This window comes from Erwinia endophytica (assembly GCF_009295515.1).
Classification (GTDB): Bacteria; Pseudomonadota; Gammaproteobacteria; order Enterobacterales; family Enterobacteriaceae; genus Erwinia; species Erwinia endophytica.
The window spans coordinates 1-40,919 of the sequence record NZ_RQVV01000041.1; the positions used below are offsets into that span (position 1 = coordinate 1).

32 protein-coding genes and 1 pseudogene are annotated in these 40,919 nt (G+C 51.9%); 22 read left to right on the forward strand and 11 right to left on the reverse strand.

Translation table 11 applies throughout. The features are described 5' to 3' along the window. Positions 1 to 14 precede the first annotated feature (14 nt). Both EH228_RS12935 and EH228_RS12940 read right to left on the reverse strand, forming a co-directional pair. A complete protein-coding gene (locus EH228_RS12935) occupies positions 15 to 287 on the reverse strand; it encodes a RidA family protein (protein ID WP_152322070.1) in 273 nt (90 codons plus the stop codon). 3 nt (positions 288 to 290) lie between these two features. Then, the gene (locus tag EH228_RS12940; protein ID WP_152322071.1) at positions 291 to 1,601 is read right to left on the reverse strand and encodes an MFS transporter; all 1,311 of its coding nucleotides are present in this window, start codon (positions 1,599 to 1,601) and stop codon (positions 291 to 293) included. 280 nt (positions 1,602 to 1,881) lie between these two features. Here EH228_RS12940 and EH228_RS12945 point away from each other — a divergent pair, with 280 nt between their 5' ends. The 7 genes from EH228_RS12945 (at position 1,882) to dppA (ending at position 10,159) form a co-directional block, all read left to right on the forward strand. After that, positions 1,882 to 3,051 (forward strand): MFS transporter, encoded by a 1,170-nt coding sequence (locus tag EH228_RS12945; RefSeq protein WP_152322072.1) that lies wholly within the window; start codon positions 1,882 to 1,884, stop codon positions 3,049 to 3,051. A gap of 53 nt (positions 3,052 to 3,104) precedes the next feature. Further along, the gene (locus EH228_RS12950; RefSeq protein ID WP_152322073.1) at positions 3,105 to 4,025 is read left to right on the forward strand and encodes an IclR family transcriptional regulator; all 921 of its coding nucleotides are present in this window, start codon (positions 3,105 to 3,107) and stop codon (positions 4,023 to 4,025) included. A 184-nt stretch (positions 4,026 to 4,209) separates the two neighbouring features. Further along, positions 4,210 to 4,725 (forward strand): RcnB family protein, encoded by a 516-nt coding sequence (locus tag EH228_RS12955; RefSeq protein WP_152322074.1) that lies wholly within the window; start codon positions 4,210 to 4,212, stop codon positions 4,723 to 4,725. Positions 4,726 to 4,873: 148 nt separating this feature from the next. Then, positions 4,874 to 5,332 carry a MarR family winged helix-turn-helix transcriptional regulator gene (locus tag EH228_RS12960; protein WP_152322075.1) on the forward strand — a complete coding sequence of 153 codons (459 nt, stop codon included), beginning with the start codon at positions 4,874 to 4,876 and terminating at the stop codon, positions 5,330 to 5,332. Positions 5,333 to 5,449: 117 nt separating this feature from the next. Beyond that, entirely contained in the window at positions 5,450 to 5,878 is a 429-nt protein-coding gene (locus EH228_RS12965) for an organic hydroperoxide resistance protein (RefSeq protein ID WP_152322076.1), read from the forward strand. Positions 5,879 to 6,162: 284 nt separating this feature from the next. Continuing rightward, positions 6,163 to 7,875 carry a kdo(2)-lipid A phosphoethanolamine 7''-transferase gene (eptB, locus tag EH228_RS12970; RefSeq protein WP_152322077.1) on the forward strand — a complete coding sequence of 571 codons (1,713 nt, stop codon included), beginning with the start codon at positions 6,163 to 6,165 and terminating at the stop codon, positions 7,873 to 7,875. 673 nt (positions 7,876 to 8,548) lie between these two features. After that, positions 8,549 to 10,159 (forward strand): dipeptide ABC transporter periplasmic-binding protein DppA, encoded by a 1,611-nt coding sequence (dppA, locus tag EH228_RS12975; protein WP_152322078.1) that lies wholly within the window; start codon positions 8,549 to 8,551, stop codon positions 10,157 to 10,159. A 1-nt stretch (position 10,160) separates the two neighbouring features. Here dppA and EH228_RS20230 read toward each other — a convergent pair whose 3' ends face one another. Further along, the gene (locus tag EH228_RS20230) at positions 10,161 to 10,316 is read right to left on the reverse strand and encodes a hypothetical protein (RefSeq protein ID WP_193323342.1); all 156 of its coding nucleotides are present in this window, start codon (positions 10,314 to 10,316) and stop codon (positions 10,161 to 10,163) included. 123 nt (positions 10,317 to 10,439) lie between these two features. On the opposite strand from EH228_RS20230, the gene dppB reads away from it, so the two are divergent. The 7 genes from dppB (at position 10,440) to EH228_RS13010 (ending at position 19,424) form a co-directional block, all read left to right on the forward strand. Next, entirely contained in the window at positions 10,440 to 11,459 is a 1,020-nt protein-coding gene (gene dppB, locus EH228_RS12980) for a dipeptide ABC transporter permease DppB (RefSeq protein WP_152322079.1), read from the forward strand. A 10-nt stretch (positions 11,460 to 11,469) separates the two neighbouring features. Then, positions 11,470 to 12,372, forward strand: coding sequence for a dipeptide ABC transporter permease DppC (gene dppC / locus EH228_RS12985; RefSeq protein WP_152322080.1), 903 nt, complete (start codon positions 11,470 to 11,472; stop codon positions 12,370 to 12,372). 10 nt (positions 12,373 to 12,382) lie between these two features. Continuing rightward, entirely contained in the window at positions 12,383 to 13,369 is a 987-nt protein-coding gene (gene dppD, locus EH228_RS12990; RefSeq protein ID WP_152322081.1) for a dipeptide ABC transporter ATP-binding protein, read from the forward strand. Beyond that, complete coding sequence (gene dppF, locus EH228_RS12995) at positions 13,359 to 14,366, forward strand: dipeptide ABC transporter ATP-binding subunit DppF (RefSeq protein ID WP_152322082.1); 1,008 nt, start codon at positions 13,359 to 13,361, stop codon at positions 14,364 to 14,366. Before dppD ends, dppF begins: the two co-directional genes overlap by 11 nt. Before the next feature lie 259 nt (positions 14,367 to 14,625). Further along, the gene (locus EH228_RS13000) at positions 14,626 to 16,197 is read left to right on the forward strand and encodes an EAL domain-containing protein (protein ID WP_204902662.1); all 1,572 of its coding nucleotides are present in this window, start codon (positions 14,626 to 14,628) and stop codon (positions 16,195 to 16,197) included. Positions 16,198 to 16,400: 203 nt separating this feature from the next. Continuing rightward, entirely contained in the window at positions 16,401 to 17,687 is a 1,287-nt protein-coding gene (locus EH228_RS13005; protein ID WP_152322084.1) for a dicarboxylate/amino acid:cation symporter, read from the forward strand. Between the two features lie 240 nt (positions 17,688 to 17,927). After that, the gene (locus EH228_RS13010; RefSeq protein ID WP_152322085.1) at positions 17,928 to 19,424 is read left to right on the forward strand and encodes a M16 family metallopeptidase; all 1,497 of its coding nucleotides are present in this window, start codon (positions 17,928 to 17,930) and stop codon (positions 19,422 to 19,424) included. 144 nt (positions 19,425 to 19,568) lie between these two features. Here the strand turns inward: EH228_RS13010 and kdgK are convergent, their stop codons facing one another. After that, a complete protein-coding gene (kdgK, locus tag EH228_RS13015) occupies positions 19,569 to 20,507 on the reverse strand; it encodes a 2-dehydro-3-deoxygluconokinase (RefSeq protein ID WP_152322086.1) in 939 nt (312 codons plus the stop codon). Between the two features lie 260 nt (positions 20,508 to 20,767). Here kdgK and EH228_RS13020 point away from each other — a divergent pair, with 260 nt between their 5' ends. Continuing rightward, positions 20,768 to 22,828, forward strand: a complete 2,061-nt coding sequence (locus tag EH228_RS13020) for an AsmA family protein (RefSeq protein ID WP_152322087.1) — start codon at positions 20,768 to 20,770, stop codon at positions 22,826 to 22,828. Between the two features lie 39 nt (positions 22,829 to 22,867). On the opposite strand, the gene EH228_RS13025 is transcribed toward EH228_RS13020, so the two are convergent. Beyond that, entirely contained in the window at positions 22,868 to 24,196 is a 1,329-nt protein-coding gene (locus tag EH228_RS13025) for an MFS transporter (RefSeq protein ID WP_152322088.1), read from the reverse strand. Between the two features lie 473 nt (positions 24,197 to 24,669). Between EH228_RS13025 and EH228_RS13030 the strand changes: the two genes are divergently transcribed. Genes EH228_RS13030 through EH228_RS13040 form a run of 3 tightly spaced genes read left to right on the forward strand, consistent with a single transcriptional unit; the run spans position 24,670 to position 29,933 of the window. Then, positions 24,670 to 25,770, forward strand: a complete 1,101-nt coding sequence (locus EH228_RS13030) for an efflux RND transporter periplasmic adaptor subunit (RefSeq protein WP_240116289.1) — start codon at positions 24,670 to 24,672, stop codon at positions 25,768 to 25,770. A gap of 12 nt (positions 25,771 to 25,782) precedes the next feature. Beyond that, complete coding sequence (locus EH228_RS13035) at positions 25,783 to 28,890, forward strand: efflux RND transporter permease subunit (RefSeq protein WP_152322089.1); 3,108 nt, start codon at positions 25,783 to 25,785, stop codon at positions 28,888 to 28,890. Beyond that, on the forward strand, positions 28,890 to 29,933 hold the full coding sequence (locus tag EH228_RS13040; RefSeq protein ID WP_152322090.1) for an AI-2E family transporter: 1,044 nt from the start codon (positions 28,890 to 28,892) through the stop codon (positions 29,931 to 29,933). The genes EH228_RS13035 and EH228_RS13040 overlap by 1 nt, the downstream gene beginning before the upstream one ends. Here the strand turns inward: EH228_RS13040 and EH228_RS13045 are convergent. Then, positions 29,930 to 31,378, reverse strand: coding sequence for an alpha/beta hydrolase (locus tag EH228_RS13045; RefSeq protein WP_152322091.1), 1,449 nt, complete (start codon positions 31,376 to 31,378; stop codon positions 29,930 to 29,932). The two genes, EH228_RS13040 and EH228_RS13045, sit on opposite strands and share 4 nt — an antisense overlap. Before the next feature lie 565 nt (positions 31,379 to 31,943). Between EH228_RS13045 and mgtA the strand changes: the two genes are divergently transcribed. Beyond that, positions 31,944 to 34,631 carry a magnesium-translocating P-type ATPase gene (gene mgtA / locus EH228_RS13050; protein ID WP_240116290.1) on the forward strand — a complete coding sequence of 896 codons (2,688 nt, stop codon included), beginning with the start codon at positions 31,944 to 31,946 and terminating at the stop codon, positions 34,629 to 34,631. Positions 34,632 to 34,752: 121 nt separating this feature from the next. Here the strand turns inward: mgtA and EH228_RS13055 are convergent, their stop codons facing one another. Continuing rightward, on the reverse strand, positions 34,753 to 34,995 hold the full coding sequence (locus tag EH228_RS13055; protein ID WP_152322093.1) for a DUF1158 family protein: 243 nt from the start codon (positions 34,993 to 34,995) through the stop codon (positions 34,753 to 34,755). A 462-nt stretch (positions 34,996 to 35,457) separates the two neighbouring features. Between EH228_RS13055 and mntP the strand changes: the two genes are divergently transcribed. From mntP to EH228_RS13070, 3 genes are all read left to right on the forward strand, one after another. Further along, the gene (mntP, locus tag EH228_RS13060) at positions 35,458 to 36,027 is read left to right on the forward strand and encodes a manganese efflux pump MntP (RefSeq protein WP_152322094.1); all 570 of its coding nucleotides are present in this window, start codon (positions 35,458 to 35,460) and stop codon (positions 36,025 to 36,027) included. A gap of 698 nt (positions 36,028 to 36,725) precedes the next feature. Beyond that, positions 36,726 to 37,682 (forward strand): curved DNA-binding protein, encoded by a 957-nt coding sequence (gene cbpA, locus EH228_RS13065; RefSeq protein WP_152322095.1) that lies wholly within the window; start codon positions 36,726 to 36,728, stop codon positions 37,680 to 37,682. After that, positions 37,679 to 37,975 carry a chaperone modulator CbpM gene (locus EH228_RS13070; RefSeq protein WP_420841463.1) on the forward strand — a complete coding sequence of 99 codons (297 nt, stop codon included), beginning with the start codon at positions 37,679 to 37,681 and terminating at the stop codon, positions 37,973 to 37,975. Before cbpA ends, EH228_RS13070 begins: the two co-directional genes overlap by 4 nt. Positions 37,976 to 38,115: 140 nt before the next feature. Here the strand turns inward: EH228_RS13070 and EH228_RS13075 are convergent, their stop codons facing one another. From EH228_RS13075 to EH228_RS20860, 4 genes and pseudogenes are all read right to left on the reverse strand, one after another. Then, entirely contained in the window at positions 38,116 to 38,463 is a 348-nt protein-coding gene (locus EH228_RS13075; protein WP_152322097.1) for a hypothetical protein, read from the reverse strand. A gap of 351 nt (positions 38,464 to 38,814) precedes the next feature. Beyond that, positions 38,815 to 39,030 carry a YgdI/YgdR family lipoprotein gene (locus EH228_RS13080; RefSeq protein ID WP_152322098.1) on the reverse strand — a complete coding sequence of 72 codons (216 nt, stop codon included), beginning with the start codon at positions 39,028 to 39,030 and terminating at the stop codon, positions 38,815 to 38,817. Between the two features lie 80 nt (positions 39,031 to 39,110). Next, complete coding sequence (locus tag EH228_RS13085) at positions 39,111 to 39,539, reverse strand: SgcJ/EcaC family oxidoreductase (RefSeq protein ID WP_240116291.1); 429 nt, start codon at positions 39,537 to 39,539, stop codon at positions 39,111 to 39,113. 622 nt (positions 39,540 to 40,161) lie between these two features. After that, positions 40,162 to 40,259: pseudogene (locus tag EH228_RS20860) on the reverse strand (IS6 family transposase); the annotation flags it as partial. Positions 40,260 to 40,919: the final 660 nt, after the last annotated feature.

The following is a 40,919-nucleotide window of genomic DNA, read 5'->3' on the forward strand; positions in this document are numbered from 1 at the left end:
CGGGCATCGTTAACTTAAGATACAAAAGCGGTCTGGAGATGGTGGGTCAAGATCACAGTCAAACGTACGATATGCCGCATATCCAGTCCTGTTGAGGCGGCAGCAGCTTCGATGTTAATAAATACCTGATGAATACGTTGGCGTTCATCGGCCACCAGCTGATTGGTTTGCGGTGAGATGCCGCGCATGCCAGCCAGGAATACCAGACTGCCGGTATCCGCCAGAATATTCCAGGGGCCGGTAGGGGTGAACAGACTCGAAGGGGAGTGATACTCAGGGAGAGACATAACTCATACTGCCTTTTTGGTTGAGGATAACATCCGGGATTGTTTCAACAATACCACTGCGGTTACGGTTGAAATCAATGCGCAAAAGAGTGCGTAATACGACGGTGAAATGAGATTGCCCGTACGGCTAATTAGCCAGGTGCTGATCAGTGGAGCACAGCCGCCAAACAGGGCCGCCGCGAAGTTATAACCGATAGAAATAGCCGTGGTACGTATATGGGCGGGGAAAAATGCTGAGATGAGCGCTGGCAATGGGCCAAAACTGGCGGAAACCAAAATTGCGCTGCTGAAAACCAATAATCCCAGCGTGAAGCTGGATGGATGTTGGGAAAGCAGTACAAACAAGGGATAGATCAGGATCAAATAGAGCACAGCGGCTGCGCCGATCACCTGAATACGTCCCTCTTTGTCAGAAACCCAGCCCCACAGTGGAATGAGCAACATCTGCAAAATAGAGGCAACCATAATCAACAGTGATACACGGCCCATCGGCATACCTAAAGTACCCGATGCATAGTTATTCATAAACTGATTGGCAATATAACCTGCCGCGGTACCCACCGTACCAATACCGATTACTGATAAAATTCCCCGATAGTGATATTTGAAAACCTCGGTCAATGGCCGGGCAGGGAGTTTGTCCTGGCGCTCGAACGCGATAAATTCAGGCGACTCGGCAATGTTACGGCGAATATACAGTGCCAGTGGCGCAACGGCCGAACCAATCAAGAACGGTACCCGCCATCCCCAACTAATAATCTGCTGATGGCTAAGAAAAGTGTTAAGCAAAAAGGAACACACCGTGCCGACCAGAATACCCAGGCCGAAACCAACCTGCTGAAAGCTACCGATAAAACCCCGTTTATTCTCCGGCGCGTGTTCCACCATCATCGATACGGCGCCTCCCCATTCTCCGCCACCGGCAAAGCCTTGTATCAGACGAAATAAAATCAATAAAACCGGCGCCAGCCAGCCAATGGAGGCGTAGCTGGGCAAAATTGCGATACCCAGAGAGGCCAGCCCCATCAGTATCATGGTTATCGACAACAGTTTTTTACGACCTAACGTATCGCCAATTGGCGCCAGCAGTAAGGCACCTGCCGGCCTCATTAAAAAGCCGATAGCGAAGGTGGCGAAACTGCTCAGCGTTGAGATCAACGGATTATTATTGGGAAAAAACTGGGCGCCAATTATGGCGGCGAAAAAACCGAAAACAGTCAGATCAAACAGTTCAATACAGTTGCCGATGCTTGAAGCAACAATGGCTTTAAGGTCTGAACACGTCAACTTTCCCGATTGTCGATCCGTACTCATAGTGGCTGGCTCCGAGGTAAAATATTATTTCATAATATGAAATTTAAAATACAATATGGTAATGAAAATGGACCATTGACAGGCTCAAAACATGATTTGTCTGATTTATTCAGCCATGATAGAGTTTTTAATGCCAATAAATAAAGGCCTTTGATCATATGATTTATTTATTATTTCATAATATGAAATAAATACCATTTGAAGGTAAGATCGTGCCACTGTTTAAATTTCAGGCAGGCGTTTTTCACTGTTGCAACAGCGGGAAGGGACGGGAGTGGTTATGCAACGTTTTACTCTGTGGGTGATGGCGTTAACTGCCGGGCTGGTCGTCGCGAATAATTACTACAATCAGCCTTTGTTGGCAGCACTGGCCGTCAGTTTTCACGTCACACAGCAAAGTGCCAGCGCAGTGGCTGCCCTGACCCAATTGGGTTATGCGTTGGGCATGTTTTTGCTGTTGCCATTAGGGGACAAAATAGAACGCCGTTGCCTGGTGACCATTATGCTGGCGCTAGCCTGCGTCATGCTATTGCTGTTTGCCCAGGCTGCGGATTTTCGCCTGTTGCTAGTTTTTGCTTTTTTTATTGGTTTCACCAGTATCGTGCCGCAAATCTTGCCGCCGTTCGCGGCTAAGCTGGCGGGCCCGGAAAAGGCGGGTGAAGCGGTAGGTCTGGTCATGGGGGGATTACTGCTGGGGATCTTGCTGTCACGTTTTGTCTCGGGTCAGATTGGTACCTGGCTCGGTTGGCAGGCGGTTTATTATATGGCGGCGATTATCATGGTCATTCTGCTGTTTGCGTTGCGGATATTGCTCCCCGCCGCACAGCCAACTTTTACAGGGAATTATCTTTCGTTGCTGTCAAGCCTGACGGCACTGGTCAGGCGCCATGCGGTATTGCGTATTACTTCCCTGGCTGCTGCCCTGCAATTCGGTGCCTTCAGTATCTTTTGGACCACGCTGGCATTTTACCTGAGCAGTTTGCATCGGGGATATACCGCCAGCGACGCCGGTTTATTCGCGCTGGTGGGGGCAGCAGGGGTCATGGCTGCACCAGCCGCAGGGAGACTGTCTTCGCGAATCAAACCGACCACGCTGTTGTTAATCGGCGGGGGGCTGATGCTGCTGTCTTTTTTGTCGTTTGCATTGAGCTTCGGTAATGTACTGGCGTTGATCCCTGGAATAATCATCATGGATCTGGGGATGCAGGTTAGTCACGTTATTAGTATGAATCGCAATTATCAGTTAGACCTGCAAGCGGTCAGTCGATTGAATACGTTATATATGGTAACGCGTTTTCTTGGCGGCGCGTTGGGGACGCTGGTGGGGGGGATAGTCTGGCAACAGGGACATTGGTATGGTGTCTGTATTGCCGGCGCGAGCTTTTGCGCGATAGCATTAATTATTCAATGCCGTTTGTTGCGTATTGATAATCAATCGGTCCATCCGTGAAGGCGAACTTTTCACCGTTACGGTTTCTTTATCCAGGGTAATAAGGATGTATTGTGATCAAGTCTGGAGCGCCTGACGATCGGCCTGTTGAGCCTTCTCTGCGTCGACTGGCGCCGGAGGATATCAGCCCGTTACCTCATGCACTGTATAACATCATGCCGAACGAGGCGATCAGCCCTCCGGTCTCCGCCACTAAACAGGTGGCCATGACTCATGACAAAACGCTTATTCAATCGGTCAGTCGGGCACTGGATATTCTTGAGATCCTCGCCGGGCAGTCAGGGGTATTACGTCTGCAAGATATTACCGCCCGCAGTGGGCTAAACCGTTCAACGTGCCATCATTTGCTGAATACGTTGGTTCATCGGGGTTATGTGAACCGCCATGATGATAGCCGAACTTATCAATTGAGCGGCAGATTACTGGAACTGGTGCATAGCAATAACCGTGGTTCCTTTGATTTAGTCAGTGAGTCGCTGCCGGAATTACGGCGTTTGAGTCATGAAATCAATGAAACCGTATTGCTGGCGATATTTTCCGGTTCCAATCTGACCATCATAACGCGTCAGGAGCCGGATAACGGACGGAGAATGGAACCAGGAGAGATAGGCGCCGCCGCCCATGCGACTGCAGTGGGAAAAGCGATGCTGGCCTGGTTGCCGGAGCCGCAAATCGCCCGTGTGGTGGCCGATCAGGGACTGACTCCTTTTACCCGCAAAACGATCGATTCGCTGGCAACACTGGTCGAAAATCTACGGCAGATCCGTCGTCATGGCTTTGCCCTGGAAGATGAGGAGTTTATGCCCGGCCAGTCCGGGATCGCCTGTGCGATACGGGGAGAATCCGGCGAGGTGCTGGGAGCGGTTGGTTGTATCATGCCGACGGTCAGCGCCAGTAATACCCGGCTACAACAATTGCAAAGAATGCTGACGGAAAGCGCTGCTTTGCTTTCCCGCCGATCGGCCACAAGGTAGCGACGCATCCTCTCTTTACAATTTTCCAGTAAGTTCCGCTTGCAGACGTTTTATCTTCTACGGCGAAATATTGCAAGCGGGCTTTGCCCCGCGTAGCGGGGAAAAAAGTAAAAATCTGGCGGATTAATTTTGTAGAATTCAGTGAGTCTGCTTACGGGCAGGTACCGTGTAATTTGGAGATACTATGAGTAAGTCGACATACGTTTTAATTTCAGCCATGTTGTTGGGCGCGTCAGGGCCACTGTTCTCCTCTGCTGATGCGGCAGACAAGCAGGACCCGGCGGTACAGGCCCCAATTACTGAGGCTCAGGCAACGGATGCGCAGACGCTGGAAGACACCACGCCAGGCGATTCTCAGGGCGCGGCGGCTGATGTTCCTCAAGGGGCTTCATCCGGTTCGCAGGCCCAGTCCATGCAGAACCCGGGTAGTGACAATACGCAGGATCAACCTGATCCGGCTAATCCTTATGAGATTAAGTCTTTCTTCGCTGATTTTCAGCGTTTCACCATCGGCAGTGTGGTGCCGGATCGTTACCGCACCAAAAAATACGAAATTGTCGACTGGAAGGCCCGTAATCTGCCGCAACCAGATGAAGGTACCAGTTGGACTTATATGGGCGGCAACTACGTGCTGTTCAACAAAGCCGACGGCAAAATCATCAGAGCTGAATCAGGCGATATCTTTTATAAACAGTCCTGATTAAGGCCGTGTTTTCTACGAGCTGCGTTAGTCATCAACCTGAGCCTGGCGGAGAGCACCGGGCTTTTTTTCATGCTGATTTCAGTATTTGGCGCAATGATCGTGAAATAAACTTGCTATTATATAGTGCGCTATTTATATTGGGCGCATGATGACCGATAAAGATGACAAAAAAGTGCAAAACGCATCGCTATTACTTGAACAACAGCTGTGTTTTGCGCTTTATTCCGCCAATTTGGCGCTGCACAAGCAGTATCGCCAGTTGTTAAGCTTGTTGGGTATTACTTATCCGCAATATTTGGTCATGCTGGTGCTGTGGCAGCGTGATAGTGTGACGGTCTCTGAGATTGGTGAGCGTCTTTTTCTCGATTCAGCCACGTTGACGCCATTGTTGAAAAGGCTGGAAGCTGCGGGGTTGTTGAACCGCCAGCGTTCGCAAAGAGATGAGCGACAGGTGATCGTCACCCTGACTGAGCAGGGTCGCGAGTTGCGCAATAAAGCCATGGATATTCCAGATGCTGTGACTTGTGCCTCGGGCTGTGATGCTGAGGCGCTGAAATCACTCAAGCACGCGTTAGAAACCTTGCGTGACAACCTGAACCGTTGAGCAAAGGACTGAGCAGGCTGGAATCGTCGGTTGCAGACTCAATAATATGTACCCATATATATAGCTTGCTATTTAATTGCGTGCTTAACATGAAAATCAAACAGAAGGAGCCTCACCATGTCGTTAGAAAAAGTTGTTTATCGTGCGAAAGCGAAAGCCACCGGGGGACGTGATGGTCGTGCTACTTCCTCTGATGGTGTGCTGGACGTGAAACTGGGCCTGCCAAAAGAGATGGGGGGCGCGGGTGGTGAAGCCACCAATCCTGAGCAGTTGTTTGCTGCCGGTTACTCGGCTTGCTTCCTCGGCGCAATGAAGTTTGTTGCGGGGCGCGACAAAATTTCTCTGTCAAAAGACGTCTTTATTGAAGGTGAAGTAGGGATTGGCCCTTTACCGACTGGTTTTGGGATTGAGGTTACGCTGAATATTCATCTGGCAGGAATGGCGGCGGCGGAAGCTAAAAAATTGGTTGATGCAGCGCATATCGTCTGCCCTTATTCCAATGCGACTCGCGGCAACATTGATGTCACGCTGAATATCATTAACTGATAGTAAGTACTCACAAGGGTGGTGTCTGCCACCCTGTTATGATGGCTCCTTCACGCTGGCTATTTCACCTTTCCGGCGTTATCTGCATGCTTACGCGCATAAACCATCCGGCACGATGTCTTCATCCCTGTTTATAACGTCGTCTGACGCTCAGAATCATCCGGGGTATTTTATTTCCGCTCAGTAATTAGTTTACGCCCCGAACTCTGGTGTGACAGGAGAGTCCAACTGGCGTTGGGTTCGTTTTAAGAACCATTTTAAGTGACACCGGGAATCAACGTTGTATGAATGATATAAAAACACTGACTCAGCAAAAGCTGTCGTTTTTGCTGGCTTTTTACATTGGGATTTTTCTAAATATCCCGGTCTTTTATCGTCGTTTTGACCCCTTTGGGTCCCATTTCAAAATATCTCAGTGGTTTTCCGCCGTGGCGGAAGTGGTCGCTATCGTCCTGCTAACCTTTTTCCTGATGCGTCTGTTATCACTGGGCGGCAAGATATTCTGGCGTATCGCGGCTACCGCACTGGTGTTGATATCTGTTGCCGCCAGCTACTACATGAGCTTTTTCAACGTCGTGATTGGCTATGGCATCGTTGCTTCGGTGATGACGACCGATATTGATCTGTCGAAAGAGGTGATTGGTTATTACTTTGTGTTGTGGATGGTGCTGGTCAGTGCTGTACCGCTGCTGCTGATTTGGCGTAATACCTTGTGCTTTACCTTGCTGGAACAGATTCAAACGCCAGGTCAGCGTTTGCAGCCGCTGATCACTTTACTGTTGGCGGTGGCGCTGGTGTGGTTGCCCATTCGTTATTTCGATAAGCAGCAAAACAGGAATGAAAAGCTGACCAATATCGATTTACCGAGCTACGGCGGCGTGGTCGCGCACTCTTATCTGCCTTCTAACTGGCTTACCGCGCTGGGTCTGCTTGCTTATACCCGCTACGACGAAAAGATGGACAGTGAAGAGCTGTTCGATCCGGCGAAGGCATTCACCTACAAGGCGCCTGCGGGACTGGATGACACCTATGTGGTCTTCGTCATTGGTGAAACCACGCGCTGGGATCATATGGGGCTGCTGGGGTATCACCGCGATACTACGCCGAAGCTGTCGCAAGAGAAGAATCTGGTGGCCTTTCGCGGTGAGTCCTGCGACACCGCGACCAGGTTGTCACTGCGCTGTATGTTTGTGCGTGAAGGCGGAACGGATGACGGCCCTGGCCGTACCCTGAAAGAGCAAAACGTTTTCGCGGTACTGAAGAAACTGGGTTTCAGTTCCGAGCTGTTCGCTATGCAAAGTGAAATCTGGTTCTATAACAATACTGATGCGGATAACTACGCATTCCGCGAACAGATTGGCTCGGAGAAGCAAAATCAGGGTAAATCGGTCGACGATATGCTCCTGGTGTCCGAGCTGAAGAAGTCGATAAGTCGCCATCCGCAGGGAAAACATTTGGTGGTACTGCACACCAAAGGCTCGCATTACCTTTATTCTCAGCGCTATCCTCGTCAATTCGCGCATTATCAGCCGGAATGTATGGGCGTGGACAAGCGCTGTAGCCAGGCAACGTTAATCAACGCTTTTGATAACTCGGTGCTGTATACCGATAGTGTGTTGGACAGTGTATTTGATCAGTTGCGTGATAAAAAGGCGATCGTTTTTTATGCGGCGGATCATGGTGAATCGATCAGTAACAACATGCATCTGCACGGAACACCACGCGATATGGCGCCCGCGGAGCAGTTCCGTGTGCCAATGATTATCTGGGCTTCAGATAAATATCTGGCGAACTCGTGGAACCAGCGCGCTTTTGAACGCCTTAAAGCGCAGCAGCGAACAGGCAAAACGCATCGGCACTATGAACTGTTTGACTCCATCCTCGGTTGTCTGGGTTATACGTCGCCGGATGGTGGGATCAACGAGTCCAATAACTGGTGCGCTGATCCAGCGAAGGCGGTACACCCCCCCATGATGCAACCCTCAATAACGGGTTGATGTTACCGGCAAACAATCCCCGGAATGCGGTCGTGTTTTTGCATAAAATTCCCGATGGCAGATGGGGATGACCCCGCGATGAGATGAAGTCTGCGAAATGGTCAATGGCGGCACCGTACTGAGGGCATAAGCGATAAAAAGCCTTTCCCTGGTGACGATTAAACGCTTAATTCGCGGCGCATTTCTCTGATGGATATTTCTGATTTTCTGGTTTGTTTTTATACAACCTTCATAGAATATTTAGCTGCTTCATCGGTGATAAACAAAGTGTATCGTTCACTAATGAGTCACTTGATGGTTTATTCAAATAGTTTTTTCACAGAGCAAATTTCTATCTATAGAGAAATAATCATCACAAAATGCCACTTTATTTTTTTATTTAATTATATTTACCTTTATTTTTAGCCTTTTTATCTTTGATTGTGCTGGTCTTTTGCTTTTCACATTCTGTGTAAATACCTGCCAATTGTATTGACCTTCCTGGCAACTGTTGACAAATTGATGCCTCAGCGGGTGAAACAGCTCGGATTTGTCTGATGTTCCTGCCGGTCAGCATTTTTACAGATCTTTTTTACTTTTCGCTGTCGCCGCAAGGCAAAACGTCAGGACCGTACAAATAAAAATAAGGTCCGACGGAGATTGTCCAACACCACATCACAATGGGAGCAGAAACATGCGTATTTCCTTGGCTAAAACAAGGATGCTGAAGGTCGGTCTGAGCCTGATCGCTTTGACCGTAGCCGCTGGCGTCCAGGCGAAAACTCTGGTTTATTGTTCTGAAGGGTCGCCTGAAGGCTTTAACCCGCAGTTGTTTACCTCCAGTACTACCTATGACGCCAGTTCCGTGCCGATCTACAACCGTCTGGTTGAGTTTAAAATCGGTACGACTGAAATCCAACCTGGCCTGGCGGAAAAATGGGATATCAGCGACGACGGCAAAACTTACACTTTCCACTTGCGTAAAGGGGTGAAGTGGCAGACTACCAAAGATTTTAAACCGACCCGTGATTTTAATGCTGACGACGTGATTTTTTCCTTCGAGCGTCAACTGGATAAAAACCACCCGTACCATAATATTTCTGGCGGCAGCTATGAGTACTTCGACGGTATGGATATGCCGAAGTTGATCAGCAAAATCGAAAAAGTGGACGACTATACCGTGCGCTTTGTGCTGACCCGTCCGGAGTCGCCATTCCTGGCTGACCTGGGCATGGACTTCGCTTCCATCCTGTCAGCGGAATACGCCGACAACATGCTGAAAGCCGGTACGCCGGAGAAGGTGGATCTGAACCCGGTCGGCACCGGCCCGTTCCAGTTGCTGCAATATCAGAAAGACTCCCGCATCCTGTACAAGGCCTTTGACCAGTACTGGGGCACCAGGCCAAAAATCGACCGTCTGGTGTTCTCCATTACTCCAGACGCGTCTGTGCGTTACGCCAAGCTGCAGAAAGGCGAATGCCAGGTGATGCCATTTCCGAATCCGGCAGATATCGCCCGTATGAAGGCAGATAAAAATATCAACCTGATGCAGATGCCGGGCCTGAATGTCGGTTACCTGGCGTTCAACACCGAGAAAAAACCGCTGGATAACGTCAAGGTGCGCCAGGCGCTGACCATGGCGGTCAACAAGCAGGCAATTATTGATGCGGTGTATCAGGGAACGGGCCAGATAGCGAAAAATCTGATCCCGCCGACGATGTGGGGCTATAACGACGCGGTGCAGGATTATCCTTACGATCCGGCGAAAGCGAAAGCGTTGTTGAAAGAAGCAGGTTTGCCTGACGGGTTCTCTATCGACCTGTGGGCAATGCCGGTGCAGCGGCCGTATAACCCGAATGCGCGTCGTATGGCGGAGATGATACAAAGCGACTGGGCGAAAATTGGTGTGAAAGCCAACATCGTCACCTACGAGTGGGGCGAATATCTCAAACGTGCTAAAGCCGGTGAACACCAGACAGTGATGATGGGATGGACCGGTGATAACGGGGATCCGGATAACTTCTTCGCCACGTTATTCAGCTGTGCGGCGGCAAAAGATGGTTCTAACTACTCTCGCTGGTGTTACAAGCCGTTTGAAGACGTGATTCAGCCAGCTCGTACTGAAGCCGATCACAACAAGCGTATTGAATATTACAAACAGGCTCAGGTGGTGATGCATGAACAGGCGCCAGCGCTGATCATCGCGCATTCCACTGTGTATGAGCCGGTCAGCAAAAAAGTCATTGGCTACGTTGTGGATCCATTAGGTAAACATCACTTCGAGAACGTTGATCTTCAGCAATAATTCAGGTCTGGCGCACGGTTGAACCACGGTGTTGCGCGGTGTCCGCACTCTTCGTCTGACGATAAGTCATGTTGCGAAGAAGGGGGCCGCGCAACGGCGGCTTTTGTCTGCATCCGTTGGTGATGATGGGATGAAAATAACCCTTAATTGAGTTCATTCAATCAACCCTGGGCCTGGACGCTGATTAATGTGTCGCGATTGGGACTGGTCAGTCGCAAGATGTGAGCAATGATAATCTCACCGGTCATTAACCGGTGGGAAATTACAGAGAATCCGGATTATGCTGCAGTTCATACTCCGACGTCTGGGACTTGTCATCCCGACGTTTATTGGCATCACCTTATTAACTTTCGCGTTTGTCCACTTAATCCCGGGCGATCCCGTGTTGATTATGGCCGGAGAACGCGGCATGTCACCTGAACGCCACGCTCAGCTTCTGGCCCAGATGGGGCTGGATAAACCGCTGTGGCAACAGTACGTTTCCTACGTTTATGGCGTACTCCATGGCGACCTGGGCATTTCGCTTAAAAGCCGCATTCCCGTCTGGCAGGAATTTGTTCCGCGCTTTAAAGCGACGCTGGAGCTGGGGATTTGCGCAATGATCTTTGCGGTGGTAGTCGGCATTCCGGTCGGTGTGCTGGCGGCGGTGAAGCGTGGTTCGGTCTTCGATCACGCAGCCGTGGGCATTTCGCTGACCGGCTACTCCATGCCCATTTTTTGGTGGGGGATGATGCTGATCATGCTGGTGTCGGTACAACTCAATCTGACCCCGGTATCGGGGCGTATTGGCGACACGGTATTCCTTGACGACAGCAAGCCGCTGACGGGTTTTATGCTGATTGATACCCTGATATGGGGAGAACCGGGCGATTTTAAAGATGCGGTGATGCATATGATCCTGCCGGCGATTGTGCTGGGCACCATCCCGCTGGCGGTGATCGTGCGGATGACGCGTTCGGCGATGCTGGAAGTGCTGGGAGAAGACTACATTCGTACCGCCCGGGCTAAGGGCCTGACCCGTATGCGGGTGATCGTAGTGCATGCGTTGCGTAATGCCATGCTGCCCGTGGTGACGGTGATTGGTTTGCAGGTGGGGACGCTGTTAGCAGGGGCCATTCTGACCGAGACGATTTTCTCCTGGCCGGGGCTCGGCCGCTGGTTGATCGATGCGCTGCAACGGCGTGACTACCCGGTGGTACAGGGGGGCGTGCTGCTGGTGGCCACGTTGATTATTCTGGTCAACCTGTTGGTCGATGTGCTTTACGGCGTGGTTAACCCACGCATTCGTCATAAGAAATAAGGGGGCCAGGATGTCTTTAGTCAATCCAGGCAGCGTATCTGCTGCACCCAAGCCCATGACCCCTTTACAGGAGTTTTGGCATTATTTTAAACGTAACAAAGGTGCTGTCATTGGCCTGGTCTACGTGGTGTTGATGTTTTTTATCGCTATTTTCGCCAATGTTATCGCCCCGCATGCACCCGCAGATCAATTTCGTGACGCGCTGCTGCATCCACCCGTCTGGCAGGATGGCGGCAGTTGGAAGTTTATCCTGGGGACTGATGACGTGGGGCGCGATATCTTGTCCCGTCTGATGTATGGCGCCCGCCTGTCGCTGCTGGTTGGCTGTCTGGTGGTGGTGCTGTCACTGATCCTTGGGGTGATTTTCGGTCTGATTGCTGGCTATGTCGGTGGTGTGGCGGATGCCACTATTATGCGTCTGGTGGATATCATGCTGGCACTGCCCAGCCTGCTATTGGCGCTGGTGCTGGTGGCGATTTTCGGTCCGTCAATTGTTAACGCGTCTATCGCGCTGACCTTTGTGGCATTGCCGCACTATATCCGACTGACCCGCGCTGCGGTGATGGTGGAGGTGAACCGCGACTACGTCACCGCCTCTAACGTGGCGGGGGCGGGCGCTATCCGCCAGATGTTTGTCAATATTCTGCCTAATTGCCTTGCCCCGTTGATCGTGCAGGCGTCGCTGGGCTTTTCCAACGCGATCCTCGATATGGCCGCGTTGGGCTTCCTGGGGATGGGGGCGCAACCGCCGACACCGGAGTGGGGAACGATGCTCTCCGATGTGTTGCAGTATGCGCAAAGTGCCTGGTGGGTAGTCACTTTCCCTGGGGTGGCTATTCTGCTGACGGTGTTGGCATTTAATCTGATGGGTGACGGTTTGCGTGACGCCCTCGACCCGAAACTCAAGCAGTAAGAGGCAGCCCATGGCGTTATTAAATGTAGACAAACTGTCAGTGCATTTCGGCGACGAGTCGTCAGCGTTTCGTGCCGTTGATCGTATCAGCTATCAGGTCCAACAGGGACAGGTCGTGGGGATCGTGGGCGAGTCCGGATCGGGGAAATCAGTCAGTTCTCTGGCGATCATGGGGCTGATTGATTATCCCGGTAAAGTGACGGCCGAAGCATTGCGGTTTAACCAGCGCGACCTGCAGCGCATTTCTGAAAAAGAACGTCGCCAGTTGGTGGGTTCTGAAGTGGCGATGATCTTCCAGGATCCGATGACCAGCCTGAACCCGTGTTACACGGTCGGTTTTCAGATTATGGAAGCGATCAAAGTGCATCAGGGAGGCAACAAAAAAAGTCGTCGCCAGCGGGCGATCGACTTGCTGACGCAGGTGGGTATTCCTGATCCCGCGTCCCGTCTGGATGTTTATCCGCATCAGCTTTCTGGTGGGATGAGCCAGCGTGTAATGATCGCAATGGCGATTGCCTGTCGGCCAAAGCTGCTGATTGCCGATGAACCGACCACGGCACTGGACGTCACCATCCAGGCGCAGATCATCGAACTGTTACTTTCCCTGCAACGTCAGGAAAACATGGCGCTGATCCTGATAACCCACGATCTGGCGTTGGTGGCGGAAGCCGCTCAGCATATCATCGTGATGTATGCTGGCCAGGTGGTGGAAAGCGGTAAGGCTGTTGATATCTTTAAAGCGCCGCGTCATCCGTATACCCAGGCGCTGTTACGCGCACTGCCGGAGTTTGCCGCCGATAAGTCGCGTCTGGCTTCCCTGCCGGGGGTGGTACCGGGTAAATATGACCGTCCAGACGGTTGTTTGTTAAACCCGCGTTGCCCGTATGCGACTGACCGTTGTCGGTCAGAAGAGCCTGAATTACGTGATATTCCAGGGCGTCAGTCCAAATGCCATTATCCACTGGATGATGCCGGGAGACCAACTTATGAAGCCTGAACAAGCTAACTCATCGCTGCTGATGCAGGCGATCGATCTGAAAAAATATTACCCGGTGAAGAAAGGGATGTTTGGTCAGGAACGCCTGGTGAAAGCGCTGGACGGTGTGTCTTTTAATCTTGAGCGTGGTAAAACGCTGGCGGTGGTGGGAGAGTCCGGCTGCGGTAAATCCACCCTGGGACGCTTGTTGACGATGATCGAAACGCCAACGGAAGGGCAACTGTTTTATCAGGGGCAGGATTTGCTGAAGCACGATCCTGTCGCTCAGAAGTTGCGCCGCCAGAAGATTCAAATTGTTTTCCAGAATCCGTACGGTTCACTGAATCCACGTAAAAAGGTCAGTCAGATCCTTGAAGAGCCGTTGCTGATTAACACCCGTCTGAGCAAGGCGGAGCGCCGGGAAAAGGCGCTGGAAATGATGGCAAAGGTCGGCCTGAAAACCGAACATTATGATCGCTACCCTCATATGTTCTCTGGTGGTCAGCGCCAGCGTATCGCCATTGCTCGCGGCCTGATGCTCGATCCGGATGTGTTGATTGCCGATGAACCGGTTTCAGCGCTGGATGTTTCGGTTCGGGCCCAGGTGCTGAACCTGATGATGGACTTGCAACAGGAGTTGGGGCTTTCGTACGTCTTTATCTCGCATGATCTGTCAGTGGTGGAACATATCGCTGATGAGGTGATGGTTATGTATCTGGGACGCTGTGTGGAGCGCGGGAGTAAAGAGGCGATTTTTTCCAATCCACGCCATCCTTATACCCAGGCATTGCTTTCTGCCACGCCTCGCCTGAACCCGGATGCGCGCCGCGAGCGCATCAAGCTGACCGGTGAACTGCCCAGCCCGCTGAATCCGCCGCCGGGTTGCGCGTTCAATGCGCGATGCAGCCGTCGCTTTGACCTTTGTACCCAGCTACAGCCCCAGCTTAAGCCATATGGCGATCAGCAGATTGCCTGCTTTGCCGTCGATCAGGACGAAGAGGAACCGGCCATCAACTGACGGGGTCGATATAGCGGCGTACACTGGCTCACATTGGTCACCGTGGCAACAATGACGACAAAGGGCGAAGCGATTCGCCCTTTTCGTTTTTTACTCCACGTTTTTATGGCGTATTTAACTGATAAATCTTGGTCTTATTATGGCGGGCAACGAATCAGCGTCCATTCCGGCGGGATAACTTAACAAGCGTTCACCATACGATATACTCAGGACAGTTTGCCGCTCAGGCGTGGTGGCTCCAACGTCCCGGAGAAAAGCTTTGCGTGTGAGTCGTTCATTAACGATAAAACAGATGGCGACGGTATCAGGCGTTGCGGCGGTGACTCTCTGTATTTTTATCGTTATCCAGCTTTTCCATTTTGTGCAACAGCGCAGGATGGAGTATGCCCAGCAGATGGAGAACATTGCGCATACCATACGTCAGCCATTGTCTCAGGCTGTCTTCAAGGCCGATATTGTTCAGGCTGAGCAGATACTCAATTCATTAAAGCCTGCCGGGGTCCTGGCACGTGCTGAAGTGATATTACCCAATGGGATGCGGGTTCTGCACAGTGATTTTACGCCGCCCAGAGCGGTGCCGGTGTTTATCGCTAAGATATTTGAACTGCCGGTGACCATCACCGTACCACTGTACTCGCTGGCGTCGACCAATCCCAAACCGCTGGCACAGCTGGCGTTGCAGGCTGATTCGTGGCGCGTTTATCAGTTCATTCTCAGCGCCCTGTCAACCATGGTGACGACCTATCTGTTGCTGGCGTTGATCCTCTCGGTGGCCATTAGTTGGTGTATCAACAAGCTGATCATTCGGCCGCTGCGCGCTATCGCTGACGAACTGCAGGCTCTGCCGCCGCAGGCGGTTATTGCGCATCGACTCTCTCTGCCTGCACGCCACCGTGATGATGAGCTGGGGAGGCTAATCCGCAGTTATAACCGCAATCAGCAGGTGGTTGAAGCGGTACATGATGAAATGAGCCGCCTGACCACCCGCTTCGCCCTGACCCATCAGCCGGACAAAGCCCTGTTCCTCACTTTGCTGGAGAGGGGGCGGGCGCACCCGCGTTTGACTCAGGAACACAATATTTTGCAGGGGCTGGAGGAAGGGCAGTTCTCCCTGTTTCTGCAACCGCAAGTGGATATGCGTAATGGCAATCTGGTGGGAGCGGAAGCCCTGTTGCGTATGCGCCAGCCCGATGGCAATTGGGCGCTACCGGAAGATTTGATGGTTAATGCTGAAGAGCATGACGTGATTGGCGCGTTGGGACGTTGGATCGTTGAAGAGTCCTGCCGGATGTTGGCGACCTGGCAGAAAGTGGGCATTAGCGTGCCGCTTAGCGTGAATTTCTCGGCTGTTCAACTGTGTGAACCGGAGATGATTATGCATCTGCGTGAGCTGATTGCCAGTCACCAGATTTTTCCAGGTAGTCTGATACTGGAAATCACGGGGACGGCGCAGGTTGGCGAACCTGGCCTGGCTCTGCGTCTGTTGGGTGAGCTGCAACAGGTCGGGGTGTTGGTCGCGTTGGATGATTTTGGCATGGGCCACGCCAATCTGAACTGGCTGAGTCAGCTTCAATCGCTGCCAGTCAGTACGCTGAAGATGGACCGGCGCTTTGTCTGCTTGCTGCCTGGCGATGACACGATGGTGAAAGTCATCGTGGCGATTGCAGAGATAATCAAACTGGATGTGATTGCTGAAGGAGTGGAAACCGTTGAGCAACGCGACTGGCTATTGGCTCGTGGTATCCATATCGGCCAGGGTTACTTCTATTCTGAGGCGTTGCCGGTATCAGTCTTTAACGATAAATACTTCACCCGATTGCCGCCTGTCTGATGACATGTCGTTTTTCGCGATGTGCCAGTCCCCTTCTGTCAGTATATCCTGATGCTGAAATGATTCAGTTCTTAAAATGATGAATCACTTGCGTCAGAACATGTCAATTTATATCAATGTCGTTAATGTGGTGTTATTTTTTTGCGCTGAAGTAGGTAATAACGATGACATTTTTATTCCATTAAGTTGTTAACGGATATGATATGAAAACTTTCCTGTTCAAAAACCTCTATTTTCAGGTATTGGCCGCCATCGCGATGGGCGTGTTATTGGGACACTTCTGGCCTGAGTTGGGTTCACAGATGAAACCACTGGGCGACGCTTTCGTAAAACTGATCAAGATGATTATCGCCCCGGTGATTTTTTGTACCGTGGTGACCGGCATTGCCGGTATGGAAAGCATGAAAGCGGTCGGGCGTACTGGTGCTGTGGCGTTGCTCTATTTTGAAGTAGTCAGTACTGTCGCGCTGATTATTGGTCTGGTAGTGGTGAACGTGTTGCAGCCAGGCGCAGGGATGAACGTTGATCCCACCACGCTGGATGCTAAAGCGGTCGCGGTGTACGCTCAGCAGGCGGAACAGCAGGGTATTATCGCCTTTCTGTTGGATATTATCCCGGGTAGCGTCATCGGCGCTTTCGCCAGCGGTAACATTCTTCAGGTATTGCTGTTTGCTATTCTGTTCGGTTTTGCTTTGCATCGCATGGGGCATCAAGGTTCGCTGGTGTTCGATATTATCGACCGTTTCTCTCAGGTTATCTTCGGCATTATTAATATGATTATGCGTCTGGCACCGATTGGGGCGTTTGGCGCGATGGCTTTTACTATCGGTAAATACGGGATCGGCTCGCTGGTACAGTTGGGGCAACTGATTATCTGTTTTTACATTACCTGCATACTGTTTGTGGTGGTGGTATTGGGGCTGATTGCGCGTGTGGTGGGCTTTAATATCTTCAGGTTTATCGCCTATATCAAAGAAGAACTGCTGATCGTGCTTGGGACCTCCTCTTCGGAGTCGGCCTTGCCGCGCATGCTGGATAAGATGGAAAAACTGGGGTGTAAAAAATCGGTGGTCGGGTTGGTTATCCCAACCGGTTATTCGTTTAACCTTGACGGAACGTCGATTTATCTGACCATGGCGGCTGTTTTTATCGCTCAGGCGACCAATGCCAATATGGATATAATCCAACAGATAACCTTGATAGTGGTGTTATTGCTTTCTTCGAAAGGGGCGGCGGGCGTCACCGGCAGCGGTTTCATTGTCCTGGCGGCAACTCTGTCTGCGGTAGGCCATTTACCGGTCGCCGGACTGGCGTTGATCCTCGGTATTGATCGCTTTATGTCCGAAGCGCGTGCGCTGACTAATCTGGTCGGGAATGGCGTAGCAACAATCGTGGTGGCGAAGTGGGTTGATCAACTGGATGAAAAACAGCTTAAGGAGAGGCTTTCCGCGTCCAAAAGGACAAAAAAACGCGCTGAAATTCAGTGGTAATGAATGTATTAAATATCCGGTAAATGTCGCTCATGACTTGCCCTCACCGCGGACATTTGCATAATACCCCCAGCATTTTTATTATTTTTTCACTTTTCAGCGGGATATCCCCGCTAATGCGTGGTCTAAGAAGCTGTTCCATCCTAAAACAACGGCTTTCCTGAGTTATCTTTTTTCACTGATAGCCGCAGGCCGTAGATCGTCAGTAATTTTTTTGTTTGTGATTGAGTAGGGGTTTACATGCAGGGCACCAGAATTCGTCTTTTGGTTGGCGGGATACTGCTGGCTACCGCCAGTGGCACAGTGCAGGCTGAAACACTCCAACCCGATCCTGCCTGGCAGCAGGGAAAACTGGATAATGGTTTTAGCTGGCAGGTTTTGACAACGCCACAGCGTCCCAGTGACCGCGTTGAAATTCGTTTAATGGTTAATACCGGTTCGCTGGTGGAAAATACCCAGCAGCGTGGATACAGTCGCTTACTGCCACGTTTAGCCCTGGTGCATAACGCGAAGCTTGATCCTGCCCAGCAGCGCTCGTTGTGGCAGCAAAGTCTTAATCCGAGCCATCCACAGCCTCCGGCGATTACCTCTTATGATTTCACCTTGTATTCCCTGAGCCTGCCGAATAACCGTCCGGAAGTGGTGAAAGAAGCGATGGCCTGGCTGGCCGCAACGGTCGGGAACATGACGATTAATGAGCAGACGGTCAACACTGCTCTGCAAGTGGATGATCCTATTGCCACCTGGCCTGCTAATACGCAGGATGCCTGGTGGCGCTATCGACTGAAAGGCTCAACGCTGCAGGGACATGATCCCGCCAAACCGTCCAGCGCACCAGTGGATCCCAACAAACTTGATGCTTTCTATAAGCAGTGGTACACACCGGATGCGATGACGTTGTTTGTGGTCGGCAATGTTGATGGGCGTGGCCTTGTCGAGCAAATTAATAAAACTTTTTCTTCGTTAAAGGGTAAGCGTGATGTGCCATTACCGATCCCGACATTGTCGCCGTTGCCGCCGCAGCCCGTTAACCTGATCAATAACAGTGGTAATCAGGATCGCTTGTCGCTGATCTGGGACAGGCCATGGCAACCGATCCGTGATTCACAAGATCTGCAGCGTTACTGGCAGAGTGATCTGGCGCGCGAAGCGCTGTTCTGGCATGTCCAGCGGGTACTGAGCGACAACAAGGTGCAAAAGGCACAAGTCGGTTTTGACTGCCGGGTGTTCTATCAGCGCGCGCAATGCGCCATCAATCTGGATACAGACAATAATATGCTGAGCAGCAATCTGAATCTGGTGGCGCATGAGATGGCTAATATTCGTGACAATGGCCTGCCGCAAGAAGAATTTGATGCGCTGATGGCGCAGAAGACTGCGGAACTGAACAAGCTATTTACCACCTATGCACGTATTAATACCGATGTGCTGATGAGCCAGCGCCTGCGCTCCCAGCAGAACGCCGTGGTGGATATCGCGCCGGAGCAATATCAGACGTTGCGTCAGAATTTCCTGTCGAGTCTGACGTTGCAGATGATGAACCAGGAGCTGCATCAGCAATTGTCGCAAAATCCGACTATGGTGTTGACACAGCCACAGGGCGAAGCGGAAACCGACGTGAAGGCATTGGAGGCGATGTGGATAAAAATCATGCAACCTGAGTCTGAGTCCTCTGCCGCCGCAACAGTGGATCAAACCCGACCAGCCGTGTCAGATATTCCGGCGCAAAACCCGTAAAATTTTTTGCGCCGCTCTCACTGATTTGGCGAGTAGGCGGCTGATAATGTCACGAGGCGTGTGCCTCGATCATACCGTCACACCCTGAGCCGCCCGGTGGGTTGTGGCGGCCCTGAACTCGACCACCGCCGCCATTGAACTATCTTATTCCGTTTTCGGCATGACCTTGTGCGGAATAATCGCGCCGCGGTGCTGAATAACGGTACTGGCTATCAAATGACCGCGTCTGGCGGCCGCCTCTGCACTGCCGCCACTTAGCCGTACCGCCAGATAACCCGCGCTGAAAGAGTCCCCTGCGGCGGTGGTATCCACCACGCTGCTGGCCGGGAGTTGCACCGCCGGGACATTGATCGGCGGTTGTCCTGGCAGCGCGACCAGACAGGCGTCGGCACCGCGCTTAATGATCACTTCGCTCACGCCTGCTGCCTGCGTTCTGGCAATCACCTGTTCCTCGTCGGCTTCGCCCCACAGCAGGGATTCGTCATCCAGCGTCAGGAAGGCAATATCCGTGTAACTCAACATCTGCTGGTACGCCGCCTGGGTGATTGCAACCGACGGCCACAGACGGGGACGGTAGTTGTTATCGAAAATAACCTTGCCGCCATTCCGCCGACAGGTTGCCAGCAGCGCCATCAGTTTTTCCCGGCTTTGTGGACTGAGTATCGCCAGACTGATGCCGCTCAGATAGAGGTAATCGTAGTGGGCCAGTCGCTGACAAATTTCGTCGGCCTTGTCGCTTTCCAGCCAGAAACGTGCGGCGGCATCGTTGCGCCAGTACAGGAACGTCCTCTCACCCTGCGCATCGGTTTCAATCACGTATAAGCCCGGAAGTTTGTTTTCCATGCGCTGAATGAGTGACGTACCGACTTTTTCCTGCTGCCAGGCCTCGATCATTTCAGTACTGAAGCTGTCGGTACCCAATGCCGTCACATATTCCACATTTAACTGCTGCTCATCCACCTGGCGGGCGATATACACGGCCGTATTCAGGGTGTCACCACCAAACCCCTGGTGTAGTTCTTTGTTTTTCCTGGAGAGTTCAATCATGCATTCGCCGATAACGGCGATAGTCTTCCTGGTCATAGTCGTCAGCTCGCTATCAATTTGCTCCAGTCTCGCTGTGCCGGGCATTAGAGTCAATATTTTAAAACAACGTTTTATTTTATTTGTGAGGCAGTAATAAAGATCTCTCAGGATTCAGGTAAAGCCGCAATGGCTGGGTGATGACAAGAGGAGCCAACAGCGTTAATTCAATTCAGGTCAGCTGTTGCGCTTGATCTGATATCATACCCTTTCCTCTGGTCTATCTTTACTGAAGGCTCGAGCGAGTACGGAGACAAAATATGCTGCGCACGAGAAAAATAATTAGCTGGATTGTCGGGGTTTTTTTGTTGCTGGTTGTCGTGGTGGCGCTGGGCATCTCGATGTTTGACTGGAATCGCCTGAAACCGACTATCAACCAGAAAGTTTCGATGGAGCTTAACCGCCCCTTTGCCATTCGGGGTGATTTAGGGGTCGGTTGGGTGCGTAACTACGATGAGCCGGGCTGGCGTAGCTGGATACCGTGGCCCCATGTCTACGCCGAAGACATTATGCTCGGCAATCCGCCTGAGATCCCAGAGGTGATGATGGTGCATCTGCAACGAGTGGATGCCTCCCTGTCTCCATTGGCATTACTGAGAAAACAAATATTTATCCCGTGGATTAAACTGCAACGGCCTGACGCCAGATTCATTCAGACCGCCGCTCGCCAGAACAACTGGACTTTCCATTTGGCTGGCAGCGATAACTCAGCGGCGAATGCCTCGCCGTCATGGTCATTTCGTCTTGATAACATCCTGTTTGATCAGGGGAAAATTATTTATCGCGATGCCATTAATCACGCTGATGTCCAGTTCACGGTTGATCCGCTGGGTAAACCGGTACCTTACGGACAAGTGGCAGGCCGTAAAGAGGATGTTGACACACAAGGCGCATCTGACTTTATCTTTGGCTGGAAAGCCCGCGGCACATACAACAATGAGCCATTCAGCGGTGACGGTAAGATAGGTGGGATGCTTTCACTGCGGAGTAAAACCAACCCATTCCCGCTCCAGGCTGATATCCATAACGGTTCCACGCGCGTACAAGTTGAAGGCAATCTACAGGATCCACTCAACCTGGGAGGGGTGGATATCCGTCTGCGCTTTGCCGGTGATACGCTGGCCAATCTGTATGGTCTGACCGGCATTCTGCTGCCGGATACCCCGCCTTATGAAACCGATGGTCACCTGGTGGTTCGCTTCCGGGAACAGGATTCTCCGGTGTTTCGTTATGAAAACTTCAATGGCCATATTGGCGACAGCGATATCCATGGTTCGATGACCTATACTCAGGGTAAACCACGGTCAAAACTGGAGGGTTCTCTGGACTCCCGCCAGTTACGTATGGCGGATTTGGGGCCGTTAATCGGGGTGAACTCTGGTAAAGACAGCGCAAAAACTGAGAAAGCGAAAGCGGCAAGGGGCGATGCTGTCAGACAGCCCACAGGGCGTGTGCTGCCGCATGATCAGTTCGATAGCAAAAGCTGGAAGGTGATGGATGCTGATGTAAAATTCAGCGGCAAGCGTATTGAGCACAGTAACGCACTGCCGCTCAGTGATCTTTATACACACCTGGTATTAAAAAACGGTGATCTGCTACTCGACCCACTGCGCTTTGGCGTGGCGGGCGGTCATCTGAACTCGACTATCCATATGGCGGGTGACTCATCACCAATGCGGGCGCGAGCCGATATTCATGTGCGCAACCTGAAACTGAAACAATTGTTTCCTGGTGTCCAGGCGATGCGCAGCAGTATGGGGCAGATGAACGGCGATGCGACGCTGAGTGGCTCGGGGAACTCGGTCGCCTCGCTTCTGGCGACCAGCAATGGCAGCCTTAAACTGCTGATGAATGATGGGGTGATCAGCCGTAGTCTGATGGAGATAGTCGGGCTGAATGTGGGCAATTACGTGATGGGTAAGCTGTTTGGCGATGATACGGTGCGCATCAACTGTGCGGCGGCTGATCTGAAGGTGACCAATGGCCTTGCAGCCACTAAACTGTTTGTTTTTGATACGGAAAACGCCGTGATCAATATCAGCGGCACCACCAATTTTGCCAATGAGAAAATGGACCTGTTAGTCAACCCGCAAAGCAAAGGGATGCGTATCATTACTTTGCGTTCACCGTTGTATGTGCGTGGCACCTTCAAAAACCCGCAGACAGGGGTGAAAGCCGCTCCGTTGATTACGCGAGGCGCGGCAGCCGTTGCGTTGGGCCTGGTCGCGCCACCTGCTGCGTTACTGGCGCTGATCTCGCCAAGCGATCATCAGCAAAACCAGTGTACTAACGTGCTGCGGCAGATGAAGAGTAATAAGTAACATGGGCAGCCCAGCCAGGCCGGATTGCCCAGACAGATTTTAGTCGTACAGTGATTCGTGGCGGGTTTCTTTGCTGGCGATGAGCGCGAACAGCGTCAGGCAGGCCATCGCCGCCAGATAGAGCCCGACATAGAACAGGCCGTAATTGTGAGCCAGCCAGGTGGCGATATACGGTGCCACTGAAGCGCCCAGGATCGACGACAGATTATAAGAGAATGAAGCGCCGGTATAACGCACGGCCGTCGGGAACAGTTCTGGCAGTAGCGCTCCCATTGGGCCAAAGGTCAGCCCCATTATGCTCAGGCCACACAGCAGGAAAGCCATCACCAGCCACGGATTACCGGAACCAAGCATTGAAGGGAAGATCAGCGCGAAGGCGATAATGATCAGCGTAATGACGATCATAGTGTTGCGGCGGCCAAAGCGGTCAGCCAGCAGGCCAGCAATCGGCACCATGACACCGAACCCAATCACCGCCATCATCAGCATCCACAGCATGGTATTACGCGGAAAACCCAAACCGTTAGGCGCCGGAGTGGTGCCCCAGGTCATCGAATAAACGGTCATGATATAGAACAGCGTGTAGGTTGCCAGCATGATGAACGTGCCGAGCAGGGTGGTTTTCAGATGCTTAGACAGCAGGGTGCCAATCGGTACTTTGACTTGTTTCTGTTCTTTTTTTACCTTCGCGAAAACCGGCGACTCATTCAGCGAGACGCGCACATACAGACCAATCAGCACCAGTACGGCAGAGAGGATAAACGGTACGCGCCAGCCCCATAACATAAACTGCTGGTCAGTCAGTAACCAGGAGAGCAGCAGGAACGTACCGTTGGCGAAGAAAAAACCGATCGGCGCACCCAACTGTGGAAATGAACCGTACAGCGCACGCTTTTTCGCCGGGGCGTTTTCTGTCGCCAGCAGAGCGGCACCGCCCCATTCACCGCCCAGCCCCAGTCCCTGACCAAAACGCGCCAGCGCCAGCAGCAGCGGAGCAAAGACGCCAATGGTTTCATAGCTGGGCAGCAGGCCAATCACCACGGTAGAAATCCCCATGGTGAGCAGTGATGCCACCAGCGTCACTTTACGACCCGCACGATCGCCGAAGTGACCGAACAGAGCGGAGCCGATCGGACGGGCAATAAAGGCGATGGCGAACGTTGCCAGTGACTGTAGTGTCGCCACGGTGGCATCGCCCTGCGGGAAGAATATATGCGGGAACACAATCACTGCCGCTGTGGCGTAAATATAGAAATCGAAAAACTCAATAGCCGTACCGACCAGCGAAGCGACCAGTACTTTTCCGCGTGAATTTACCGGCGTGTCGTCATGATCCGTGGCGAGGGTAGGTGCGATGGAAGCGTGCATATCTCTTTCTTATTTGTAAAACGTGAAAAAGAATCTTACGCATCGGGATAGACGCATTCAATGGCGAAAAGGCCGCGGTTGCTGGCTTTTTTAACGGAAAAGAGGATTCTGCGCGAGATATGAAAATTACCGGGGGATGGCAAGGAGAATTAACGATTTTGTGGCGAGATTCACTAAGAACAGGCCTATAAAAAAGATATGTTCAGCTATAAATGCTGCTTATTGGACAGATAGTGAAGTATAAACCAGATTTTAAACTGATTTTAGCACCAAAAAAACGAAATTTTTCGGACGGCATTCCTTGTTACAAGTGATTTCTGGACGTTAACTCGCGGAGCATCAATCAATGTTAAATAAAGGGTAATTAATCCCCTCTTTCTGTCTGTTTACTGATATAAAACACGCCATAAAGTTGCCTAATAAATACACTTTTGAATCATCCATTTTCCCAAACATCCAGAAGGTCTGACGAGATGCTATTAAAACTGCGAACCTTGAATGCCCTGTTGTTACCGATGCTACTGGTTCTTACCGCCCCGTCACCGGCTGCTAACCTCCCTGTGGTCTCTGTCACCACCCTGACGCATGAAAATGTCGCGCAACCGACCCGTTATCTGGGCCGGATTGAAGCCTTGCGGGCGGTAGATGTGGTGTCGCGCACCGAAGGCGTGGTGGCAAAACGAGGTTTCAAGGATGGTGAGACGGTAAAAGCGGGGCAAATGTTATTTGAAATTGAACCTGCTGAGCATCAGGCCGCATTGGCCAGGGCTGAAGCCCAGGTCAGTAACGCCAGAGCGCAGGCTAATAATGCCCAGCAGCATCTCAACCGTTTACAGCGTTTGGGCGCGGGAACGGCGGTCAGTAAATCGGAACTGGATAGTGCCATTGCCAGTCGGGACATGGCACGCGCGACCCTGAAAGAGACCGAAGCGCAGTTGAAAAGTCAGCGTCTGAATCTGGGCTACACACGCATTACCGCTCCTATCAGCGGCCGTGCAGGGCACAGCGATGTGCATGAAGGCTCGCTGGTCAATCCAGCCCGGGGGGCGCTGGTTACGTTGAAACAAATTGACCCGGTCCGGGTGGTCATCGCGGTCAGCGAGCGGGATTACATTGCCGCCAGTCAGCAAGGGCTGGTGGGGAATGCAAAGAAAGCCAACCAGGCATTGACGCCAACATTACAACTGGCGAATGGTGAAGAGTATCCGCAGACCGGCGAATTCGCTTCGGTGGATAACCGGATCGACAGCCAGACTGGCACGTTGGCCGTGAGCTTGCATTTTGCCAATCCACAGCATCTGTTATTACCCGGCGGGGTGGTCAATGTCCTACTGAAACCGCAGGCGCAGGAAAAATTATTGTTACCGGTGGCGGCGTTACAACAGGATGCTCAGGGCTACTTTGTACTGAAAGTGGTTGATCAACGGGTGGAAAGTGTACGCATTAGCGTGGGAGCACAGACAGGTCAGCATTACGTGGTGACCTCCGGCCTGCAGGCGGGCGACCAGGTGATTGTTGCCGGCATCCAGCGTGTTCGTCCTGGCATGCAGGTTACGCCCATTGAAGCACAATAAGGGGACTGGATTATGTTGAGTTTCTTCGTCAGGCGTCCCCGTTTTGCGATGGTTATCGCACTGGTTATCGCGTTGGTCGGTGGGATGGCGCTGAAAATTATCCCGATAGAACAGTTTCCTGAGATAACCCCACCGGTGGTTAGTGTGACCGCGCTTTATCCGGGCGCCAGCGCACGTGATGTCGCAGAGGCGGTCGGGGCGCCGATCGAGGCGCAGATTAACGGCGTCAGCAATATGCTGTATATGGAGTCGACCAGCAGCAACAGCGGCAGCTACCAGTTGACCATCACTTTTACCAGCGGCACCGATCCGGATATGGCGGCGGTGGAAGTACAAAACCGCCTTTCTCAGGTGACGGCTCAGTTGCCTGCCGAAGTGAATAATAACGGTATTTCGGTGCGTAAACGCGCCAGTAATATCCTGATGGGTATCAGTGTTATTTCCCCGAATCATACCCATGATCCGCTGTTTCTCAGTAACTACACCTCGATTCGCCTGCGTGATGCGCTGGCCCGTATTAATGGTGTGGGCGATGTGCAGGTCTTTGGCGCCCGCGATTACAGTATGCGTATCTGGCTTGACCCGCAACGGATGGAAGCCTTGCATATCACCACCGATGAGGTGATTCAGGCATTACAGCAGCAGAACGTGCAGGCAGCAGCGGGCCAGGTTGGTGCAGCTCCTTCGCCCGCCGCGCAGGAGAATACGCTGACTATCAGCGGTCAGGGACGGCTGATGACCGCGGAAGAGTTCTCACGCGTGGTTATCCGTAGCAATCAGCATGGCGGGATGGTGCGTATCAGCGACATTGCGAATACGGAACTGGGGGCACAAAACTATCAGGTGAACGCGGCGTTGAATAACAACGAAGGGGCATTCCTGATGGTTTATCCAGCACCACAGGCCAATGCTCTCAGTGTCGCGAACGCGGTACGTGCGGAGATGGCCAGCCAGGCGCGGTCCTTCCCGGACGATATGGAATACCAGATTAAATTTGACGCCACCCAGCCGATCACCGCGACCTTGAAAGAAATTGCTGTTTCACTGGTACTGACGTTGGTGGTGGTGCTGGCGGTGGTGTGGCTGTTCCTGCAGAGTCTGCGGGCGACTTTCATTGTCGCGTTGACCATCCCGGTTTCTCTGTTGGGCACCTTTGCCGTATTACTGTTGTTTGGTTATTCGGCCAATATGCTCAGCCTGTTCGCCATTATCCTTGCACTCACCATTGTGGTGGATGACGCGATTGTGGTGGTGGAAAACGTTGAACGGTTATTGCTGGAGGACTCTGAGCTGACGCCTGCCGCCGCCACTCGCAAAGCGCTCGGCCAGATTGCCGGACCGGTTATTGCCACCACCCTGGTGCTGTTGGCGGTCTTTGTGCCGATTGCGGTGTTACCGGGTATTGTCGGCGAGCTGTATCGCCAGTTCGCCGTCACGCTGTCGGCGGCGATGGTGTTGTCCAGCGTCAATGCGCTGACGCTGACGCCTGCACTGTGTGCCTGTTTGCTGAAAAGGCGCGCGGCACCGACTAAGGGACCGTTTGCGGTGTTCAACCGAATGGTTGATCGTACTCGTGATGGTTATGTCGCGCTGTCACGTAAAGTCAGCCGTTATGCGCTGACGACCGTGGTGGTGATGTTGGCGGCAGGTACGGTCACCTGGCTGGGCTATCAGCAACTGCCCGGCGGTTTCCTGCCCGAAGAAGATGAAGGCTATATTTTTGTTAACGTACAACTTCCTGATGGCGCTGCGTTGCAACGTACGCAACGGGTCATGGAAGAGTTAAACGGTCTGGTCCAGAAAAATCCGTCGGTGGAAGATGTGATTAAAATCACCGGATTCAGCTTGTTGGGTGGCGGTAACGCCGCTAATAGCGGATTTGCTATCGTCCTGTTAAAGGACTGGCAGGAACGTCCACCGGTCTCTCAGGTTTTGCCACAGCTTCAACAGCAACTGGCCAGTATCTCTTCTGCGACCATCATGGCTTTCGTGCCGCCCGCCATCAGTGGGTTGGGCAATGCGGCGGGTTTTGACCTGAGAATTCAGGCGATGGAAGGGCAGTCGCCACAAGAGTTGGCGCGTATTGGTCAGAGCGTGATTATGGCGGCTAATCAGAATCCGCTGCTCAGCCGTGTTTTTACCACCTTCAGCGCCAACGTACCGGAGATGACCCTGGCGGTGGATAGAGACAGGGCTGCGCTGATGGGGGTGCCGGTTAGCCGTATATTTACGGTGTTGCAGACCTCGCTGGGCGGCAGAAATGTCGGTGATTTCACGCTGAATAACCGTCAGTTCCGGGTGCAGTTGCAGAATGATATGGATTTTCGTCAGCGCAGTGATCAACTGATGCAACTGACGGTACGCAGTGACAGCGGCAGCGCTGTCAGTCTGAATCAACTGGTGACGTTGACTCCGTCGGTTGGCGCGCCTTATATCATGCAGTACAACCAGTTTCCGGCGCTGGCGGTCAGCGGTTCCGGGGCGCCGGGTGTCAGCTCGGCGCAGGCGATGCAGGCGATGGAGAACGTGCTGGCAGAACATCTGCCCGTGGGTTACAGCTACAGTTGGAGCGGCATGTCGTTGCAGGAACAGCAAACCGGCAACCAGGCGGTGCTGATTTATTTGGCGGCGGTCATTTTCGCCTGGTTGTTCCTGGTGGCGCAGTATGAAAGTTGGAGCGTCCCGCTGGCGGTGCTGCTTTCGGTAGTCTTCGCTGCTGGCGGCGCGGTGGCGGGTTTGCACTTTATGGGCTTTGCCAACGATGTCTATGCGCAGATAGGTCTGGTTCTGCTCACCGGGCTGGCGGCGAAAAACGCCATTCTGATAGTCGAGTTTGCCCGGGATCGGCGTGAACAAGGCGCCGATATCGCTGTGGCCGCAGAACAGGCCGCTAAGCAGCGTTTTCGGGCTGTGATGATGACGGCTATCTCATTTATTCTTGGTGTGTTGCCGCTGGTGTTGGCCAGTGGTGCGGGTGCGGCCAGTCGGCAGATCATCGGTATTACGGTGTTCAGCGGCATGCTGGTGGCGACGCTGGTTGGGGTGGTCTTCATTCCTGCGCTTTATTTGCATATTCAGCGGTTGCGTGAGTGGGTCAAGAAGCCGCGCGGAGAAAAATAATGGGCCCCATATCCGGACGGGAAGGTACGTTTAAAGCCATAGTGATGCTCGGTATGCTGGTGATCATTCTGGCTGGCATCCGGGCTGGTGCTGACATTGTCGTACCGTTTATTCTGGCCATTTTTGTGGCGGTTATCCTCAATCCGCTCGTCAGGTTGCTGCAGCGGATTGGCGTTCCCCGTGTCCTGGCGGTTTCGCTACTGATTGGGGTAATCGTGCTGGCTGGCGCGCTGTTACTGACGACGCTGGTCGGTATGCTGAATGATTTCACCCGGACGTTACCGCAGTATCGCGAGGTGATGCTGGCATCGTTGCTGGAAATACAAGAAATAGCGGCGCATTTTAATGTGCAGGTCTCTACTGAAGCGCTGGTCGCCATGGTTGATCCGAATGCGGCTATCAATCTGATCAGCCGCCTGTTGTCTCAGCTTTCCGGCGCGGTGTCCGGCATTTTCCTGTTGCTGATGACCGTGGTTTTTATGCTGTTTGAAGTCCCGTTATTGGCCGGGAAATTACAGCGACTCTTCCGCCACCCTTCGCAGGGAATGGCCACTATCCAGAAGGCACTGGATAGCGTCAGTCGGTATCTGGTGTTAAAAACAGCCATCAGTTTGCTGACCGGTTGTGTGGTCTGGTTGATGCTGCTGTCGCTGGATGTTCGCTTTGCGCTGCTGTGGGGGATGCTGGCGTTTGCGCTCAACTATATTCCTAATATTGGCTCAGTGATTGCGGCGGTCTTGCCCATTATGCAGGTGTTGATTTTCCAGGGCACGGGTGACGCGCTCCTGGTGACGGTGGGGTATCTGCTGCTGAATGTGCTGCTTGGCAATATTCTGGATCCGCGGCTGATGGGCCGTGGGTTGGGGTTGTCCACGCTGGTAGTATTTTTGTCACTGATTTTCTGGGGGTGGCTGCTTGGTCCGGTCGGCATGTTGTTATCCGTGCCGCTGACAATCGTGGCAAAAATCGCCCTGGAACAGACTCAGGACGGGAAACCGCTGGCGCTGCTGCTCAGTGACGGCAGCGACCAGCAGGATGATTAATTCAGCGTCTGATTGACCCGTTGTAGCATCCAGGGCCAGAAGGGATTGGATGACTGCCGCATGAGCATATCCAGACTGACCATCAGAACCGAGCGCTCGCCGCGCGGCGCCAGATCGCCAAAACTGATACCAAACGCATTGGGAGGTTCTGGCGTGCGGCCATATAATGAATCGCTGACAGGAAACGGCAGCGCGACGTGTGACAGGGAATAGACATCGCTGGGGTAGTTGATGCCCAACGGTGTGCGAGTGGTGGTGGTGGCTCCCGCCTGCGTCGTTTCCGCCACCGTGGCGTTGCTTTGTGGCGAGGCATTGGTCACCAGCGTCGTGGTGTAGTTGCGCGGCGCAGGCGGCAGCAGGTGTTCCGCCGTATGTCTGGCGCTGCGGCGCATCAGTGGCGAAAGCTGCACTGACTGGTTCACATCAAACAGCACCAGTTCGCTGCCGTTAGCGGGTAACAGATTATATAACGCGCGGACCACTGCGGGCGTGCTCACCGTGGCATCAGCCACCGACTGAAACGTTAATATCGGCGGCAGTTTTTCCAACAGTTTATTTTCCCGGCCACGGTTCAACTGAGTTTGTAATGCGCTGGTCAACAACCATGACTGACGTGCGGCTTTGACCGGGAAGGAATTGTACTTAAACGGATTAAATTCTGGCAGGATGCTGAGCCATGCCGAGCGGGCAAAGGCTGGCAGCAACGACGGTAACCCGGCCAGTCCGGCGTAGCGAGCGTAGGTGCTGACGCCAATCATCGGTGAAATCAGGATCAGGCGATTGGGCGCTGGCAGGGACGGATTATCAAGGGTATCCAGCGTATATTTCATCGCCAGGGCGCCGCCATTGGAAAAGCCGATAATCTGCAATGGCGCCCCAGCCGGAATGCGTTGCCGGGCTTCACGTACGGCAAGCCGGGTGGCGGCCATCCAGTCTTCCCAATCCACGCGGGTCAGCGCCGCAGGGACCGTGCCGTGGCCTGGCAGGCGGATAGCCACCGCCACATAACCTTTCTGCTGATAATCCATGGCAAAATGGCGCAGGCTGTAGGGTGAATCCGTCAGTCCGTGCAGCAAAACCACCGCGCCGCGGGGTGTGCCTTGCGGAAGCAGCTCGTAAGATCGGTTCCAGTCAGTGGCGAAATGTTCCGGGTAAACCGGGCTTTTTTCAGCGTAGCGGTTGAGGATTTCCGGCGTGTCATCGCTGATTTTGTCACTGACGTTGCGCTTCATCTCGGCGAAGATGTTCTGTTCATTTTCCAGATAATCCTGCCAGTTATCTCGATCCATCTGTCTGGCGCTCAGTTCCTCTGGCACCCACTTGTGCCAGGGCTGTAAATCGGGGCCGCGTTCTGTTATCGCAATGCGCAGTGTCAACAGGGCTATCGCAATTATCAGCAGGACGATCAGCGATCGTTTTACCAGAATTCGTGTCCTTTTCAGCATAGTCGTGTTGTCCTCTCTGTTATCCGCTTGAAGTATATACCCTGTGGCCCGGATTATTTTGGCTGCCAGGTGGGGGAATTGCGTTGATCGTCGTCATCAGTCATCGTCCATGCGCGTGTCCGGTTGCATCACTAAATGAGGATTGTTGATAAACGGTTTAGTTACTTCGTCCGCAGGCCGGATTATAGTGGCGGCGTTTTTATTCATGGAGAACACCTTTGGACAGTCACCCCTTCAGTTTTATTCTGTAAGGTAAGCTAATACCTTCATTTGCTTACCGAAAAACCGGTGGGCAATGTTTCATCTCTCCCCTGAGTGTCACATCCCCGTTTGTCTTTGAATTGGGTCCCGTGCTGATAACGGGCAAGGATAGCATGATGAAAGAACCTCCGACCTGTAGCGGGCGATGGTACACGGGCAGAATAATAAGGAGCGACGACCTGCTGTAATCCTCCGGTCTGTTCTGGCTACCTGTTCTCGTCCTGATCCCTGGAACTTAAAAAATCCTCATGTGCAGGAGAACGTTCTTGTGCCTGAACAAAAAAGAAAATTAAGGATCTGGCAGATGAAAATGCATAACGACGCCAACGTAAAACTCGCCCGTGATTTAGCCATCGCCAGCGAGACACAACAGAGCCTGGACAACACCCTGGCGCGTCTGAACACCCAATGTAATGGCCTGACCCAGCAAGATGCCGCTGAGCGTCTGCTGCAGCATGGCAAAAATCAGGTGGCGAATGAAAAAGCGCCGCCCGCGCTGTTGCAGTTGTTTCAGGCTTTTAATAATCCGTTTATCTGGGTACTGATAGCTCTGGCTGTTATCAGCTATTTTACCGATTATTTTTTACCGCTGCGAAAAGGTGAAGAGACCGATCTGACTGGCGTGATAATCATGCTGATCATGGTGGCGCTTAGCGGTCTGCTGAGATTCTGGCAGGAGTATCGCACCAATAAAGCCGCTGAAGCGCTGAAATCACTGGTGCGTACCACCGCCACCGTTATCCGTCGTAGTAGCGAAACGGCACAACCGGTCAGGATGGAAGTTCCGTTACAGGAGGTGGTGCCTGGCGACATTATCTTTCTCTCGGCGGGTGATATGGTTCCGGCGGATGTTCGCCTGCTCTCCTCCCGCGATCTGTTTGTCAGCCAGGCCGCGCTGAGCGGTGAAGCGATCCCGATTGAGAAATACGACACCCTGTCCAGCATCAGTGCCAAAGCGGCAGGAACAGAGCGTGATGACAACGATCTGCTGAGTATGCCTGGCATCTGCCTGATGGGGACCAGTGTTGCCAGTGGTACGGCCACGGCGATCGTGGTGGCGACCGGTAATCACACCTGGTTTGGTTCGCTGGCGAAATCCGTGGTTGGCAGCCGTCCGCAAACGGCTTTCGATCGTGGGGTGAACAGCGTGAGTTGGCTGCTGATCCGCTTTATGCTGGTGATGGTGCCGGTGGTGCTGTTCATCAATGGTTTCACCAAAGGTGACTGGAGCGATGCGCTGATGTTTGCGCTGGCCGTGGCAGTGGGGCTGACCCCGGAGATGTTGCCAATGATCGTCAGCTCCAATCTGGCGAAAGGGGCTATCGCCATGTCTCGTCGTAAAGTGGTGGTGAAACGTCTTAACGCCATCCAGAACTTTGGTGCGATGGACGTGCTGTGTACCGATAAAACCGGCACGCTAACCGAGGATCGCATCATTCTGGCCCAGCACCTGGACGTACACGGGCAGAGCAATGAGCGCGCCCTGCAACTGGCCTGGCTGAACAGCCGCCACCAGAGCGGGGTGAAAAACCTGATGGACAAAGCGATCCTCCGCTTCAGTCAGGGCCACCTGGCGGTCAGTGGACTGGGGCGCTACCATAAAGTCGACGAGTTGCCGTTTGATTTTGAACGTCGTCGCCTGTCGATTGTGGTCGCTGACGAGAACGACCAGCAAAAGCTGATCTGTAAAGGTGCGGTGGATGAAATGCTGGCGGTATCCAGTCACTGGATGGATGCCGGGGAATGCCGTGTGCTGGATGAAGCGGCTCGCCAGCAGTGGCGCCAGCAGGTTGACAGCCTGAACCACCAGGGGTTCCGGGTGTTGCTGATTGGGGAGCGCAATCTGGACAATACGCCATTGCGCCTGCCGTTAAGTAAAAATGATGAGCGTGAGCTGACGCTCTGCGGCCTGCTGACTTTTCTTGATCCACCTAAAGAGAGTGCCGGACAGGCGATCGCGGCGCTGTATGAAAATGGCGTGACGGTGAAAGTGTTGACCGGCGATAATGCCGTTATCACCCGTAAAATTTGTCGGGATGTCGGACTGGAGCCCGGTGAACCGTTGTGCGGCAGTGAAATTGAACGGCTGGATGACGCTGAGCTGTCCCGGCGGGTTGAAGCCAGAACCATTTTCTGCCGTCTGACCCCGCAGCAGAAATCCCGGGTGTTACAGGCCTTGCAGCATAATGGGCATACCGTCGGTTTCCTTGGCGATGGCATTAACGATGCGCCAGCGCTGAGAGAGGCGGATATTGGCATTTCAGTGGATACGGCGACGGATATTGCCAAAGAGTCTGCCGATATTATTCTGTTGGAAAAGAATTTGATGGTACTGGAGCAGGGCGTTATTAAGGGGCGTGAGACGTTTGGCAACATTATCAAATACCTGAATATGACGGCCAGTTCTAACTTTGGCAATGTGCTCTCGGTACTGGTCGCCAGCGCCTTTATTCCATTCCTGCCGATGCTGGCTATCCATCTGTTAATTCAAAATTTGATGTATGACCTGTCGCAGTTGGCGCTGCCATGGGACAAAATGGATAAAGCCTTTCTGCGTAAGCCCCGTAAGTGGGACGCGAAGAATATTGGCCGCTTCATGCTGTGGATTGGCCCGACATCTTCGTTGTTTGATATCGCCACGTTCCTGATCATGTGGCAGGTGTTTGCCGCCAACAGTGTGGAGCACCAGGCGCTGTTCCAGTCGGGCTGGTTTGTTGAAGGGTTACTGTCACAGACGCTGGTGGTGCATATGTTGCGCACCCGCAAAATTCCGTTTATCCAGAGTCGGGCAGCCTGGCCCGTGATGCTGATGACAGGGCTGGTGATGGTGGCGGGGATTTATATTCCATTCTCACCGCTGGGGCATGCTGTTGGGCTGGTGCCGCTGCCCTGGTCTTACTTTCCATGGCTGGTCGCCATACTGTGTGGTTACTGCGTAGTGACTCAGGGCATGAAATATCTCTATATCCGTCGCTTTGGTCAGTGGTTCTGAGACGGGACCGTCACCGTGATGGCGCAGTACTTTGTCGGTCGCTTTCTTTACCCGCGACTTACTGATGTGCTGCGGGCCATAAACGGGCTTCCGGGTGGGCGATTGTCCACCCGACCTTTATTTATACCTTGAGAAATCGTAGATAAATAAAGCGCAGTACCCAGTATTCCAACGCGCCTAACAACAAAAACCACACGCAAAATACCAGAGTGTAAAGCTGGTTGATGTCGCTCAGATGGAGCATCGCCACCAGTTTGTGCGTCAGACTCAAACCAAACCACGGTGCTGGCAACAACAGCGCGGAAAGAAAGCCCAGAAACAGGACGCTCATTGGCATTAAAAAAGTCAGAAAAGGGTTTTTCATTTACATTCCATCCCAGTCAGTGACCGCCATTTTCCGGTAATCTGGCTGTCGGTGCAATCTTCTGGCATTCAGGGCCAGGGAAACCTCATTGTAAACTCACTGAATAACGCGGCTCAATCTCCTGGCAGGGGATAAAATCCGGGCATGCCGTGAAAAATTTTTCTGTCACAAATTCTCTTTATGTTGCCGTTTTTTGCCTGGCAACCCCCAGTTTCTACAAGGATAAAGAGGGTAAGTCAGTAATTCTTTTGGCCTTTCTGTTGATGTTTTTGACGATTATTTAGCATTCGTTAAAAAGTATAGCCAGAGCTATATTCAAACCCATGATTTTACTGTCTTTTTTTTTATCTAAATTCATGCGAGGATGCGTTTCTCAATTAGCCTCTCGCGCGTAGTCATGCTGTGAGAATTGTTCTTTTGATGCTTGAGTGGTCATAAAGCCGCCAGGCCGGTATAACCACAATGAATGTATACGCAACCCTTATTCTGGCTTTTGGCATGTCGATGGACGCGTTTGCGGCTGCTATCGGGAAAGGCGCCAGTCTGTACCGTCCCAGCGTTAAAGAAGCAATCCGCACCGGGTTGATTTTTGGGGTAATTGAGGCTTTGACCCCGCTGATTGGCTGGGGGGTGGGCATCGCTGCCAGCCGTTATGTGATGGCGTGGGATCACTGGGTCGCGTTCACGCTGCTGTTGATATTGGGGGCGCGGATGATAGTGGAAGGAGGCCGTGGGAAAGCCAGGACGGCGGAACCCCCGGAGCGTCATGGTTTCTGGTTGCTTGCCGCCACCGCGCTGGCGACCAGTCTGGATGCGATGGCCGTGGGGGTGGGGCTGGCGTTTCTACAGGTCAATATTGTGACCACTGCCCTGGCGATCGGCGCGACCACCATGATCATGGCGTCTGTCGGTATTTTATTGGGGCGCTTTCTCGGGCCTGTAATGGGCAAATGGGCTGAGATCTTTGGCGGTGTGGTATTGATCGGCATCGGCACCACTATTCTGCTTGAGCATTTGGGCGTTCTGGGATAAATGCCCGCGAATGGACCGTACTCCCGACCACCGTTTTCGTCATGAAATGAGCACTGTTTGATTCTCTCTCCTCAATAACCATTGATGGTTTTTGTTTAACCCCCGTTTAACTTTATTTTTGCATATCCCTCGTTTTTTTGTGATCCACTTCAAATTTTATTGCCTGAGAAGAACGTTTATTGTATACTTTTTTTGTATTTTACCAGAAAATTTTTAACACGAGGCAGTATGAAAAGATTTTTGAATTACCTGTTTTGTTGCTACGTTGAAACCTTTAAACATGTACCGCCAGGTGCCATGTATTAATGGCTTTGATCAGTACCCCTTGATAGTCGCGATCAGGGATTGGTCGTTGGCTATCATCGTTCATGACTCGTTTTCAGCCCCTTCATTTATCAACCTCCTGAATAGCCCTTTCTTACTACCCAGTCTAAAAGACGTCTGACACACGGAGACAATGGGTAATTTCTGCGGATGTGGATAAAGCGCCGACACCGGTAGCGTTAAAATCTCTGGTCAGCCGCGATCAGCGTGGCTGGATTAACGGCCAGATGATTTGTGCTAATGGTGGGATGGTGTGATCTTTTTTGCTTTTTTCGCCCTACACTGAGGAATGGTTCCTTGCCGTAATTTGCCCCCATTTTAAAGGATGGCAGATGAAAACTTTCCGTGCGCGTTGTGACAATAAGGGTTAACCAATGGAATTTAAAGACTATTATTCCCTACTGGAGGTCGATCCCTCAGCAGATTTAAACACCATAAAAACCGCATACCGACGTTTGGCTCGCAAATATCATCCGGACGTCAGCAGTGAAAAGGATGCTGAAAGCAAATTCAAAGCAATGGCCGAGGCTTATGAGGTGCTGAAAGACAGTGATAAGCGCGCGGAATACGATTTGCTACGTCAACATCGTGACGATCCGCGTTTCTCTCAGTCATCTCCGGATTATGCTGATAGCCGCGATCATTGGCAGGGGGCTCAGGGGGGGCAGGGCGATTACTCCGACTTCTTTGAGTCTATTTTTGGTCGCCAGGCCGCGGGCGGACATTTCCGGCAGGCCAGTCAGCGCTCTGTGCCGATTCGTGGTCAGGATCTGGAAATAGAGGTGCCGCTGTTTCTGGAAGAGACGCTACAGGGGGAAAGCCGCAACGTATCCTGGTCGCTGCCGGTGTTTGACACGCAGGGACGTCAAACTGATACCATCGATAAGACACTGAACGTGAAAATCCCTGCCGGGGTGAGTGATGGTCAGCGTATCCGCCTGAAAGGTCAGGGGACGTCCGGGATCAATGGCGGGGAAAATGGCGATCTGTACCTGATAATCAAAATCGCGCCGCATCCGCTGTTTGAAATCGACGGTCAGAATTTGCAGATTGTGGTACCGCTGACCCCGTGGGAAGCCGCGCTGGGGGCCTCCATTCAGGTGCCAACGCTGACGGGAAAAATTGCGCTGACGGTGCCAGCCGGAAGCCAGAATGGTCAACGCCTGCGGGTGAAGGGGAAAGGGCTGACGAGTAAAAACAAGACTGGCGATCTGTATGCCATTCTCAAAGTGGTTATGCCGCCAACTGGCGATGACAAAACCACTGCGCTGTGGCGCGAACTGGCGGCACACGCGGCCTTTGATCCCCGCACGGCATGGGAGTCAAAATGATGACGGAACAACGTTACACCCTGATTGAAATTTGTCAGTTGGTGGATATCCCACCGGAAGAACTCACCGAAGTTGTTGAACTGGGCGTGATTTCCCCGCTCGAATCAGATAGCGACTGGATCTTTGATTATCACGCACTTTATTACCTTAAGCGCGCTTGCCGTTTGCGTGTTGAGCTGGAACTGGAGTGGCCAGGGACTGCTGTTGCACTAACATTGCTGGATAAAGTCGATCAGCTGGAGCAGGAGAATGCGCAGTTGAAGCGCCTGCTGGAACGGTTGCTGCATAAATAAAGTGTGGCTGAGCGTCATTTCCTCGGAGGGATGAGGTCGGTTTCACTGTGTTGATATAGTGTAAACAACGGCTGATATGCTGGGGAATTACCGGGGTGTAGGGGCGAAACGCTTCGCCCCATCTCACCGACAGAGGAGGGTTAATCCTGACTCTGATACTCGTTTAGAATGGCGTTCTGACAGGCTTCCTGGTTCTGACGAGCTTCTTTTTGCTGATCTTCACTTAGATTCATCCATGCGGCGACGATAGTCCGGGCTTCATCTTCATCAAACTCGTTTTTTTCCTGTGCGGAAGGCGATGGGGTACGCGCATCAAGCGTTTTCAACTGGGCGATATAGTTGTCTGCCGAGCTGAGGGATTTCTCCTGGGTCACAATAGTACAAAGATTGGCAATGTAGCCTTGGGCCGGATCGTCAGAGTCACTCTCTGCATAGGCCGCGACGGTTGTCGCCAGGGTGGCGAGCAGTAGTAATATCACTTTTTTCATGGCTGCTCCTTATGAAGGGTAAAAGGAATCGGTGAATGAGTCCGCATGATCTGGGCAATATCATACTGCAAACGGCGGATGTATTGGCGGTACTCAGTCACCTGAATCACTTACCTGAGTAAGTTTATCGAACGTCTTCACTTATCATCTTAAACATAGTTGGAGACGTTTTCAGTCAGACGGTGCGAAAAGCAGTGTCATACCGAAGCAGATTATGGTGATAACTTTCTTCAGATCAATGGCGTGGTCGCATGATTTTCACCCAATCACGAGAGACAACCGGTAAGGTTGAATGATGACTGGATGACTTTATGTTAGTTATTTAAGGTTCGGGATGGTTATTGGGGATTTTTATTTTTCTATAATTTGTTTGACCTGATCACGATTAATCTCATGTTTATTTCCATCTGTATCTTTATAAATCAACAATCCGGTTGATTTATCCATTTCTGGCTTTCCTTTAGTGATGACCATTTCACCCGTTTTCGTCTGCATAACATAATTACTTGAACAACCCGTTAGTGTAAGAATTGCCATAATTGCCATAAAAAACGATAATATTTTCATTGTATATCTTAATTGTAAAATAGTTCAGGTGACATAACGAAACATCTCCACACGTTTTGGGTATGGAGATATTGCATTAATTATTCTGGCATTGCGGAAGAATGGTGGCTGGAGATCAGCCATTTTTCACCGTTCCAGCCATAAGTAAAGGTATAACGCGCGGCGGCTTTGCTGCCATCACCAAAGGTAAAGGTGTACGTGCCGGTATCAATCGCTTTGTTGCAACCGGTACGAATAGTACGGCTGTCGATGTGGCCGACAGGTTTTTTTGCCAGGAATTTTTCAAAATAATCAATACGTTCTTCGTCGGTCAGGCGTACTTTATTTGACAGAGTGGGAAGCAAAACGGCATCGGAGAGATAATTGGCTGAGACCGTTTTGGCATCACCCGTTTTCAGTGAGTCATTCCAGCGATCAAACATCGCGGCAACTTCTTCTTTAGTCATTTTAACACAAGGGGTTTTCTCCTGAGCAAAAGCCACGGAAGAGGTGAGAACCCCCGCGATCATCAGTCCAATTATTCCATGTTTTATCATTTATATCTCTATGGTTTATTTGTGTTTTTATCTTCTCCCAATATAGCAAGTGAATTTAAACCTTAATTAAACGATAACTGAAAAGATTCGCTCAAGCTCATAACATAGATCCGTCATATTGCCAGTTGCATGAGCGCCCTCAGTGTCAGGATAGTTGTCACCCTCTCTTAAAATAAAACCTGAGGGCGACGGCGTGATAAATGAAACGTATTTCCCTGGAACGTAAAGCCAGTGTGCTGGCAAAACTGCTGCCGCCGTAGTTGCACAGATGGAAGGGATGTTGGAAGCGACCCTGTATAACTGGCGAAATCAGGTTAAACAGGAGGGTAAACCGGAGCCTGCCGCCGTCGCAAATCGTGCCCCGTCTGGCGGATAAAGGGATTTACCTCGCCAGTGAATCGACATTTTACCGGGTGTTGCGCCGCCACGGCGAAGTCCATCAACGGGCCGTCATGCGCAACCGCACAGGGTAAAGCCACCGGAGACATATACCGCCCGCGCCGTGCCAGGTGTGGGCATGGGACATCAACTGGCTGCCGTGCGTGGTGCGTGGGCACTGGTATTATCTGTATATGATAATCGCCCTCAGCCCGCATTTTTGACGCTCACGGTAGCTGATTCCATACTTGCAGAACCAGCGAACCGCCACAGGATAATTTTCCTCAGAAAAAGCTGGCCGTCCACTACCACCACCACATTATTTGCGACAGGGCGATATTTTTTTCGTTGGCAACCTTTTTTACCTGACTTTGCGCAAAAATGAGGCGTTCATCACATCCTTACTCTAAACAGATTATAAACAGCCTGCGTTACTTTTTTGTGCAAATCATGTATCTATTTTGTATTTTTGGAATTTAAGCATTCTGAAAATAGTACCATTGTTTCCTAAAAACAATCACTTGATCATTCAACAAAACTTAAACGCAATGTAATTGATCGTTTTAGGCGATAAATTGACATGCGTTGATCAATGTTGTCTTTTTAATACTGGTAAATATACTGTGTGCAGAGTGTGCAGAAAAATAAAACAGGATGAAAATGAAATATGGTCATCACCATATTTCATGGTGAATGACATATGCTGTCCTTATCAGGCTTTGGTTATTATATTTCTATGGGGTGAATATGAACTATAAGCTTTTTAAAAAAGGTTTTGTACCTGTCCTGCAAAGCCATAAATTAACAAAAGATAGAATAATGAAGTGTATCGGTTCGTACGGTTTTTTTGAGATTGCTGAAATATATAACTTTATTGAATTTGAGTGCTCAATTACTCCTGACAGAAATGCGTATTCTTATAAATAACTGCGCTTAATAGTAGATCACTGAAGGGAACTCAATCCGGTTTGAGCG

Bases quoted from the DNA above. Each gene is read 5' to 3' on its own strand.
- EH228_RS12935 (WP_152322070.1), bottom strand. From the start codon at position 287: ATGTCTCTCCCTGAGTATCACTCCCCTTCGAGTCTGTTCACCCCTACC.
- EH228_RS12940 (WP_152322071.1), bottom strand. From the start codon at position 1,601: ATGAGTACGGATCGACAATCGGGAAAGTTGACGTGTTCAGACCTTAAA.
- EH228_RS12945 (WP_152322072.1), top strand. From the start codon at position 1,882: ATGCAACGTTTTACTCTGTGGGTGATGGCGTTAACTGCCGGGCTGGTC.
- EH228_RS12955 (WP_152322074.1), top strand. From the start codon at position 4,210: ATGAGTAAGTCGACATACGTTTTAATTTCAGCCATGTTGTTGGGCGCG.
- EH228_RS12960 (WP_152322075.1), top strand. From the start codon at position 4,874: ATGATGACCGATAAAGATGACAAAAAAGTGCAAAACGCATCGCTATTA.
- EH228_RS12965 (WP_152322076.1), top strand. From the start codon at position 5,450: ATGTCGTTAGAAAAAGTTGTTTATCGTGCGAAAGCGAAAGCCACCGGG.
- eptB (WP_152322077.1), top strand. From the start codon at position 6,163: ATGAATGATATAAAAACACTGACTCAGCAAAAGCTGTCGTTTTTGCTG.
- dppA (WP_152322078.1), top strand. From the start codon at position 8,549: ATGCGTATTTCCTTGGCTAAAACAAGGATGCTGAAGGTCGGTCTGAGC.
- EH228_RS20230 (WP_193323342.1), bottom strand. From the start codon at position 10,316: ATGAACTCAATTAAGGGTTATTTTCATCCCATCATCACCAACGGATGC.
- dppB (WP_152322079.1), top strand. From the start codon at position 10,440: ATGCTGCAGTTCATACTCCGACGTCTGGGACTTGTCATCCCGACGTTT.
- dppC (WP_152322080.1), top strand. From the start codon at position 11,470: ATGTCTTTAGTCAATCCAGGCAGCGTATCTGCTGCACCCAAGCCCATG.
- dppD (WP_152322081.1), top strand. From the start codon at position 12,383: ATGGCGTTATTAAATGTAGACAAACTGTCAGTGCATTTCGGCGACGAG.
- dppF (WP_152322082.1), top strand. From the start codon at position 13,359: ATGAAGCCTGAACAAGCTAACTCATCGCTGCTGATGCAGGCGATCGAT.
- EH228_RS13005 (WP_152322084.1), top strand. From the start codon at position 16,401: ATGAAAACTTTCCTGTTCAAAAACCTCTATTTTCAGGTATTGGCCGCC.
- EH228_RS13010 (WP_152322085.1), top strand. From the start codon at position 17,928: ATGCAGGGCACCAGAATTCGTCTTTTGGTTGGCGGGATACTGCTGGCT.
- kdgK (WP_152322086.1), bottom strand. From the start codon at position 20,507: ATGACCAGGAAGACTATCGCCGTTATCGGCGAATGCATGATTGAACTC.
- EH228_RS13020 (WP_152322087.1), top strand. From the start codon at position 20,768: ATGCTGCGCACGAGAAAAATAATTAGCTGGATTGTCGGGGTTTTTTTG.
- EH228_RS13025 (WP_152322088.1), bottom strand. From the start codon at position 24,196: ATGCACGCTTCCATCGCACCTACCCTCGCCACGGATCATGACGACACG.
- EH228_RS13030 (WP_240116289.1), top strand. From the start codon at position 24,670: ATGCTATTAAAACTGCGAACCTTGAATGCCCTGTTGTTACCGATGCTA.
- EH228_RS13035 (WP_152322089.1), top strand. From the start codon at position 25,783: ATGTTGAGTTTCTTCGTCAGGCGTCCCCGTTTTGCGATGGTTATCGCA.
- EH228_RS13040 (WP_152322090.1), top strand. From the start codon at position 28,890: ATGGGCCCCATATCCGGACGGGAAGGTACGTTTAAAGCCATAGTGATG.
- EH228_RS13045 (WP_152322091.1), bottom strand. From the start codon at position 31,378: ATGCTGAAAAGGACACGAATTCTGGTAAAACGATCGCTGATCGTCCTG.
- mgtA (WP_240116290.1), top strand. From the start codon at position 31,944: ATGAAAATGCATAACGACGCCAACGTAAAACTCGCCCGTGATTTAGCC.
- EH228_RS13055 (WP_152322093.1), bottom strand. From the start codon at position 34,995: ATGAAAAACCCTTTTCTGACTTTTTTAATGCCAATGAGCGTCCTGTTT.
- mntP (WP_152322094.1), top strand. From the start codon at position 35,458: ATGAATGTATACGCAACCCTTATTCTGGCTTTTGGCATGTCGATGGAC.
- cbpA (WP_152322095.1), top strand. From the start codon at position 36,726: ATGGAATTTAAAGACTATTATTCCCTACTGGAGGTCGATCCCTCAGCA.
- EH228_RS13070 (WP_420841463.1), top strand. From the start codon at position 37,679: ATGATGACGGAACAACGTTACACCCTGATTGAAATTTGTCAGTTGGTG.
- EH228_RS13075 (WP_152322097.1), bottom strand. From the start codon at position 38,463: ATGAAAAAAGTGATATTACTACTGCTCGCCACCCTGGCGACAACCGTC.
- EH228_RS13080 (WP_152322098.1), bottom strand. From the start codon at position 39,030: ATGAAAATATTATCGTTTTTTATGGCAATTATGGCAATTCTTACACTA.
- EH228_RS13085 (WP_240116291.1), bottom strand. From the start codon at position 39,539: ATGATCGCGGGGGTTCTCACCTCTTCCGTGGCTTTTGCTCAGGAGAAA.